47 protein-coding genes and 1 tRNA gene (1 of these 48 running past the window's edge) are annotated in these 57,671 nt (G+C 68.2%); 15 read left to right on the top strand and 33 right to left on the bottom strand.

Annotation, left to right across the window (positions count from 1 at the left end):
• On the top strand, window positions 1–1,232 hold a 1,232-nt coding region (locus ESP51_RS12240; protein ID WP_164990503.1), incomplete at its 5' end, for a M3 family metallopeptidase.
• On the opposite strand, the gene ESP51_RS12245 is transcribed toward ESP51_RS12240, so the two are convergent.
• From ESP51_RS12245 to sufB, 5 genes are read right to left on the bottom strand one after another with little or no spacing between them, the layout of a single operon-like run.
• On the bottom strand, window positions 1,233–1,562 hold the full coding sequence (locus tag ESP51_RS12245) for a metal-sulfur cluster assembly factor (protein WP_129521182.1): 330 nt from the start codon (window positions 1,560–1,562) through the stop codon (window positions 1,233–1,235). It lies immediately after the preceding gene.
• Window positions 1,563–1,571: 9 nt separating this feature from the next.
• On the bottom strand, window positions 1,572–2,333 hold the full coding sequence (gene sufC, locus ESP51_RS12250; protein ID WP_129521183.1) for a Fe-S cluster assembly ATPase SufC: 762 nt from the start codon (window positions 2,331–2,333) through the stop codon (window positions 1,572–1,574).
• 50 nt (window positions 2,334–2,383) lie between these two features.
• Complete coding sequence (locus ESP51_RS12255) at window positions 2,384–2,710, bottom strand: non-heme iron oxygenase ferredoxin subunit (RefSeq protein ID WP_129521184.1); 327 nt, start codon at window positions 2,708–2,710, stop codon at window positions 2,384–2,386.
• 1 nt (window position 2,711) lies between these two features.
• A complete protein-coding gene (sufD, locus tag ESP51_RS12260) occupies window positions 2,712–3,866 on the bottom strand; it encodes a Fe-S cluster assembly protein SufD (protein ID WP_129521185.1) in 1,155 nt (384 codons plus the stop codon).
• 29 nt (window positions 3,867–3,895) lie between these two features.
• The gene (gene sufB, locus ESP51_RS12265; RefSeq protein WP_129521186.1) at window positions 3,896–5,314 is read right to left on the bottom strand and encodes a Fe-S cluster assembly protein SufB; all 1,419 of its coding nucleotides are present in this window, start codon (window positions 5,312–5,314) and stop codon (window positions 3,896–3,898) included.
• A gap of 258 nt (window positions 5,315–5,572) precedes the next feature.
• Between sufB and ESP51_RS12270 the strand changes: the two genes are divergently transcribed.
• Window positions 5,573–6,511 (top strand): COX15/CtaA family protein, encoded by a 939-nt coding sequence (locus tag ESP51_RS12270; protein ID WP_241843144.1) that lies wholly within the window; start codon window positions 5,573–5,575, stop codon window positions 6,509–6,511.
• A 34-nt stretch (window positions 6,512–6,545) separates the two neighbouring features.
• Here ESP51_RS12270 and ESP51_RS12275 read toward each other — a convergent pair whose 3' ends face one another.
• Window positions 6,546–7,466, bottom strand: coding sequence for a heme o synthase (locus tag ESP51_RS12275; RefSeq protein WP_129521188.1), 921 nt, complete (start codon window positions 7,464–7,466; stop codon window positions 6,546–6,548).
• Window positions 7,467–7,790: 324 nt separating this feature from the next.
• Here ESP51_RS12275 and tkt point away from each other — a divergent pair, with 324 nt between their 5' ends.
• Genes tkt through pgl form a run of 6 tightly spaced genes read left to right on the top strand, consistent with a single transcriptional unit; the run spans window position 7,791 to window position 15,905 of the window.
• Window positions 7,791–9,881, top strand: coding sequence for a transketolase (gene tkt, locus ESP51_RS12280; protein ID WP_129521189.1), 2,091 nt, complete (start codon window positions 7,791–7,793; stop codon window positions 9,879–9,881).
• A 25-nt stretch (window positions 9,882–9,906) separates the two neighbouring features.
• On the top strand, window positions 9,907–11,019 hold the full coding sequence (gene tal / locus ESP51_RS12285; protein WP_129521190.1) for a transaldolase: 1,113 nt from the start codon (window positions 9,907–9,909) through the stop codon (window positions 11,017–11,019).
• The gene (locus ESP51_RS12290) at window positions 11,016–12,620 is read left to right on the top strand and encodes a glucose-6-phosphate isomerase (RefSeq protein ID WP_129521191.1); all 1,605 of its coding nucleotides are present in this window, start codon (window positions 11,016–11,018) and stop codon (window positions 12,618–12,620) included. The genes tal and ESP51_RS12290 overlap by 4 nt, the downstream gene beginning before the upstream one ends.
• Before the next feature lie 17 nt (window positions 12,621–12,637).
• Window positions 12,638–14,179 (top strand): glucose-6-phosphate dehydrogenase, encoded by a 1,542-nt coding sequence (gene zwf, locus ESP51_RS12295; RefSeq protein ID WP_129521192.1) that lies wholly within the window; start codon window positions 12,638–12,640, stop codon window positions 14,177–14,179.
• Entirely contained in the window at window positions 14,176–15,138 is a 963-nt protein-coding gene (locus tag ESP51_RS12300) for a glucose-6-phosphate dehydrogenase assembly protein OpcA (RefSeq protein ID WP_129521193.1), read from the top strand. The genes zwf and ESP51_RS12300 overlap by 4 nt, the downstream gene beginning before the upstream one ends.
• On the top strand, window positions 15,135–15,905 hold the full coding sequence (gene pgl, locus ESP51_RS12305; RefSeq protein ID WP_129521194.1) for a 6-phosphogluconolactonase: 771 nt from the start codon (window positions 15,135–15,137) through the stop codon (window positions 15,903–15,905). The genes ESP51_RS12300 and pgl overlap by 4 nt, the downstream gene beginning before the upstream one ends.
• Window positions 15,906–15,984: 79 nt before the next feature.
• On the opposite strand, the gene ESP51_RS12310 is transcribed toward pgl, so the two are convergent.
• The 12 genes from ESP51_RS12310 to coaE all read right to left on the bottom strand — a co-directional run bounded on the left by ESP51_RS12310 (window position 15,985) and on the right by coaE (window position 30,174).
• Window positions 15,985–16,341, bottom strand: coding sequence for an RNA polymerase-binding protein RbpA (locus tag ESP51_RS12310; protein ID WP_129521195.1), 357 nt, complete (start codon window positions 16,339–16,341; stop codon window positions 15,985–15,987).
• A gap of 14 nt (window positions 16,342–16,355) precedes the next feature.
• The gene (gene secG / locus ESP51_RS12315; RefSeq protein WP_022888045.1) at window positions 16,356–16,607 is read right to left on the bottom strand and encodes a preprotein translocase subunit SecG; all 252 of its coding nucleotides are present in this window, start codon (window positions 16,605–16,607) and stop codon (window positions 16,356–16,358) included.
• 81 nt (window positions 16,608–16,688) lie between these two features.
• Window positions 16,689–17,477 carry a triose-phosphate isomerase gene (tpiA, locus tag ESP51_RS12320; RefSeq protein ID WP_129521196.1) on the bottom strand — a complete coding sequence of 263 codons (789 nt, stop codon included), beginning with the start codon at window positions 17,475–17,477 and terminating at the stop codon, window positions 16,689–16,691.
• Entirely contained in the window at window positions 17,468–18,682 is a 1,215-nt protein-coding gene (locus ESP51_RS12325; RefSeq protein ID WP_129521197.1) for a phosphoglycerate kinase, read from the bottom strand. Before ESP51_RS12325 ends, tpiA begins: the two co-directional genes overlap by 10 nt.
• A gap of 11 nt (window positions 18,683–18,693) precedes the next feature.
• Window positions 18,694–19,698, bottom strand: coding sequence for a type I glyceraldehyde-3-phosphate dehydrogenase (gene gap, locus ESP51_RS12330; protein ID WP_129521198.1), 1,005 nt, complete (start codon window positions 19,696–19,698; stop codon window positions 18,694–18,696).
• A gap of 93 nt (window positions 19,699–19,791) precedes the next feature.
• A complete protein-coding gene (locus ESP51_RS12335) occupies window positions 19,792–20,418 on the bottom strand; it encodes a superoxide dismutase (RefSeq protein WP_129521199.1) in 627 nt (208 codons plus the stop codon).
• A gap of 134 nt (window positions 20,419–20,552) precedes the next feature.
• On the bottom strand, window positions 20,553–21,533 hold the full coding sequence (gene whiA, locus ESP51_RS12340) for a DNA-binding protein WhiA (RefSeq protein ID WP_129521200.1): 981 nt from the start codon (window positions 21,531–21,533) through the stop codon (window positions 20,553–20,555).
• Window positions 21,534–21,595: 62 nt separating this feature from the next.
• The gene (gene rapZ / locus ESP51_RS12345; protein WP_129521201.1) at window positions 21,596–22,471 is read right to left on the bottom strand and encodes an RNase adapter RapZ; all 876 of its coding nucleotides are present in this window, start codon (window positions 22,469–22,471) and stop codon (window positions 21,596–21,598) included.
• Window positions 22,472–22,508: 37 nt separating this feature from the next.
• On the bottom strand, window positions 22,509–24,443 hold the full coding sequence (uvrC, locus tag ESP51_RS12350; protein ID WP_129521202.1) for an excinuclease ABC subunit UvrC: 1,935 nt from the start codon (window positions 24,441–24,443) through the stop codon (window positions 22,509–22,511).
• A gap of 4 nt (window positions 24,444–24,447) precedes the next feature.
• Window positions 24,448–27,339 carry an excinuclease ABC subunit UvrA gene (gene uvrA / locus ESP51_RS12355; protein ID WP_129521203.1) on the bottom strand — a complete coding sequence of 964 codons (2,892 nt, stop codon included), beginning with the start codon at window positions 27,337–27,339 and terminating at the stop codon, window positions 24,448–24,450.
• Between the two features lie 128 nt (window positions 27,340–27,467).
• On the bottom strand, window positions 27,468–29,534 hold the full coding sequence (uvrB, locus tag ESP51_RS12360; protein WP_129521204.1) for an excinuclease ABC subunit UvrB: 2,067 nt from the start codon (window positions 29,532–29,534) through the stop codon (window positions 27,468–27,470).
• Window positions 29,535–29,544: 10 nt separating this feature from the next.
• Window positions 29,545–30,174: a dephospho-CoA kinase gene (gene coaE, locus ESP51_RS12365; RefSeq protein ID WP_129521205.1), complete on the bottom strand. Its 630-nt coding sequence runs from the start codon at window positions 30,172–30,174 to the stop codon at window positions 29,545–29,547.
• Window positions 30,175–30,226: 52 nt separating this feature from the next.
• Between coaE and ESP51_RS12370 the strand changes: the two genes are divergently transcribed.
• Window positions 30,227–30,829: a DUF4126 domain-containing protein gene (locus tag ESP51_RS12370; RefSeq protein ID WP_129521206.1), complete on the top strand. Its 603-nt coding sequence runs from the start codon at window positions 30,227–30,229 to the stop codon at window positions 30,827–30,829.
• A gap of 53 nt (window positions 30,830–30,882) precedes the next feature.
• On the opposite strand, the gene rpsA is transcribed toward ESP51_RS12370, so the two are convergent.
• On the bottom strand, window positions 30,883–32,331 hold the full coding sequence (rpsA, locus tag ESP51_RS12375) for a 30S ribosomal protein S1 (protein WP_129521207.1): 1,449 nt from the start codon (window positions 32,329–32,331) through the stop codon (window positions 30,883–30,885).
• Between the two features lie 336 nt (window positions 32,332–32,667).
• Between rpsA and ESP51_RS12380 the strand changes: the two genes are divergently transcribed.
• From ESP51_RS12380 to ESP51_RS12395, 4 genes are all read left to right on the top strand, one after another.
• Window positions 32,668–33,951: an extracellular solute-binding protein gene (locus tag ESP51_RS12380; RefSeq protein ID WP_164990504.1), complete on the top strand. Its 1,284-nt coding sequence runs from the start codon at window positions 32,668–32,670 to the stop codon at window positions 33,949–33,951.
• A gap of 80 nt (window positions 33,952–34,031) precedes the next feature.
• Complete coding sequence (locus ESP51_RS12385; protein ID WP_129521209.1) at window positions 34,032–34,985, top strand: carbohydrate ABC transporter permease; 954 nt, start codon at window positions 34,032–34,034, stop codon at window positions 34,983–34,985.
• Entirely contained in the window at window positions 34,982–35,800 is an 819-nt protein-coding gene (locus tag ESP51_RS12390) for a carbohydrate ABC transporter permease (RefSeq protein ID WP_129521210.1), read from the top strand. Before ESP51_RS12385 ends, ESP51_RS12390 begins: the two co-directional genes overlap by 4 nt.
• 4 nt (window positions 35,801–35,804) lie before the next feature.
• A complete protein-coding gene (locus ESP51_RS12395) occupies window positions 35,805–37,556 on the top strand; it encodes a hypothetical protein (RefSeq protein WP_129521211.1) in 1,752 nt (583 codons plus the stop codon).
• Window positions 37,557–37,567: 11 nt separating this feature from the next.
• Here the strand turns inward: ESP51_RS12395 and ESP51_RS12400 are convergent, their stop codons facing one another.
• Together ESP51_RS12400 and polA are read right to left on the bottom strand one after the other, a co-directional pair.
• Entirely contained in the window at window positions 37,568–39,232 is a 1,665-nt protein-coding gene (locus ESP51_RS12400; RefSeq protein WP_129521212.1) for a DUF885 domain-containing protein, read from the bottom strand.
• Between the two features lie 89 nt (window positions 39,233–39,321).
• Entirely contained in the window at window positions 39,322–42,018 is a 2,697-nt protein-coding gene (polA, locus tag ESP51_RS12405) for a DNA polymerase I (protein ID WP_129521213.1), read from the bottom strand.
• 58 nt (window positions 42,019–42,076) lie between these two features.
• Between polA and ESP51_RS12410 the strand changes: the two genes are divergently transcribed.
• Window positions 42,077–42,496, top strand: a complete 420-nt coding sequence (locus tag ESP51_RS12410) for a hotdog fold thioesterase (RefSeq protein ID WP_129521214.1) — start codon at window positions 42,077–42,079, stop codon at window positions 42,494–42,496.
• A 62-nt stretch (window positions 42,497–42,558) separates the two neighbouring features.
• Here ESP51_RS12410 and ESP51_RS12415 read toward each other — a convergent pair whose 3' ends face one another.
• Window positions 42,559–43,164, bottom strand: coding sequence for an ANTAR domain-containing response regulator (locus ESP51_RS12415; protein ID WP_129521215.1), 606 nt, complete (start codon window positions 43,162–43,164; stop codon window positions 42,559–42,561).
• Between the two features lie 36 nt (window positions 43,165–43,200).
• On the opposite strand from ESP51_RS12415, the gene ESP51_RS12420 reads away from it, so the two are divergent.
• Window positions 43,201–43,283, top strand: a tRNA-Leu gene (locus ESP51_RS12420).
• A gap of 24 nt (window positions 43,284–43,307) precedes the next feature.
• Here ESP51_RS12420 and ESP51_RS12425 read toward each other — a convergent pair.
• The 11 genes from ESP51_RS12425 to ESP51_RS12475 all read right to left on the bottom strand — a co-directional run.
• A complete protein-coding gene (locus tag ESP51_RS12425; RefSeq protein ID WP_129521216.1) occupies window positions 43,308–43,760 on the bottom strand; it encodes an SRPBCC family protein in 453 nt (150 codons plus the stop codon).
• A 63-nt stretch (window positions 43,761–43,823) separates the two neighbouring features.
• Window positions 43,824–45,239, bottom strand: coding sequence for a pyruvate kinase (pyk, locus tag ESP51_RS12430; protein ID WP_129521217.1), 1,416 nt, complete (start codon window positions 45,237–45,239; stop codon window positions 43,824–43,826).
• A gap of 74 nt (window positions 45,240–45,313) precedes the next feature.
• On the bottom strand, window positions 45,314–46,771 hold the full coding sequence (locus ESP51_RS12435; RefSeq protein ID WP_129521218.1) for a glutamate synthase subunit beta: 1,458 nt from the start codon (window positions 46,769–46,771) through the stop codon (window positions 45,314–45,316).
• Between the two features lie 53 nt (window positions 46,772–46,824).
• Window positions 46,825–51,348 (bottom strand): glutamate synthase large subunit, encoded by a 4,524-nt coding sequence (gene gltB / locus ESP51_RS12440; protein WP_241843146.1) that lies wholly within the window; start codon window positions 51,346–51,348, stop codon window positions 46,825–46,827.
• A gap of 165 nt (window positions 51,349–51,513) precedes the next feature.
• Window positions 51,514–52,464, bottom strand: coding sequence for a prolipoprotein diacylglyceryl transferase (gene lgt / locus ESP51_RS12445; protein WP_129521232.1), 951 nt, complete (start codon window positions 52,462–52,464; stop codon window positions 51,514–51,516).
• Window positions 52,465–52,576: 112 nt separating this feature from the next.
• Window positions 52,577–53,362 carry a tryptophan synthase subunit alpha gene (gene trpA / locus ESP51_RS12450; RefSeq protein ID WP_129521220.1) on the bottom strand — a complete coding sequence of 262 codons (786 nt, stop codon included), beginning with the start codon at window positions 53,360–53,362 and terminating at the stop codon, window positions 52,577–52,579.
• Entirely contained in the window at window positions 53,359–54,567 is a 1,209-nt protein-coding gene (trpB, locus tag ESP51_RS12455; protein ID WP_129521221.1) for a tryptophan synthase subunit beta, read from the bottom strand. Before trpB ends, trpA begins: the two co-directional genes overlap by 4 nt.
• Window position 54,568: 1 nt before the next feature.
• Complete coding sequence (trpC, locus tag ESP51_RS12460) at window positions 54,569–55,339, bottom strand: indole-3-glycerol phosphate synthase TrpC (protein WP_129521222.1); 771 nt, start codon at window positions 55,337–55,339, stop codon at window positions 54,569–54,571.
• Between the two features lie 3 nt (window positions 55,340–55,342).
• On the bottom strand, window positions 55,343–55,573 hold the full coding sequence (locus ESP51_RS12465) for a DUF6704 family protein (RefSeq protein ID WP_129521223.1): 231 nt from the start codon (window positions 55,571–55,573) through the stop codon (window positions 55,343–55,345).
• A gap of 125 nt (window positions 55,574–55,698) precedes the next feature.
• A complete protein-coding gene (locus ESP51_RS12470) occupies window positions 55,699–56,322 on the bottom strand; it encodes a Trp biosynthesis-associated membrane protein (RefSeq protein ID WP_129521224.1) in 624 nt (207 codons plus the stop codon).
• Window positions 56,319–57,671: the 3' portion of an anthranilate synthase component I gene (locus ESP51_RS12475; RefSeq protein WP_241843145.1), read on the bottom strand. Its footprint extends 174 nt past the window's final position; only the last 1,353 of its 1,527 coding nucleotides appear in the window; the start codon falls outside the window, past its right edge; its stop codon occupies window positions 56,319–56,321. Before ESP51_RS12475 ends, ESP51_RS12470 begins: the two co-directional genes overlap by 4 nt.

The raw sequence follows: 57,671 nt of genomic DNA on the forward strand, positions 1-57,671 counted from the left end.
AGCGGGCTCGCCTCCTGGGCTTCCCGAACCATGCGGCGGCGGTCACCGCCGACGAGACGGCGGGCTCGCCCGAGGCGGTCGCCGCGCTGCTCGAGCGCCTCGCGCCGATCGCCGCCGACAATGCGCGCCGCGAGGCCGCCGATCTCGCAAGGCGAGCGGCGCAGCTCGGGCAACGGGCCGTCACGGCATCCGACTGGGCCTTCCTGACCGAGCAGGTGCGCGCCGAGCGCTACGCGGTCGACCTGCAGGCGATGCGCCCGTACTTCGAGTTCGAGCGCGTGCTGCGCGACGGCGTCTTCCACGCGGCGACACTGCTCTACGGGGTGCAGTTCAGCGAGCACACCGATCTCGTCGGGTACCACGCCGACACCAGGATCTTCGAGGTGACCGAAGCCGACGGCTCACCCGTCGGCCTGTACCTCATCGACCCGTACACACGTGACTCCAAGCGGGGCGGGGCCTGGATGAGCTCCCTCGTCGAGCAGTCCGCGCTCGCCGGCACGCTTCCCGTCGTCGTCAACAACCTCAACGTGTCGAAGCCGGCCGCTGGCGAGCCGACGCTGCTCACGTTCGATGAGACCGAGACCCTGTTCCACGAGTTCGGCCACGCACTCCACGGGCTCTTCGCGCGCGTGAGCTACCCGTCGCAGGCCGGCACGAACGTGTACCGCGACTTCGTCGAGTTCCCGAGCCAGGTGAACGAGATGTGGATGCTCCGCCCCGAGGTGCTCGGCAACTACGCCGTGCATCACGAGACGGGCGAGCGGATGCCGCAGGAGCTCGTCGACCGCCTGCTCGAGTCGCGCGGCTTCAACGAGGGCTTCTCGACGGCGGAGTACCTCGCTGCGGCGATGCTCGACCAGGCCTGGCACCGGCTGGCCGCCGACGACCTCGTCACGGATGTCGCGGCATTCGAGCACTCCGCGCTCCACGCGGCGGGGCTCGACGACGCGCTCGTGCCACCGCGGTACGCGAGCACATACTTCGCGCACGTCTTCGCGGGCGGCTACGACGCCGGCTACTACTCCTACATCTGGAGCGAGGTGCCGGGCGCCGACGCCATCAAGTGGTTCGAGGAGCACGGCGGAGCCACGCGAGAGAACGGCGAACGGTTCCGGCGCCACCTGCTCGCGATCGGCGGCAGCAAGGACCCGCTCGAGGCGTACCGGGAGTTCCGCGGGCAGGATGCCGCGATCGAGCCGCTGCTCAGGCGCCGGGGCTTGGCCGGTTGATCAGATCGCGAAGCCGAGGGCGCGCATCATGTCGCGTCCGTCGTCGGTGATGCGCTCAGGACCCCACGGCGGCATCCAGACCCAGTTGATGCGGAACGCGTCGACGGTGCCGTCGAGTGCCTCGGCGGTCTGCTCTTCGATGACGTCGGTGAGGGGGCATCCGGCGCTCGTGAGCGTCATGTGGATGATGAGGGCGTCGTTCTCCTCATCCCAGCCGAGGTCGTAGATGAGCCCGAGATCGACGATGTTGACGCCGAGCTCAGGGTCCATGACGTCTTTCAGCGCCTCGGTGACCTGGTCGAAGCGCTCTGGAGCGAGTGAGGTGACCATGTCGGCAGTCTACTTCGCCGCGGGCTCGAGGTAGCGGTCGTAGCCCTCGTCTTCGAGACGGTCGGCGAGTTCGGGGCCGCCCTGCTCGGCGATGCGGCCGGCGACGAACACGTGCACGAAGTCGGGCGTGATGTAGCGGAGGATGCGCGTGTAGTGCGTGATGAGGAGGATGCCGAGGCCCGTGTTGGCCTTCGCACGGTTGACGCCCTCTGAGACGATCTTCAGCGCGTCGACGTCGAGGCCGGAGTCGGTCTCGTCGAGCACGGCGAACCGCGGCTTCAGGAGCTCGAGCTGGAGGATCTCGTTGCGCTTCTTCTCGCCGCCCGAGAAGCCCTCGTTGACGTTGCGCTCGGCGAAGGCCGAGTCCATCTTGAGGGCCGACATCGACTCGCGAACGTCTTTCACCCAACCGCGGATCGCCGGCGCTTCGCCGTCGATCGCGGTCTTCGCGGTGCGGAGGAAGTTCGTGATCGTCACGCCCGGGATCTCGACGGGGTACTGCATCGCGAGGAAGAGGCCGGCACGTGCGCGGGCGTCGACCGACATCTCGAGCACGTTCTCGCCGTCGAGGAGGATCTCGCCCTGGACGACCTGGTACTTCGGGTGCCCGGCGATCGTGTATGCGAGGGTGGACTTGCCGGAGCCGTTCGGCCCCATGACGGCGTGGATCTCGCCCTCGTTGATCACCAGGTCGACGCCGCGGAGGATCTCGCGGGTGCCCTGGTCGGTCTCGACGTTGACGTGCAGGTTCTTGATCTCGAGAACGGACATGTTCGTGTGTGGTCTCTTTCGGTAGCCGGCCGCTCGGGCCGGAGGCTGTTTCAGACGGTCAGGGTGACCGTGGGATCGATGTGGACGCCGCCGTCGACGAGCTCGACGCGGAAGACCGGCACCGGCTCGTAGGCGGGCAGGGTGAGTGGCTTCCCGGTGCGGAGCGAGAACTTGGAGCCGTGTGCCCAGCACTCGAGGGTGTCGTCTTCGACGAACCCCTCGGCAAGCGAGATGTCGCCGTGCGTGCAGGTGTCGCCGATCGCGAAGATGTCGCCGGCCGAGTCCTTCACGACCGCGATGGGGATTCCGTCGATGACGAAGCGGGCCGCCTGGTCGACGGCCAGCTCATCGATGCTGCAGACGCGAACGGATGCCACGTCAGCTCCCCAGGAGCTCTGCCTCGATCGCGGCGGTCAGCCGCTCCTCGAGGTCTGGTGAGCCGATCTTCTGCACGATCTCCAGGAGGAAGCCGCGTACCACGAGGCGTCGCGCTTCGTCTTCGCGGATGCCGCGCGCCATCAGGTAGAACAACTGCTCGTCGTCGAATCGGCCGGTCGCACTCGCGTGCCCGGCGCCGGCGATGTCGCCGGTCTCGATCTCGAGGTTCGGCACGGAGTCGGCACGTGTGCCGTCGGTGAGCACGAGGTTGCGGTTCTGCTCGTAGCTGTCGGTGCCGACCGCCGCGTTGCCGATGAGCACGTCGCCGATCCACACCGTGCGGGCGCCCTGGCCCTGGAGCGCACCCTTGTAGGTGACGCGGCTGCGCGTGTGCGGGGCGTCGTGGTGCACGAACACCTGCTGCTCGAGGTGCTGGCCGGCGTCGGCGAAGTACAGGCCGAGCGCCTCGATGTCGGAGCCCTGCTCGGCGAGGTGTGTCGACGGGTTCACTCGCACGACCTTGCCGCCGAGCGAGACGACGATGTGCTTGAGGAACGCGTCGCGGTCGAGGCGGGCGAAGTGGCTCGCGAGGTGCACCGCGTCGTCGTTCCACTCCTGGAGCGCGACGACGGTGAGCAACGCGCCCTCGCCGACGATGATCTCGACGTTCTCCGAGAGCCGGGCGTCGCCGATGCCGCGCAGCACGACGAGGCCGCGGCTGTTCGGCGCCGCCTCGATGATCGTGTGCGCTGCGCGCGGCGTGGCGCCGAGGCCGGAGCGGGTGACCGCGACGACCTTCTCGTCTTCGCCGCTGACGGCGATGAGCAGCGCCTCGTCGAATGAGCTCCACGCGTTGGCGGCGGCCCGCTCCTCAGGAATGCCGGCGCGGCCGATGCGGGCGTCGCCGCGGTCGATCCAGGAGACCTCGACGCCCGCGGCATCCGTCGTCTCGATCTCGACTCGCGAACCGTCGAGTTCGCCGCCGATGAGGTCGGCGAACGTGGCGACGGGCGAGAACTTCCACTCGTGCTCGCGGCCGGTGACCTGCGCGAAGTCGTCGACGTTCACGGAACGGAATCGCTCGGATCGCGTCTGGACGGGCACGACGGGGCCGTCGGTGTGCGGCCGGAAGCCGTGCTGCTCGGCGGTGGGCATAGCTGTGCTCTGCGTTGCGGCGGCCATTCTTAACCGACCGATCCTTCCATGCCCATCTCGATGAGCTTGTTGAGTTCCATCGCGTACTCCATCGGGAGCTCGCGGGCGATCGGTTCGATGAAGCCGCGCACGATCATGGCCATCGCCTCGTCTTCGGGCAGGCCGCGGCTCATCAGGTAGAAGAGCTGCTCCTCGCTCACCTTCGAGACGGTCGCCTCGTGGCCGAGCTTCACGTCGTCGACACGGATGTCGATCGCCGGGTAGGTGTCGGACCTGGAGATGGTGTCGACGAGGAGGGCGTCGCAGCGCACGGTGTTGGCCGAGTGATGCGCGTTCGCATCGATGCGGACCTCACCGCGGTATCCCGCACGACCGCCGCCGCGGGCGATCGACTTCGAGACGATCGACGACTGCGTGTACGGCGCCATGTGGATCATCTTCGCGCCGGCGTCTTGGTGCTGGCCCGGGCCCGCGAACGCGACCGAGAGGGTCTCGCCCTTGGCGTGCTCGCCCATGAGGAAGATCGACGGGTACTTCATCGTGACCTTCGAGCCGATGTTGCCGTCGATCCACTCCATGGTGGCACCTTCGGCAGCGGTGGCGCGCTTGGTGACGAGGTTGTAGACGTTGTTCGACCAGTTCTGGATCGTCGTGTAGCGAACGCGGGCGTTCTTCTTCACGATGATCTCGACGACCGCCGAGTGCAGCGAGTCGGACTTGTAGATCGGGGCGGTGCAGCCCTCGATGTAGTGCACGTAGCTGCCCTCGTCGGCGATGATCAGCGTGCGCTCGAACTGGCCCATGTTCTCGGTGTTGATGCGGAAGTAGGCCTGCAGCGGGATCTCGACGTGCACGCCCGGCGGCACGTAGACGAACGATCCGCCCGACCATACGGCCGTGTTCAGCGCAGCGAACTTGTTGTCGCCCGCGGGGATCACGGTGCCGAAGTACTCCTCGAAGAACTCGGGGTGCTCGCGAAGTGCCGTGTCGGTGTCCATGAAGATGACGCCCTGGCGCTCGAGCTCTTCGTTGATCTGGTGATAGACCACCTCGGACTCGTACTGGGCGGCGACGCCCGCGACGAGGCGCTGGCGCTCAGCCTCGGGGATGCCGAGCTTCTCGTAGGTGTTCTTGATGTCGTCGGGCAGGTCTTCCCAGGTCTGGGCCTGCTTCTCGGTGGAGCGCACGAAGTACTTGATGTTGTCGAAGTCGATCTCCGAGAGATCTGCACCCCACGTGGGCATCGGCTTGCGCTCGAAGAGCTGCAGCGCACGCTGGCGGCGCTGGAGCATCCATTCGGGCTCGCTCTTGAGGGCCGAGATGTCGGCCACCACCTGGGGCGAGATGCCGCGTCGGGCGGATGCCCCGGCGGCGTCGGAGTCGGCCCAGCCGAACTCGTAGGTACCGAGTCCTTCGAGTTCTGGTCGGTCGATCAGTACGTCCGTCATGCTCTCCCTCTTCTCCTCCCGTGCAACCGGCTATCAGTCCGGCTCATTCCCCTCGCGAGTCGAGGTGCTCGGGATCGGGCGATGATGTGCGGGTGGCTCCAGTGCGAACCTAAGATGGCTGGGAACCCGCATCGCGCGTTGTCGCGCGCATCGCGGGATACCCAACCCTTCAAGTCTATAGGGTCGCACTGCCGGTGGGTCAGTACGGTCAGTACTCCCAGTACCGTCACAGCGCGCCCGGATCAGGATCGAACGACCGTGAACCGGCTCATCGAGTGGCTGCCAGATCGAGTCGACGGGAAGATCCGCCTCGTGGCATGGCTCTCGTTCGTCGCCGAGACGATGATCATCGCCACCGGCGGGGCTGTGCGGCTGACCGGTTCGGGCCTCGGATGCCCCACTTGGCCCACGTGCACGGCCGACTCCCTCGTGCCCACCGAAGAACTCGACTACCACAGCATCATCGAGTTCGGGAACCGCATGATGACGGGCGTCGTCGGCATCATCGCCCTCGTGCTCTTCGTGCTCGTCTGGCGCATCCGCGCCGAGCGGCGCGACCTCTTCACCCTCGCGTTCATCGTCGGCGCCGGGGTGGTCGCCCAGGCGATCGTCGGCGGCATCACCGTGTGGACGGGCCTCAACCCGTTCATCGTGGGCTTCCACTACGTCTCCTCGCTCGTGCTCGTGTGCGTCTCGGCGGCGTTCATCGCCCGGATGCACCAGCCCCCCGGGCCGCGTGAACGCGCCGTGCCGGGTTGGTACGCCGGGCTCACACACGCGACGAGCGCGGTGCTCGCGATCACGATCGTCTTCGGCGTGCTCACCACGGGCTCCGGGCCCCATTCCGGCGACACGGATGCCGGTCGTACTGGATTCGACTCCGAGCTCCTCGAGCATGTGCACGCCTGGCCCGGCTACGCGCTTCTCGCCCTCACGCTCGTGCTCGCCGCGGCAGCGTGGCAGCTCCGCCTGCCGACGCTGCGCTGGGCGCTCGCTCTCGTCGCGGTCGAGCTCGTGCAGGTGACCGTCGGCCTCATCCAGGCCCGCTCGGGCCTGCCGCCCCTGCTCGTGGGCATCCACATGGTGCTCGCAGCCCTCACGGCCGCAGCCATGACGGTCGTCGTGCTGCAGCTCAAGCAGCCCACGGGCGCGTCGCAGTCGCCGGCAGAGATGCCGACGGCGGCATCCGCTCGCTGAGACAGCCCCGGCGCCGCACGGGAGGAACGCAGCGTCAGAACGGGAGCAGCGGGTCGATCCCGATCGCGAGGAACACGAGCGACAGGTAGACGATCGAGCCGTGGAACACGCGCATCGGCGACACCTGCTCGTGCCGGATCGCGAGGCTGTAGAGCCGGTGCGTCTCGGCGATGAACCACACGCCTGTGACGACCGCGACCGTGGAGTACACGAGTCCCATGCCGGCGATCGGGATGAGCAGCAGCGAGCACGCCACGGTGGCCCACGCATAGAGGATGACCTGGAGGCCGACCTGCGCACGGCCGCGCACCACGGCGAGCATCGGCACTCCGGCGGCGGCGTAGTCGTCTTTGTACTTCATCGACAGCGGCCAGTAGTGCGGCGGGGTCCACAGGAAGATGATGAGGAAGAGGATGAGGGGTGCCCAGTCGAGGCTCTCGGTGACCGCCGCCCAGCCGATCAGCACGGGCATGCAGCCCGCGACCCCGCCCCACACGATGTTCTGCGAGGTGCGGCGCTTGAGGATGAGGCTGTAGAAGACGACGTAGAGCAGGATCGCCGCGAGCGAGAGCACCGCCGCGAGCCAGTTCGTGAAGAGCCACAGCCAGGCGATCGAGGCGGCGCCGAGCGCGTAGGCGAAGACGAGCGCCTCACGGTCGCTCAGTTCGCCGGTGACGAGCGGGCGACCGCGCGTTCGCTTCATGAGCCGGTCGATGTCGCGATCGATGTAGCAGTTGAACGCGCCCGCCGCGCCCGCGCTCATCGCGCCGCCGATGAGCGTCGCGACCAGGAGCCAGAGATCGGGCAACCCCTGCTGGGCGAGGATCATCGTGGGCGCCGTCACGACGAGCAGCAGCTCGATCACGCGCGGCTTGGTGAGGGCGAGGTAGGCGGCGAGCTTGCGCCGAGCGGTCATCGCCGGTCGTGCGCCACGGATGTCTACGGCTGCCTGCATCGTTCCTCTTCCGGTGCGCGGGCGGCTTTCTGCGGACCTCGCGCGACCCCAGACGATTCTAGGCCATGCGCGTCATCCGCATGCTCCGGAGCACGCCCGAAACCTCACAATTCCAGACGTCCGCTGTGAAGTCACGCCCCGTCACAGAGCCCCGTCAAGTCCATATACTGAGGAAAGCGCGCCCGGCGGCGTGACCCGGGATCGCCGTTCAGTCAAGGCATCCGGCCGGGTCGTTCGCCAGGCGGAACCGCGCCGCAACGTCCTCGGCGGGTCGGGGGCAGATCGGTTGCCCGACGCCGTCACGATCGGAAGGAACAGCACCTCGTGGCACCTCTGCAATGGGAAACCCTCGACGACCGCGCGGTCGACACCGCCCGCGTCCTCGCGGCCGACGCCGTGGAGAAGGTCGGCAATGGTCACCCCGGCACGGCGATGAGCCTCGCTCCCGCCGCCTACCTGCTCTTCCAGAAGGTCATGCGCCGTGATCCGGCCGACCACGACTGGCTCGGTCGCGACCGCTTCGTGCTCTCGGCGGGTCACAGCTCGCTCACCCAGTACGTGCAGCTCTACCTCGCCGGCGACGGCCTCGAGCTCAGCGACCTCGAGTCGCTGCGCACGTGGGGCTCGAAGACGCCCGGCCACCCCGAGTACGGTCACACCGCGGGCGTCGAGATCACCACCGGCCCGCTCGGCCAGGGCCTCGCCTCGGCCGTCGGCTTCGCCTATGCCGCTCGCTTCGAGCGCGGTCTCTTCGACCCCGAGGCAGCCCCCGGCACGAGCCCCTTCGACCACTTCGTGTACGTCATCGCCGGCGACGGCGACCTGCAGGAGGGCGTGACGAGCGAGGCATCCTCGCTCGCAGGCCACCAGCAGCTCGGCAACCTCGTCGTCATCTACGACTCGAACCAGATCTCGATCGAAGACGACACGAACATCGCCTTCACCGAGAACGTGGCCGAGCGGTATGCGTCCTACGGATGGCACGTGCAGACCGTCGACTGGAAGGGCACGGGCGAGTACGTCGAAGACGTGCCCGCGCTCGACGCCGCGATCGCGGCCGCGAAGGGCGAGACGTCGAAGCCCTCCATCGTCATCCTGAAGACGATCATCGGCTGGCCGAGCCCGGGCAAGCAGAACTCCGGCAAGATCCACGGATCGGCACTCGGCGCCGCCGAGCTCGCCGCGACGAAGGAGGTGCTCGGCTTCGACCCCGAGCTGAACTTCGTCGTCGACGCCGAGGTGCTCGAACACACGCGGCGCGCCGGTGAGCGCGGTGCCGCGGCACGCGCCGAATGGCAGCGCTCCTTCGACGAGTGGGCCGAGGCGAATCCCGACCGCAAGGCACTGCTCGACCGGCTCGAGGCCGGAGAGCTTCCCGCCGACATCGAATCGGTGCTGCCGAGCTTCGATGGCGGCACCGAGGTGTCGACCCGTGCGGCATCCGGCAAGGTCATCAACGCCCTCGCCGGCGCGCTCCCCGAGTTCTGGGGCGGCTCCGCCGACCTCGCCGAGTCGAACCTCACGACGATCAACGGCGCGCCCTCGTTCATCCCCTCCGAGTGGTCGACGCACGAGTTCGCGGGCAACCCGTACGGGCGTGTGCTGCACTTCGGCATCCGCGAGCACGCGATGGGTGCGATCCTCAACGGCATCGTCCTGCACGGCAAGACGCGCGCGTTCGGCGGCACGTTCCTCATCTTCAGCGACTACATGCGCCCGGCCGTTCGCCTGGCCGCGCTCATGAAGGTGCCCTCGATCTTCGTCTGGACGCACGACTCCGTCGCGCTCGGCGAAGACGGCCCGACGCACCAGCCCATCGAGCAGCTCGCAACGCTCCGCGCGATCCCGGGCTTCACCGTGGTGCGACCGGCCGACGCGAACGAGGTCGCGCAAGCGTGGCTCGAGATCCTGAAGCGTCGCGACGCGCCCGTCGGCATCGCCCTCACGCGCCAGAACATCCCGGTGTTCGAGCGCGGCGACGGCGCGGCATCCGGCGACACCCTCGCCGCCGCCTCGAACCTCGCCAAGGGCGCCTACGTGCTCGCCGACGCACCGTCGGGCACGCCCGACGTCATCCTCATCGCCACGGGTTCCGAGGTGCAGCTCGCACTCGGCGCACGCGACGAGCTCGCCGCCGACGGCATCGAGGCCCGAGTGGTCTCCGCGCCGAGCCTCGAATGGTTCGAGGAGCAGGATGCCGCGTACCGCGAGTCGGTGCTGCCCGCCGCCGTGACGGCTCGAGTGTCGGTCGAGGCCGGCATCGCGCTCACCTGGCAGCGCTACGTCGGCGACCGGGGCCGCAGCGTCTCGATCGATCACTTCGGCGCATCCGCCGACTACAAGACCCTGTTCCGCGAGTTCGGCATCACGACAGAAGCCGTCGTCGCCGCCGCGAAGGAATCGCTCGCGTCCTGACGCGAGCACGAAGGAGAAACACCTCATGTCAAGCAACACCCCCACCGCCGCGCTCTCAGAGGCCGGCGTCAGCATCTGGCTCGACGACCTGTCGCGTCAACGCATCGTCTCCGGCGGACTCGAGCGGCTCATCGCCGAGCGTGACGTCGTCGGCGTGACCACCAACCCGACGATCTTCGCCGGCGCGCTCGCGAACGGCGCCGCCTACGCCGAGCAGCTGCACGCGCTCTCCGCCGCAGGCGCCGACGTCGACACCGCGGTCTTCGAGATCACGACCGACGACGTGCGCGACGCCGCCGAGCACTTCCGCCCCGTCTACGACCGCACCGGCGGATACGACGGTCGCGTCTCGATCGAGGTCGCACCCGGCCTCGCCCACGACACGGCCGCGACCATCGAGCAGGCGAAGGAACTGTGGGCGAAGGTCGACCGGCCCAACGTCATGATCAAGATCCCCGCGACGCTCGCAGGGCTCGACGCGATCACCGAGACGATCGCCGCCGGCATCAGCGTCAACGTCACGCTGATCTTCAGCCTCGACCGCTACCGCGAGGTCATCGACGCCTACCTCACGGGGCTCGAGCGTGCGAAGGCCTCCGGCATCGACCTCAGCACCATCCACTCGGTGGCCTCGTTCTTCGTGTCGCGCGTCGACACCGAGATCGACAAGCGACTCGTCGCGATCGGCACCGATGAGGCCCTCGGGCTCAAGAGCAAGGCCGGCGTCGCGAATGCGCGACTCGCCTATGAGCTCTACGAGCAGGTCTTCGCCGACGAGCGTGCAACCGCATTGCTCGACGACGGCGCGAACCGTCAGCGCCCGCTGTGGGCCTCGACCGGCGTGAAGGACCCGTCACTCTCCGACACCCTCTACGTCACCGAGCTCGTCGCCCCGGGCGTCGTCAACACGATGCCCGAGAAGACCCTCGAGGCCACCTTCGACCACGGCGAGATCGTCGGCGACACCGTGACCGGCGCCTACGCCGATGCCGGCGCCGTGCTCGACGCGCTCGCTCGCGTCGGCGTCGACTACGACGACGTCACCGCGCTCCTCGAGCGCGAGGGCGTCGAGAAGTTCATCGTCTCGTGGAACGAACTGCTCGACACCGTCCGCGGCGCCCTGGAGGCAGCGGCATGAGCTTCCGCATCTCCGTGAGCGGGGCCGCGGCCGACGCCGTGCGCGCCACCGTGCCGGGTCTCGTGGCCGACTATGTCGCGAGCGGCATCACCGGACTCGACGCCGCACTCTGGGGACCCGAGGCCGAAGAGGAGGCTTCGAAGCGACTCGGCTGGACCGAAGCCGTCGCGATCTCGCGGCCGCTCGTTCCCGAGATCCTGGCGCTTCGCGACAGCCTCCGCGCCGACGGCGTCGACCACATCGTCCTCGCCGGCATGGGCGGCTCATCGCTCGCCCCAGAGGTCATCACCCGCACAAACGGGGTGCCCCTCACGGTGCTCGACTCGACCGAGCCCGGGCAGGTGCGCGCTGCGCTCGCCGACCGGCTCGCGTCATCCGCCCTCGTGGTTTCTTCGAAGTCGGGTTCGACCGTCGAGACCGACAGCCAGCGCCGGGTCTACGAGCAGGCGTTCCGCGATGCCGGCATCGATCCCGTCTCGCGCATCATCGTGGTCACCGACCCCGGCTCGCCGCTCGACGAATCGGCCCGCGCCGCGGGCTACCGCGTGTTCAACGCCGACCCCAACGTCGGCGGGCGCTACTCGGCGCTCACCGCGTTCGGCCTCGTGCCGTCGGGGCTCGCCGGCGTCGACATCTCCGAGCTCCTCGACGAGGCCGAGACGATCGAGCTCTCGCTCGCCGTCGACACGGAAGACAACCCGGGCCTCGTGCTCGGAGCCGCGATGGCCGCCACGGCACCGCTCCGCGACAAGCTCGGCATCATCTCCGACGGCACCCACATCGTCGGGTTCGCCGATTGGGCCGAGCAGCTCATCGCCGAGTCGACGGGAAAGAACGGCACCGGCATCCTGCCCGTCGTGCTCGACGTCGACGCGCCCGAACTCGGCGCCGACCTCCCCGACCTCCAAGTCGTGCGGCTCGTCCGCGATGCGGGCGACCAGGTCTTCGGCCACGACGACTCCGGAGAGATCCGCGTCTCGGGCACGCTCGGCGCGCAGTTGCTCGTCTGGGAGTACGCGACCGTCGTCGCGGGCCGCATCCTCGGCATCAACCCCTTCGACCAGCCCGACGTCGAGTCGGCGAAGATCGCCGCTCGCGGACTCCTCGACTCGCGGCCCGAGCCCGCCCCGGCGGCGTTCGTCGCCGACGGCATCGAGGTGCGCGGCACTCCCGAGGTCATCGGCGCGGCGAGCGATCTCGTCTCGGCGATCGACGTGCTGCTCGAAGAGCTGCCGGCGAACGGCTACATCTCGGTGCAGGCCTACGTCGACCGCGTCGCACATCCCGAGCTCGCGCGCCTCCGCGACGCGCTCGCCGCGCGGTCCGGCCGCCCGGTGACGTTCGGCTGGGGCCCGCGGTTCCTGCACTCGACCGGGCAGTTCCACAAGGGCGGCCCCGCCGTCGGCGTGTTCCTGCAGATCACGCAGGCCGCCGCCAACGACCTCGCGATCCCCGAGCGCCCGTTCACCTTCGGTCAGCTGATCGCCGCCCAGGCGTCGGGCGACGCGAGCGTGCTCGCCGAGCACGGCCGGCCTGTGCTCACGCTCACGCTCACCGAGCCCCAGGCGAACATCGCCACGCTCTTCGACGCCGTCGGCTGAGAGCCGGAAGGAACCGCATGCAACCGGCCCCGATCACCGCGCAGCACAATCCGCTGCGTTCCCCGAAGGACTACCGGCTGAATCGCATCGCCGGCCCCTCGAGCCTCATCATCTTCGGCGTCACGGGCGACCTGTCACGCAAGAAGCTCATGCCCGCGGTCTACGACCTCGCGAACCGGGGCCTGTTGCCGCCCGGCTTCGCGCTCGTCGGCTTCGCACGCCGCGAATGGGCAGACGAGGACTTCGAACGGGTCGTGCACGATTCGGTGAAGCAGTATGCACGCACCGAATTCCGTGAGGACGTCTGGAAGCAGCTCGCTCGCGGCATCCGCTTCGTGCAGGGCGACTTCGACGACGACGCGGCATTCGACCGCCTGCGTGAGGTCGTCGCCGAACTCGACGAGAAGCGCGGAACGATGGGCAACCACGCGTTCTACCTCTCGATCCCGCCGAAGTCGTTCCCGCTCGTGACCGAGCAGCTCAAGCGATCCGGGCTCACCGAGCAGAAGGGCGACCAGTGGCGCCGCGTCGTGATCGAGAAGCCGTTCGGGTCCGACCTCCAGACGGCGCGCGAGCTCAATGACGTCGTCGCCTCGGTGTTCCCGCCCGACTCCGTGTTCCGCATCGACCACTATCTCGGCAAGGAGACGGTGCAGAACATCCTGGCCCTCCGGTTCGCGAACCAGCTCTACGAGCCGATCTGGAACGCGAACTACGTCGACCACGTGCAGATCACGATGGCCGAGGACATCGGCGTCGGCGGGCGTGCCGGCTACTACGACGGCATCGGCGCGGCCCGCGACGTCATCCAGAACCACTTGCTGCAATTGCTCGCACTCACCGCCATGGAGGAGCCCATCTCCTTCGAGGCGAGCGACCTCCGCGCCGAGAAGGAGAAGATCCTCGCCGCGGTGCGACTGCCCGAAGATCTCGCGACGGGCACCGCACGCGGGCAGTACGCGGGCGGCTGGCAGGGAGGCGAAGAGGTCATCGGCTTCCTCGACGAAGACGGCATGGACCCCGAGTCCACCACCGAGACCTACGCGGCCATGAAGCTGACCATCGGCACTCGCCGATGGGCCGGCGTGCCGTTCTACCTTCGTGCGGGCAAGCGACTCGGCCGCAGGGTCACCGAGATCGCCGTGGTCTTCAAGCGGGCACCCCAGCAGGTCTTCGCCGCCAGCCAGACCTCGCAACTCGGGCAGAACGCCCTCGTCATCCGGGTGCAGCCCGACGAAGGGGTCACCATCCGCTTCGGCTCGAAGGTCCCCGGCGCCGGCATCCAGGTGCGCGACGTGACGATGGACTTCGGCTACGGGCACGCCTTCACCGAGGCGAGCCCCGAGGCGTACGAACGCCTCATCCTCGACGTGCTGCTCGGCGACCCGCCGCTCTTCCCCCGTCAGGAGGAGGTCGAACTCTCGTGGAAGATCCTCGACCCGATCGAGGAGTTCTGGGAGACCCAGGGTCAGCCCGAGCAATACCGCCCCGGCACCTGGGGACCCGCCTCGGCCGATGAGCTGCTGGAACGCGACGGACGAAGCTGGAGACGCCCATGATCGTCGATCTGCCCGACACCACCACGAGCCAGGTCTCGAAGACCCTCGTGAAGATCCGCGAAGAGGGCGGCGTCGTCGCGCTCGGCCGAGTGCTCACCCTCGTCATCGCCACCTCCCCAGGCGCCGAAGAGGAGGCCATCGAGGCCGCCAACGACGCGTCCCGCGAGCATCCGATGCGCGTGATCGTGGTCTCACGGGAGCCGGGCACCGAGACCTCGGCGGTCGATCCGCGGCTCGATGCCGAGATCCGCGTGGGCGGCGACGCCGGCGCGAGCGAGGTCATCGTGCTTCGAGCGTGCGGCGATGCCGCCAGCGACGAGGAGAGCCTCGTGATGGGCCTGCTGCTGCCCGATGCCCCCGTGGTGACCTGGTGGCCCGCTGCCGCACCCGAGGTTCCCGGCAAGTCGCCGCTCGGTCGCATCGCACACCGCAGGATCACGGATGCCTCGACGCAGCCCGATCCCCAGGCCGCGCTTCGCAATCTCGCCTCGAGCTACACTCCAGGCGACGCTGACTTCGCGTGGACTCGCCTGACACTGTGGCGCGCGCAACTCGCCGCCGTGCTCGACCAGCCGCCGTACGAACCCGTCACCGACGTCCACGTGACGGGCGCGATCGACTCCCCCTCGACGACACTGCTCGCCGCGTGGCTGAAGCTGCAGCTCTCGGCTCCGACGACGTACGAGTTGACGAGCGTGGAAGCCGGTTCGCACGGCATTCACGGGGTGCGCCTCGGGCGAGATGGCGGCGCCATCGAACTCGTGCGCGACGTGCCCGGCATCGCGACGCTTCGTCAGCCCAGCCAGCCGGTGCACGATCTCGCCCTGCCTCGACGGAATCTCCGTGACTGCCTCGCCGACGAGCTCCGACGCCTCGACCCCGATGAGCTGTACGGTGAAGTGATCACGAGCGGGCTCGCCCTGCTCGAGGATGCCGACGATGGAGGCCCCGCCGCATGACGAATGAGCGCCGCGTGCTCGTGCACCCCGACAAGGCCTCGCTCGCAGGAGCGGTGGCGGCGCGCTTCATCACGAAGACGCTCGACATCCTCGACGCGCAACCGGTCGCGCACATCGTGCTCACTGGTGGCACGATGGGCGCCTCGGTGCTCGAGGCGGTCGCCTCGTCACCGGCCCACACCTCGGTCGACTGGTCGCGCGTGCACTTCTGGTGGGGCGACGAGCGATGGGTGCCCGCCGGCGACGCCGAGCGCAACGACGGACAGTCGCGAGCCGCGCTCCTCGACCGACTCGACCTTCCGGCCGAGAACGTGCACCCGTTCCCGGCATCGGATTCCGGCATCTCGCTCGACGAGGCCGCCGACGTCTACGCAACCGAACTCGCGGCGCACGGCGTCGACGGATTGACGCACCCCGTCTTCGACATCACGTTCCTCGGCGCCGGACCCGACGGTCACGTGGCCTCGCTCTTCCCGCATCGATCGGGAATCCAGGTCACCGATCGCACGGTCATTCCGGTGCGGAACTCGCCGAAGCCGCCGCCCGAGCGATTGAGCCTCACACGACCCGTGCTGAACGCGTCGCAGCGCATCTGGATCGTGCTCGCCGGAGCAGATAAGGCCTCGGCGCTCGGACTCGCCCTCGCGGGCGCGAGCCGCGACGAAGTGCCCGTCGCCGGCATCAAGGGACGCCGGCGCACGGTGTTCTTCGTGGACCGTGAAGCGGCCGCCGAAGTTCCCGAGGAGCTCATCGCGCCCGACTACTGAACACGTCGGTCGCAGATATGAAGCAGGGCCGGCCCTTTGGGGGCCGGCCCTGCTTCATGTCTGGTTCGCGTTTGGTGCGTCAGGCCTGTCCGCGGCGGATGCGTAACTGCGTGAGTGCGTCGTCGAGCAGGGCAGCGGCCTCTTCGTCGGTGCGTCGTTCCTTGACGTAGGCGAGGTGCGTCTTGTACGGCTCGAGCTTCGAGACCGAGGGCGGGTTCTCGCGATCGCGCCCGGCGGGCAGCCCCGTGGACGGGCTGTCGATGATGTCGGGGATCTCCTCTTCGGGCAGGTTCGCTGCGAAGTACCGCACCGTCTCATTGCCCTGTGCGTCCCAGTAGCTCACCGCGACGCGATCGGCGTGGAAGCCACGATCCTGTTCGCCCATCGGCCCGGCGCCCACGCGCGAGCCACGAATGGCGCTGTTTCCTGAAGCCATCTTCTTCTCCCCCGTCAGATTCCGGCGTCGAACTTGGTGATGAGGCCGAGTACGACGATGCAGGTCACCCAGATGAGTCCGAGGATGACCGTGATCCGGTTGAGGTTTCGCTCGGCGACACCCGATGCGCCGAGGCTCGAGGTGACGCCTCCTCCGAACATGTCGGAGAGACCGCCACCGCGGCCCTTGTGCAACAGGATGAGCAGCGTCAGCAGGAGGCTCGTGAGACCGAGCAGCACCTGCAGGACGACCTGGAGAATCTCCACGGTGAACCTTTCCGGGCACGACGCAGGGGGTCGGGCCGACAATCAGTATAACGGCACGCGAGCCGCGGCCGAGGAGGCGGGCTACGCTCCGACGTGCTTCTTGAACCGCGCGATGCTCGAGAACTCGGCGATGTCGAGGCTCGCTCCGCCGACGAGAGCGCCATCGACGTTCGGTTCGCGAAGGAACGAGGCGATGTTCGCCGCCTTCACCGAGCCGCCGTAGAGCACGCGCGTCGCCTGGGCGATCTCGTCGTCGAACACCTCGGTGAGCACGCCACGAAGAGCTGCGGCGACCTGCTCGGCCTGGTCGGGCGTCGCGGCCTGGCCCGAGCCGATGGCCCAGACCGGCTCGTAGGCGACGACGAGTCCCTTCGACCCGTCGACGCCCTCCAGTGCGGCGCGCAGCTGCGCGACCGGCACGGCGCTCGGGCCATGTGCCTCGAGGTCTTCGGCGGTCTCGCCGACGCACAGCACGGGGATGAGGCCGTGGCGGTGCGCGGCGAGCACCTTCGCGTTGATGTCGGCGTCGCTCTCGCCATGCAGGGTGCGTCGCTCGGAGTGGCCGATGATCACGTACCGGCAGTCGAGTGCCGCGAGGAATGCCCCGGAGATCTCACCCGTGTATGCCCCGGAGTCGTGCGCCGAGACATCCTGTGCGCCGTACGCGATCGGGAGCGAGTCAGCCGAGACGAGCGTCTGCACCGATCGCAGGTCGGTGAACGGCGGGAACACCGCCACCTCGGCGTCGGCGAAGTCGTGCTTCGCGTCGGCGAGGCTCCACGCGAGCTTCTGCACGAACGCGATCGACTGCAGGTGATCGAGGTTCATCTTCCAGTTGCCTGCGATGAACGGAGTGCGCTTCACTGCCATCCGAGGACCTCCAGTCCGGGAAGCTTCTTGCCTTCGAGGAACTCGAGGCTTGCGCCTCCGCCCGTTGAGATGTGACCGAATTGGTCGTCGGAGAACCCGAGCTGCCGAACCGCTGCGGCGGAGTCTCCACCACCGACGACGCTGAGCCCATCGACCGCGGTGAGGGCCTCGGCGACGGTGAGGGTGCCTGCAGCGAACGGCGCGAGCTCGAACACGCCCATCGGCCCGTTCCAGAACACCGTCTTCGAGCCGCGAATGTGCTCGGCGAAGACCGCTGCAGTGTCGGGCCCGATGTCGAGTCCGAGTCCGGATGCCCCGAACGGCGTCTGCTCGATCGCATCCGACGCCGTCACGACGTGCTCGGCCTCGGCCGAGAAGGCCGATGCCACGACGACGTCGGTCGGCAGCACGATCGACACGCCGCGCTCCGTCGCCTCGGCGAGGTAGCCGCGCACCGTCTCGATCTGGTCCTCCTCGAGGAGGCTCGAACCGACCTTGTGGCCCTGCGCCGCGAGGAAGGTGAAGAGCATGCCGCCGCCGATGAGCAGGGTGTCGACACGAGGCAGCAGGTGTGCGATGACGCCGAGCTTGTCGGAGACCTTCGATCCGCCGAGCACGACCGTGTAGGGGCGCTCAGGCGATTCGGTGAGCCGGTCGAGCACTTCGAGCTCGTCGGCGATCAGCAGTCCTGCCGCGCTCGGCCGGAGCTCCTCGAGTTCGAAGACGCTCGCCTGCTTGCGATGCACGACGCCGAAACCGTCGGAGACCACGGCATCGGCGAACGCGGCGAGCTCGCCCGCGAACGCGGTGCGCTCGGCCTCGTTCTTGCTGGTCTCCCCCGGGTTGAACCGGAGGTTCTCGAGCACGAGCACCTCGCCGTCGCCGAGCGCCGCGACCTTGGCCGCGGCATCCGTGCCGACCGTGTCGGCGGCGAAGCCGACCGGGGCGTCGAGCAGCTCGCCGAGGCGCGCCGCAATTGGAGCGAGGCTGTACTTCGGGTCGGGCGCTCCGTCGGGCCGCCCGAGGTGGGAGACCACGATGACGCGGGCGCCCTGGCCGACGAGGGCCTCGAGCGTCGGGACCGATGCCCGCACGCGGCCGTCGTCCGTGATGACCGCGTTCTGCAGAGGAACGTTCAGGTCACAACGGACGACGACGCGCTTGCCGGCGAGCGGACCGAGGGTATCGATCGTTCGCAGGGTCACGATGACTCGGCTCAGAGACGTTCGGCGACGTACTCGGTGAGGTCGACGAGACGGTTGGAGTAACCCCACTCGTTGTCGTACCAGCTCGAGAGCTTCACCTGGTCGCCGAGGACGCGCAGCAGGCCCGCGTCGAAGATCGACGAGTGCGGGTCGCTGACGATGTCGCTCGAGACGATCTCGTCTTCGGTGTACTTGAGGATGCCCTTCATGGGCCCCTCAGCGGCGGCCTTGTAAGCGGCCTTGACCTCGTCGACGGTGACCGGGCGCGAGGAGGTGACCGTGAGGTCGGTGATCGAGCCGGTGGGGACCGGGACGCGCAGGGCGAAGCCGTCGAGCTTGCCGACGAGCTCGGGCAGCACGAGGCCGATGGCCTTCGCGGCGCCGGTGGAGGTCGGCACGATGTTGACGGCAGCCGCACGTGCACGACGCAGGTCTTTGTGGGGGCCGTCTTGGAGGTTCTGGTCGGCCGTGTACGCGTGGACCGTGGTCATGAGACCGCGCTCGATGCCGAACTCGTCGTTGAAGACCTTGGCGAGCGGCGCGAGGCAGTTCGTGGTGCACGAGGCGTTCGAGATGATGTGGTGCTTCTCGGCGTCGTACTCGTGCTCGTTGACGCCCATGACGAACGTCGCGTCCTCATCGGTGGCGGGAGCCGAGATGAGCACCTTCTTGGCGCCGGCGTTGATGTGCTTGCGCGCGTCGGTGGCCTTCGTGAAGAATCCGGTCGACTCGATGACGATGTCGACGCCGAGCTCGCCCCACGGCAGGTTGGCGGGGTCGCGCTCTGCGAAGACCTTGATCGCCTTGCCGTTGACGATGATCTGTCCTTCGTCGAACTCGACGGTCGCGTCGAGTCGTCCGGTGATCGAGTCGTACTTCAGCAGGTGTGCGAGCGTCTTGTTGTCGGTGAGGTCGTTCACCGCGACGATGTCGAGGTCTGCGCCCTGCGCGAGGGCGGCGCGGAAGTAGTTGCGGCCGATGCGGCCGAAGCCGTTGATGCCGATCTTTACAGACACGGATGTCTCCTGTTTGACGTGCGCGATCGCGCTATTGCAAGGGTGAATTGATCGGACAGCGGTGTCCCCGGACGGGTCCGGGGACACCATCCGCTACGACAGTAGCAGCAGCCCTGAGGTCTTCTCGCGTGCGGTGGTGAAGCGCTCCTGGACGTTCGCCCAGTCTGCGATGTTCCAGAACGCCTTCACGTAGTCGGCACGCACGTTCTTGTAGTCGAGGTAGTACGCGTGCTCCCAGACGTCGAGCATGAGGAGGGGCACGATGCCCGCGGGGAGGTTTCCCTGCTGGTCGAAGAACTGCACGATGATGAGGCGCTGTCCGATCGAATCCCAGGCGAGCACTGCCCATCCGGAACCCTGGACGCCGAGCGCGGTCGCCGTGAAGTGGGCCTGGAACTTGTCGAACGAACCGAATGCGTCGTCGATCGCCGAGGCGAGCTCCCCGGTCGGCTTGTCGCCGCCATTGGGCGAGAGGTTCGTCCAGAAGATCGAGTGGTTGATGTGCCCGCCGAGGTTGAACGCGAGGTCCTTCTCGAGCTTGTTGACATTCGCGAGGTTTTCCGAGTCGCGGGCTTCAGCGAGTTGCGCGAGCGCGGTGTTCGCGCCGGTGACGTAGGCCTGGTGATGCTTCGAGTGGTGCAATTCCATGATCGTGCCACTGATGCTCGGCTCGAGCGCCGAGTAGTCGTAGGCGAGATCCGGGAGGGTGTAGTCAGCCATTGCTTCTCCTTCTCAGATGCCGGGCGTGCCGGGCTCCTGCCCGGTGTTCCGCGGCTGCGTTTCGAGTCTATGCCCGTCGCGAGCGGTGCCCGTGTGGCGTATGACGCGGGGCGACGCTCGCGAGCGGGGGTCGATCAGACCTCGTCGAGGTCGGCGGGCAGGCTCGCCTCGGTGCCCGGCACGCCGAGTTCGGCGGCACGCTTGTCGGCCATCGCGAGCAGCCGGCGGATGCGGCCGGCCACGGCGTCTTTGGTCATGGGCGGGTCGGCGTAGTGGCCGAGCTCGTCGAGACTTGCATCGCGATGGGCGAGCCGAAGTTCTCCCGCGTACTTCAGGTGATCGGGGATGCCGTCGCTCAAGAGCTCCATGGCACGTTCGACGCGTGCGCAGGCCGCGACAGCGGCTTGCGCCGACCGCCGCAGGTTCGCGTCGTCGAAGTTGACGAGCCGGTTCGCCGTGGCCCGCACCTCGCGCCGCTGCCGGAGCGCCTCCCAGTTGCGCACCGTCTCGGTGGCGCCCATCACGGCGAGCATCGCACTGATCGCCTCGCCGTCGCGGATCACGACCCGGTGCACGCCGCGCACTTCACGTGCCTTCGCCGAGATGCCGAGGCGGCCGGCGGCGCCGACGAGCGCCATCGCGGTCTCGTTGCCGGGGCAGGTGATCTCGAGCGCGGCCGAACGGCCGGGATCGGTCAGACTCCCCTGGGCGAGGAAGGCGCCCCTCCAGATGGCCGCGACCTCGTCGCGTGAACCGGTCGTGAGCTTGTTCGGCAGTCCTCGCACCGGTCGTCGGCGCGCGTCGAGGAGGCCGGTCTGCCGGGCGAGCGTCTCTCCCCCGTCGAGCACGCGCACGAGGTACTGGTTCGAACGACGGATGCCGGATGGGGAGATCACCGACACGTCGGGGCGAACCCCGTAGATCTCGCCGAGGTCGCGCGTCACCCTGCGCACGATCGTGGGTGAGTCGAGCTCCGCCTCGATCGCGATGCGGCTGGAGATGATGTGAAGTCCGCCGGCGAAGCGCAGCACTGCCGCGAGCTCAGCCGCCCTCACGCTGGTCTTCGGCACGTCGACTCGCGCGAGCTCTTCTTTCACATCCGCGGTCAATGCCACTTCACGTCCAATCTTTCGTCATCTTGTGGTCGCGCCTCGTTCGAATGTCATTCCGCGCCGGGTCACTCGCGGCCGAGGTCGCGATCCTTGACACTCACGGCGACCCCTGGCATCTTCTCGATTCGCTTGCGGAGCTCTCGGATGATGGCGACCGAGCGGTGCTTGCCGCCGGTGCATCCGATGGCGATCGTCGCGTGCCGCTTGTTCTCACGCTGGTAGCCCGCGAGGACCGGCTCCAGTGCCTTGGCATACGCGTCGATGAACTCGCGCGCGCCTGCTTGCTCCAGCACGAATTCCGACACCGCGCTGTCTTCACCGGAGAGATGGCGCAGCTCGGGAACCCAGAACGGGTTCGGCAGGAACCTGGCATCGGCCACGAGATCGGCGTCGGAGGGCACGCCGTACTTGAACCCGAAGCTCAGCATGGTCACCCGGAGTCCGGCTTGACCCTCTTCGGCGAAGGTCTCGGTGATGAGATTCGCGAGCTGGTGGATGTTGAGGTCGGTGGTATCGATGACCATGTCGCTCGCCTCTCGAAGCTCGGCGAGACGCGCACGTTCGTCGCCGATGCCGTCGAGCAGCGTGCCCGAGCCCTGCAGCGGGTGCGGTCGCCGCACCGATTCGAAGCGGCGCACGAGCACCGTGTCGGTCGCGTCGAGAAAGACGACGCGCACATTCACGCCCGTGCGCAGCGCCTGGATGATCTCGCGGAGTTCCGAGAAGAAGTCGCCGCCGCGGATGTCGACGACCGCCGCGATGCGGGGCAACGAGGCGCCGGCGCGTTCGACGAGCTCGACGAGCGGGCGGAGCATCTGCGGAGGCAGGTTGTCGACGACATACCAGCCCAGGTCTTCGAGAGCGTTGCCGACGGTCGACCGGCCCGCACCGGACATCCCGGTGACGATGAGCATCTCTTGCTGCACGGCCTCAGCTGCCATCGTCTCGAGGTCCCCTTCCGCGTGTCGACACCCCAGCCTACCGGGGCGCCGACACGCCGTCAGCGCGCAGCTGACGATGCACCGTCGCCGCGAGCACCGGCCCGATGCCGCTCACCTCTGCGATCTCGAGTTCGGTCGCGGCACGAAGTCGCGTGACCGAGCCGAAGTGACGCAGGAGTTGCTTCACGCGCGACGGACCGAGACCCGGGATCTCGGAGAGCACCGAGCCGATGTCGCGCTTGCGACGTTGCCGCTGATGCGTGATGGCGAACCGGTGCGCCTCGTCGCGAACACGCTGGAAGAGGAAGAGTGCGTCGCTGTTGCGCGGCAGGATCACGGGGAAGTCGGCATCGGGAGTCCAGATCTCCTCGAGCCGCTTCGCGATGCCGCAGAGCGCGATGCCCTCGACCCCCGACTCGGCGATTGCCCGCGCCGCGGCCTCGACCTGCGGCTGGCCTCCATCGACGACGAGGAGGTTGGGGCGATAGGCGAATTTCTTGCGAGATCCGAATGCTGCGGCGGCATCCGTCGCTGCATCCGGCCCTTCGAGGCCCGCAGCGCCGACGTCGCCGACCTCGCCGTTCGACCCGGGCTGCGAGAGGTAGGCGAGCCGTCTCGTGAGCACCTGGTGGATCGAATCGGTGTCGTCGCTCGACTGCGGGATGGTGAATCGGCGGTACTCGTCTTTGCGCGGCAGCCCGTCTTCGAACACGACCATCGACGCGACGATGTTCGTGCCACTGAGATGCGAGACGTCGAAGCACTCGATTCGCAGCGGCGCGTCGGCCATGCCCAGCGCCTCCTGGATGTCTTCGAGCGCGCGGGACCGCGTGGTGAAGTCGGCGCTCCGACGCGTCTTGTAGAGCATCAGGGACTGCTTCGCGTTCTGGGTCGCGGTTTGGAGCAGCGCCGCCTTGTCGCCGCGCTGGGCGGCCCGGAGCCGCACCTTGCGACCCGCGAGCGTTGCGAGCCACGTCTCGAGCGCGGCGGCGTCGTCGGGCAGTTCGGGCACGACGACTTCGCCCGGTGGACGGATGTCGTCGGCGTAGGCGTTCTGCACGACCGAGTCGACGAGTTCGCCGAGCGGAACGTCGAGCTCCTTGTCGACGGTCCAGGAGCGGACACCGCGTACCCGACCACCGCGCACGATGAAGAGCTGCACCGCCGCGGAGAGCTCATCGTGGTCGATGCCGAACACGTCGATGTCGACCGACTCGCCGAGCACCACCGCACTCTTCTCGAAGAAGGACTCGGCGGCCTGAAGCTGGTCGCGCCGACGCGCCGCAGTCTCATAGTCTTGGGCGGCCGCCGCCGCCTTCATCTGCTGCGTCAGCTCGCCGATGATGCGCCGGTCTTGATTCTGCATGAACGCGACGAATCGGTCGACGTTCTCGCGGTGCTCCTCGATCGTGACGAGCCTCGAGCACGGCCCGAAGCAGCGCCCGATCTGGCCTGCGAAGCACGGCCGGCCGCTCGCCATGGCGCGCTTGTAGTCGGAGTCTTTACAGGTGCGGATCGGGAAGAGCTTGAGCAGCACCTCGAGCGTCTCGTTGACCGCCCAGACCTTCGGGTACGGCCCGAAGTACCGTGCACCGGGGATGCCGCGGCGACGCGACACCATTGCCCGCGGCGCCTCGTCGGCGAGGGTCACGACGAGGTAGGGGTAGGACTTGTCGTCTTTGAATCGCACGTTGAACGGCGGGCTGAACTCGTTGATGAGCGTGATCTCGAGTTGCAGCGCCTCGACGTCGTTCGCGACCACCGTCCATTCCACGGATGTCGCAGTGGTGACCATGCGGCGCGTGCGCTCGTGCAGGCTCCGCAACGGCGCGAAGTAGTTCGACAGCCGCGCCCGGAGATTCTTCGCCTTGCCGACGTAGAGCACGCGCCGATCGGCGTCTCGGAAACGGTAGACGCCCGGAGCGGTCGGGATCTCCCCCACCCTCGGGCGGTACGCGACGGTCTCGTTCATCGCCTCAGCTGGCGACCTCGGCGCGGACGGATGCCGCTCCGAAGATCTCACGCAGGAAATACCCGGTGTGGCTGTCGTGGACCTCCGCGACCTGCTCGGGCGTGCCCGTGGCCACGACCTGCCCTCCGCCGGAGCCTCCCTCAGGCCCGAGATCGATGATCCAGTCGGCCGACTTGATGACGTCGAGGCTGTGCTCGATGACGATGACGGTGTTGCCCTTCTCGACGAGCTTGCCGAGCACCTTGAGCAGCTTCTGCACGTCTTCGAAGTGCAGGCCCGTGGTGGGCTCGTCGAGCACGTACACGCTTCGGCCGTTCGAACGTCGCTGGAGCTCGGTCGCGAGCTTGACGCGCTGCGCCTCGCCGCCCGAGAGGGTCGTGGCGCTCTGGCCGAGTTGCACGTAGCCGAGACCGACGTCGACGAGCGTCTTCAGGTAGCGGTGGATCGCCGAGATCGGCTCGAAGAACTCCGCCGCCTCGCTGATGGGCATCTCGAGCACCTCGGCGATGTTCTTGCTCTTGTAGTGCACCTGCAGCGTCTCGCGGTTGTAGCGCTTGCCGCCGCAGACCTCGCACGCGACATAGACGTCGGGCAGGAAGTTCATCTCGATCTTGATCGTGCCGTCGCCCGAGCACGCCTCGCATCGGCCGCCCTTGACGTTGAAGCTGAAGCGGCCGGGAAGGTAGCCGCGAGCCTTCGCCTCGTTCGTCTCGGAGAAGAGGGTGCGGATCCGGTCGAAGACCCCGGTGTACGTGGCGGGGTTGGAGCGCGGCGTGCGACCGATCGGTGCCTGGTCGACGTGCACCACCTTGTCGAGCTGATCGAGGCCGGTCACGCGGCGGTGCTTGCCGGGCACCTTGCGGGCACCGTTCAAGCGGTTTGCGAGCACACGATAGAGGATGTCGTTCACGAGCGATGACTTGCCGGAACCGCTCACCCCGGTGACGGCGGTGAACGTGCCGAGCGGGAACTCGACGTCGACACCACGGAGGTTGTTCGCCTCCGCGCCCTGCACGTGGATCATCCGCTCGGGATCGATCGGGCGGCGGTGCGAGGGGATGGGGATCTCCTTGCGGCCCGAGAGGTAATCACCGGTAAGCGAGCGCGTGTTCTTCACCAGGTCGGCATAGCTGCCCGAGTGCACGACCGTGCCGCCGTTCACTCCCGCGCCCGGTCCGATGTCGACGATCCAGTCGGCCGTGCGGATGGTGTCTTCGTCGTGCTCGACGACGATGAGGGTGTTGCCGAGGTCGCGCAGTGCGATGAGCGTGTCGATGAGCCGGCGGTTGTCGCGCTGGTGGAGTCCGATGCTCGGCTCGTCGAGCACGTAGAGCACACCGGTCAGGCCTGATCCGATCTGGGTGGCGAGCCGGATACGCTGGGCCTCTCCGCCCGAGAGCGTGCCGGCGGCCCGAGCGAGGTCGAGGTAGCTGAGCCCGACCCGGATGAGGAAGTCGAGGCGCAGCTTGATCTCGCGGAGCACTTGGGCCGCGATGGTCTGCTCGCGCTGCGTCAGGTCGAGGCGGTCCATGAAGGCACGGGCGTCGGTGAGGCTCAGGAGGCACGCGTCGGCGATGCTCATGTCGTGCACGAGTACCGAGAGCACCTCGGGCTTCAGCCGTTTGCCGTCGCACACCTGGCAGGGCACTTCGCGAAGGTACTCGGACCAGCGTGCGCGCTGCGCATCGGTCTCGGCCTGGAGGTACTGGCGCTCGATGTAGGGCACCACGCCCTCGAAACCGGAGCTGTAGCTCATCTCGCGGCCGTAGCGGTTGCGCCAGCGCACCTTGACCTCGAAGTTGTCGCCCCGGAGCACCGCGGCGCGTGCGTCGTCGGCGAGTTCCTCCCACGGGGTGGCGAGTGAGAACCCGAGGTCACGGGAGAGGCCGTCGAGCAGCTTCTCGTAGTAGTTGTACAGGCTCTTGCCCTGTGAGGTCCACGGCAGGATGACGCCCTCGGAGATGCTGAGCGTGGGATCGCCGAGCAGGAGCGACTCGTCGACCGACATGCGTGTGCCGAGGCCCGAGCATTCGGGGCAGGCGCCGAACGGCGCGTTGAAGGAGAACGTGCGCGGTTCGATCTCGGTGAGCTGGATGGGATGTTGGTTGGGGCATGAGAGCTTCTCGGAGAAGGTGCTCCAGGCGGCGGGACCGGTCTCGTCGACGAAGTTCACCTGCACGAGCCCATCGGTGAGGCGCAAGGCCGTCTCGAGCGAATCGGTGAGGCGGCCGATCACGTCGGGACCGGCTACGAGCCGGTCGATCACGACCGAGATGTCGTGCTTGACCTGCTTCTTCAGCGTGGGCGGCTCGGAGAGCCGGATCACGTCGCCGTCGACGACCGCGCGCGAGTAGCCCTGTGCCGCGAGCTCGCGGAAGAGATCGACGAACTCGCCCTTCTTCTGCGAGACGACGGGGCTGACGATCTGGAAGCGCGTGCCCTCTGCCAGTTCCATGAGCTGATCGGCGATCTGCTGTACCGTCTGCCGCTGGATGCGCTCGCCGCACTCCGGACAGTGCGGCACGCCGATACGGGCCCAGAGCAGCCGCATGTAGTCGTAGATCTCGGTGATCGTGCCGACGGTCGACCGCGGGTTTCGGTTGGTCGACTTCTGGTCGATCGACACAGCCGGGCTCAAGCCCTCGATGAAGTCGACGTCGGGGCGGTCGACCTGGCCGAGGAACTGGCGTGCATAGGCCGACAACGACTCGACGTACCGGCGCTGCCCTTCGGCGAAGATCGTGTCGAAGGCGAGCGACGACTTGCCGGACCCCGACAGCCCGGTGAAGACGACCATCGCGTCGCGCGGGATCTCCACATCGACATTCTGCAGATTGTGCACGCGGGCACCGCGAACACTCAGGTGCGAATGGGCATCGAGACGTGAGACTGGCACCTTATGAGTCTAGAGAAGCCCACTGACACCCCCACCCGGAGAGCGCGTGCTGTCAGCGAACATACGTTCGATTCTTTGATCGCCCGCCGCGCCCGCGATCGATCGACCGCGCGGCTTCTGCGGATCGGTCAGCCGAGGTGCCCGGCCTTCTCCATCTGGCGAAGCTCGCGCTTCAGGTCGGAGACCTCGTCGCGCAACCGTGCGGCGAGCTCGAATTTCAGTTCACCCGCAGCCTGGAGCATCTGCTCGTTGAGGTCGCGGATGAGCTCTTCGAGGTCGTTGGCCCCTGCCGCCGCGATGCCCTCACGACGGAGGTTCGGCACGGGAGCCTTGCGCTTCGCGTCACGACCGGCGAGGAGCGCCGCGGTGTCGGCCTCTTCGCGAGCGAGCACTTGCGTGATGTCGGCGATGCGCTTGCGCAGAGGTTGCGGATCGATGCCGTTGGCGCGGTTGTACTCGAGCTGCCGGTCGCGGCGGCGAGTGGTCTCGTCGATCGCGGACTTCATCGAGTCGGTGAGCACGTCGGCGTACATGTGGACTTCGCCGGAGACGTTTCGAGCCGCGCGACCGATCGTCTGGATGAGCGACGTCGACGAGCGGAGGAACCCTTCCTTGTCGGCATCGAGGATCGCGACGAGCGAGACCTCGGGCAGGTCGAGCCCCTCGCGCAGCAGGTTGATGCCGACGAGCACGTCGTAGACACCCGCACGGAGCTCGGTGAGCAGCTCGACCCGGCGCAGGGTGTCGACGTCGGAGTGCAGGTATCGCACGCGGACCCCCGCCTCGGTGAGGAAGTCGGTGAGCTCTTCGGCCATCTTCTTCGTGAGCGTCGTGACGAGCACTCGCTCGTCGCGGCCGGCGCGAAGCCGGATCTCCTCGAGCAGATCGTCGATCTGACCCTTCGACGGCTTCACGACGATCTGTGGGTCGACGAGCCCGGTCGGGCGGATGATCTGCTCGACGATCCCGTCGGCGATGCCCATTTCGTATCGGCCGGGGGTCGCCGAGAGGTAGACCGTCTGCCCGACACGCGCCTTGAACTCGTCCCACTTCAGCGGCCGGTTGTCGAGCGCGCTCGGCAACCGGAAGCCGTGCTCCACGAGGGTGCGCTTGCGTGACGAGTCTCCTTCGTACATCGCGCCGATCTGCGGCACGGTCACGTGCGACTCGTCGATGACGACGAGGAAATCGTCGGGGAAGTAGTCGAGCAGGCAGTGCGGCGCCTCACCGGCGGCCCGGCCGTCGATGTGCCGCGAGTAGTTCTCGATGCCCGAGCAGAACCCGATCTGCTCCATCATCTCGAGATCGAACGTCGTGCGCATGCGAAGGCGTTGCGCCTCGAGGAGCTTGCCCTCGCGCTCGAGCTCGGCGAGGCGCTCCTCGAGCTCGAGGCGAATCGTGCCGATCGCACGCTGCATCACGTCGGTGCTCGCGACGTAGTGCGAACCGGGGAAGACCGGCACGGCATCGAGCTTGGCCACCACCTCGCCCGTGAGCGGATGCAGGCTGTAGAGCGCCTCGATCTCGTCGCCGAACATCTCGATGCGGATCGCGAGCTCTTCGTAGATCGGGATGATCTCGATCGTGTCGCCGCGCACCCGGAAGTTGCCCCTCGAGAAGTCGACGTCGTTGCGCTGGTACTGCATCGAGACGAACTTGCGGATCAGCCAGTCGCGATCGACGCGTTGGCCGACCGTCAACGGCATCATGGCGCCGAGGTACTCCTCGGGCGTACCGAGTCCGTAGATGCACGAGACGCTCGAGACCACGACGACGTCGCGCCGGCTGAGCAGGGAATTCGTCGTCGAGTGACGCAACCGCTCGACCTCGGCGTTGATCGACGAGTCCTTCTCGATGAAGGTGTCGGTCTGCGGCACGTAGGCCTCAGGCTGGTAGTAGTCGTAGTACGAGACGAAGTACTCGATGGCGTTGTTGGGCATGAGCTCGCGGAACTCGGTGGCGAGCTGTGCGGCGAGCGTCTTGTTGTGCGCGAGCACGAGTGTTGGCCGCTGCACCTGCTCGATGAGCCAGGCAGTGGTCGCGGACTTGCCGGTGCCGGTCGCGCCGAGCAGCACGACATCGGTCTCACCCGCGTTGATGCGCCCCGCGAGTTCGGCGATCGCAGCGGGCTGGTCGCCGCTCGGGCGATAGTCGCTGACGACCTCGAACGGACGAACGGATCGGGTGGCCTGCATGCTCCCCAGTCTAGGATCGCCCGCCGACACTGCGGCCGGCCTGCTCCTCCTCGATGCGATGCCAGAGGGCGTCGGTCTGGCTCATGGTGTGCGCGAGCGTGCCGTCGGTGTCGATGACGACGTCGGCGATCGCCAACCGCGCGGCATTGTCGGCCTGCGCGTCGACACGCGCCTCCGCCTGGATCGGATCGAACCCGCGCTCCTCGACGAGGCGCTTGACCTGCGTGCGGCGCGGTGCACTTGTGACGACCACGAGATCGAAGGGGTGATCGACGGATGCCTCGACGAGCAGCGGCACGTCGTACACGACGACCGCGTCGGGGTCTTCCTGCTCCGCCTTCGCGATCAGCCGGCTCGACAGCTCCCGCACCGCAGGATGCACGATGGCGTTGAGCCGGGCCCGGGCCTCCTCGTCGCCGAACACGAGCTCACCGAGCTTCGCCCGATCGAGCGAGCCGTCGTGGCGGAGGACGCCGGGGCCGAACTCCTCGGCGATCGCCGCGAGCGCCGGCTTGCCCGGCTCCACGACGCGACGCGCGAGGTCGTCGGCATCGATATGCACTGCTCCGTGCTCGTAGAGCCTTCTCGCGACGGTGGACTTTCCAGAGGCGATTCCGCCTGTGAGACCGATCAGATACACGCATCCACTCTAATCGTGCGACACTCGACGCGAAGACCGAGAAGGGGCGCGCATGCTCGAGTTGCTGACCGGAACAGGGCTCGCACTCGCGGCCGGTCTGAACGCGTGGATACCCCTCGTGGTCATCGGCGCACTCGACCGCTTCACGGGGCTCATCGACCTGCCGCCCGGCTGGGCGTGGCTCTCGAACGAGTGGGTGCTCGCGATCCTCGTCGTGCTCCTCGTCGTCGAGTTCATCGCCGACAAGATCCCGGGCTTCGACTCCGTGAACGACATCGTGCAGACCATCGTGAGGCCCACGGCGGGCGGGCTCGCGTTCGGCTCGGGAGTGAGCGCCACGACGTCCGCAGTGACCGATCCCGAGGCCTTCGTCGCCTCACAGGACTGGGTGCCCGTGGCGATCGGCGTCGTGCTCGCGCTCCTCGTCCACCTCGCCAAGGCGGTCGCTCGCCCGGTCATCAATACCGCGACCGCGGGCGTCGGCGCGCCCGTCGCAAGTGCCGCGGAGGACGTCGGCAGCTTCGCCCTCGCCTTCGCGGCCCTCCTCGCCCCGCTGCTCGTCGTGGTCGGCATCGTGCTCATCGTGACCATGGTGGTCGTGCTCGTGCGCCGCCGGCGGAACCGGCGCTCGCGACATCCGCAGACCGCTGCCTGAAACGGCGGAAGGCCGGCCCCCGAGGGGACCGGCCTTCCGTTCGTCGCGAACGACTAGTTGTTGCTCGAGAGCTTCTCGCGAAGCGCTGCGAGCGACGCGTCGTCGGCGAGGGTTCCCGCGCCGGCGGCATCGCTCGAGTACGAAGCAGCACCGGCGAACGTCTCGTCGGTGGCCGCGACGGTGTTCGCCTGCGCGACCTGCTTCTTGTGCGCCTCCCAACGAGCCTGGGCGGCAGCGTAGTCCTGCTCCCACTTCTCGCGCTGGGTTTCGAAGCCCTCGCGCCACTCGTTGGTCTCGGGGTCGAAGCCCTCGGGGTACTTGTAGTTGCCCTGCTCGTCGTACTCGGTGAGCATGCCGTAGAGGGCCGGGTCGAACTCGGTGCCCTCGGGGTCGACACCCTCGTTGGCCTGCTTGAGGCTCAGCGAGATGCGGCGACGCTCGAGATCGATGTCGATGACCTTGACGAAGACCTCTTCACCGACGGACACGACCTGCTCTGCGAGCTCGACGTGCTTGCCGGAGAGCTCGGAGATGTGGACGAGACCTTCGATGCCGTCGGCCACGCGAACGAACGCACCGAACGGCACGAGCTTCGTGACCTTGCCCGGCGCGACCTGACCGATCGCGTGGGTACGGGCGAAGACCTGCCACGGGTCCTCCTGCGTCGCCTTGAGCGAGAGCGAGACGCGCTCGCGGTCGAGCTCGACGGAGAGCACCTCGACGGTGACCTCCTGGCCGACCTCGACGACCTCGCTGGCGTGCTCGATGTGCTTCCACGACAGCTCGGAGACGTGCACGAGGCCGTCGACCCCGCCGAGGTCGACGAACGCGCCGAAGTTGACGATCGAGGAGATGACGCCCTTGCGGATCTGGCCCGGGTGCAGGTTCGCGAGGAACGTCGAACGCGACTCCGACTGCGTCTGCTCGAGGAGCGCACGGCGCGAGAGCACGACGTTGTTGCGGTTCTTGTCGAGTTCGAGGATCTTGGCTTCGATCTCCTGGCCGAGGTACGGCGTGAGGTCGCGCACGCGGCGCAGCTCGATGAGCGAGGCCGGGAGGAAGCCGCGAAGGCCGATGTCGACGATCAGGCCGCCCTTGACGACCTCGATGACCGAACCGGTCACGACGCCATCGGCTTCCTTGATCTTCTCCACGTCGCCCCACGCACGCTCGTACTGAGCGCGCTTCTTCGACAGGATGAGGCGGCCTTCTTTGTCTTCCTTCTGAAGGACGAGCGCCTCGACGGTGTCGCCGACGTTGACGACCTCCGTGGGATCGACGTCGTGCTTGATGGAAAGCTCACGGGAGGGGATCACACCCTCGGTCTTGTATCCGACGTCGAGGAGCACCTCGTCGCGGTCGATCTTCACGACGGTACCCTCGATGAGGTCGCCGTCGTTGAAGAACTTCAAAGTCTTCTCGACCGCGGCGAGGAAATCGTCAGCAGATCCGATGTCGTTGATCGCGACCTGCTTGGGTGCCTTGGTCGTTGCGGTTGTCATGTAGTGAATGCTCCGTATTGGACAATATCGGGCCCGTCGCAGAGGTAGAGCGTGTTGTTGGTTCCGCGATGGGCATGCGGACAGGGATGTCACACGAGTGACGATCCATCCTAACGGAATCCGGGCGCGGGCGGCAACCGAGCACGATCGCGTCCGCCAAAGGACGCTGCACCCCCGGCCGCAACCGTGCCGTGGTGGACATTTGTCCGGACTTTGTAAGTTTATCTTGACAAAGTATGAGCCAACCTGAAAGCGTTTTCCCGAACTGCCGGTGCGCACAGCGACGGCGAGAATCACATGGACGCTCAGGGACGAGCGATCACGAAGGAGGCAATGATGCGATCCCAACAGAGACGGCGCAGCGGTGCGGTGGGCGTCCTCGCGGCAGCAGCGACGCTCGCGCTCATGACGGCCTGCGCCGGCGGCCCGGCTGCCGAGGAAGAGGCCCCGGATGAACCGCTGCAGTTCTTCCTCTCCGGCGACGCGAACCAGGGCGGCGGCTTCGCCCACATGGCGGAGCTCTACGAGGAGGAGACCGGCGTCGAGGTCGAGATCGTCGACATCGCCAACGAGGATCTGCCCACGAAGCTCAAGAACGCCGCGCAGGCGAACGACCTGCCGGCCCTCGCCCGCGTCGGAGGCATCGACCCGGTGTGGAAGGACCTGACGGTAGATCTCGCGAGCGTCACCGAGGGCAGCGACATCCGCACCGACCTCGCCGCCGTCGACGAGGACGGCAAGGTGCTCTCGGTGCCCACCGACATCACGGCGGTCGGCCTCTTCATCAACAAGACGCTCTTCGACCAGGCTGGCGTCGCCTACCCGACGAGCCCCGACGACATCTGGACCTGGGACGAGTACGTCGCCGCCGTGAAGCAGGTCCAGGCGAACACCGGTGCGACGTATGGAATGGTCATGGACCGTTCGTCCCACCGCCTCAAGGCGTTCCTCTACGAATTCGGGTCTGACTACTTCCAGCCGGACGAGGACGGACAGTTCGAGACGAACGGCGCCACCAAGGAGGCGCTGGAGTACTTCGCCTCACTCAACGACGACTCGTTCATGCCCCGGTCGGTCTGGTTGTCCGACGGCGATCCGAACGGCCTCTTCAAGAGCGGCGACGTCGTGGCGTACATGTCGGGGTCGTGGCAGATCGCCGACTTCGCGGTCAACATCGCCGACTTCGAGTGGGAGTCCGTGCGCATGCCGAAGCAGCCCGTCCGTTCGACGAACTACGGCAACGCCGCGAACATCGTCGTCTTCGAGGGCAGCGGCCAGGAGGATGCAGCGCTCGCCTTCGTCGAGTGGCTGTACGAGCCCGAGAACTACCGCGAGCTGGCCGAGACATCAGGCTTCCTCCCGGTGATCGACGGCCTCGAGGTCACCTACTCGAGCAACGCCGAGGACTTCGAGCTCTACAACGAGGAGATCGCCGCCTCCGACCCGATCGCCGCGAAGATCAAGAAGAACGATCTCGCGTACGAGGTGCTCGGCGTCACCACCGAGGGTGACCCCGTGCGCGACGAGACGGTCAAGTACCTCAACGGCGAGCAAGACGTCGACACCACGATCCAGAACATCCTCGACCAGCTCTCCGACCAGCTCGGCGCACTGCCGTGAGCGAGTGTGGCCGCCCGGAGCTCTCACGCCGGGCGGCCACACCGCCGCACCGCACCGATCGACTCGACCCGGGAGACAGCATGAGCGTCAGAACGCTGACGACGCCGACCACGGCAGATCCGACCGCACCGATACCCCGCGCGGGCCGAACACGGAAGCGTCGAACATCGACGACCCACGTGCTGGCGCCGCTCGTGTTCATCTCCGTCGCCGTCGTGCTCTTCCTGCTGTTCTTCGTGTGGCCCGGAGCCCTCGGGCTCTTGTACTCCTTCACCGACTACAGCGGTGTGGGAGACCTCGATTTCATCGGACTCGACAACTACGTCGACCTCTTCGCCGACGATGCGTTCTACGCGTCGCTGGCGCGAACCTTCCTCTACACCGCGCTCTCGGTTCCGCTGCACTACGTGGTCTCGCTGGGGATCGCGATGCTCCTGGCCAGCTCGCTCGCGAAGGGGAAATCCTCCGCACGCGTGATCTTCTTCCTCCCGTGGCTGATCTCGCCGATCGTCGCCGGCGTGATCTGGCGGTGGCTGTTCGGCGAGAACTTCGGGTTCGTCAACTTCGTCATCACCCTCCTCGGCGGCGACGGACTGCACTGGCAGACCGACGCGTCACTGGCACTCGCCCTCATCCTCATCGTGAGCACGTGGGCAACCACCGCGTTCAACATGTTGCTGTTCATCGCCGCCATCCGGAACATTCCGAAGTCCTACCTCGAGGCGGCTGAGATCGACGGCGCCAACGCCTGGGTTCGCTTCCGTCGCATCACCCTGCCCCTGCTCGCCCCCACGTCGTTCATGGTGATCCTGCTGACCACGATCGGTTCCATGAAGGAATTCGCGATGGTGCAGGCCCTCAACGGCGGCGGCCCCGGCACGCAGAACATGTTCATCGTCCAGTACATCTACCGCACCGGGTTCGAGCGGGCCGACATCGGATACGCGAGCGCCGCGTCGATGGTGCTCATGGCGATCCTGGTGCTCATCGCGCTCGTCCAGATGCAATTCGACCGGAAGCGGGACCTCGCATGAAGACGTTCCGTGCCGCCCCGAGCACGATCATCCTCTGGGTCCTCGCCGCCCTATATCTGTTCCCGACGGCGTGGTTCCTGCTCAGCTCGTTGAAGCCCGGGTCCGAGCTCTTCAGCCTGCCGCTGACGATCCTGCCGCGCGATTGGACGGTCGCGGGATTCGTGACCGCGTGGAACCGTTTCGACTTCCAGCAGTACTTCATCAACACCACGGTCGTGGCAGTGGTCACCACGGCCCTCACCGTCATCGTGAGTGCGATGACGGGGTATGCCTTCGCGAAGTACACATCGTGGTGGCTGCGTGGCTTCTTCATCTGCATCCTCGCCACGACGATGCTGCCGACCGAGGTCATCATGCCGAGCTCGTTCGCGGTGGTCCGCGATCTCGGGCTGTACGACACGCTCGCGGGCATCATCGTGCCGTCGATCATCACCGCGACCGGCATCTTCATGTTCCGCCAGTACTTCTCCACCATCCCCGACGAACTGATGGAGGCAGCGCGTATCGACGGGGTCGGCGAGTTCCGCCTGTTCCTCAAGATCATGCTGCCGCTCGCCAAGCCGATCGCCGTCGTGCTCGCGATCTTCTCCTTCCAATGGCGCTGGAACGACTACATCTGGCCGCTCCTGATCCTGCGCGACCCCGAGCGCTACACCCTCCAGGTCGCACTGCGCAGCATTGTCGGCGCTGACAACATCGACTGGTCGGTGCTGCTGGCGGCATCCGTCATCTCGCTCGTGCCGATGGTGGTGCTGTTCGCGATCTTCCAGCGCCAGATCCTGAGTGCCGACATCAACTCCGGGCTCAAGGACTGACCGCGTGACCGGCGCCGCGACCCCGAGCGACGCGGGCCTCCCGCAGCTGGCGGCGGATGCCCGTGCACATGTTGCGGCGCTGCTCACCGAGGGCGACGAGGCCGACGAGCAACGGCGCCGTGGTCACCGCGGCCTCATGGCCATGGTGAAGGCCGCCGTCGTGTCGGGAGTGCATTCCGCCGCACCCACCCCGTCGGAGGTGACCGGTGCCGCCCGCTGGCTGAGCGAGCTGGAGGAGCTGCAGACGGCGACGGGGCTGTTCTCCTCCGGCGACAACCTCGCTTCGCCGCCCGACTCGGCCTTCACGATCACCGACGCCGCCCTCGTGCTGCGCGTGCTCCGCACGGCGGGTCCCGGAGCCTGGCCTGACGACCTCGGCGAACGACTCGAGCGGATGCTGCGCCGCGCGATGCCCGCGCTGATCGTGGGCGGCGTGCACACACCGAACCATCGGTGGGAACTCGCTGGCGCCCTCGCAGGAGCCGGCGAGCTCTTGGGGGCGGGTATCGGGGAGCAGGCGATCGAACGAGCCCAAGAGTGGCTCGCCGAGGGGGTCGACATCGACGCCGACGGACTTTACTCCGAGCGCAGCGCGATCTACGCGGCGCACGTGTCGAACCCATCGCTCCTCGCCCTCGCCGACGTGCTCGGCCGCAGCGACCTGCTCGAGCTCGTGCATCGCAACCTGCATGCCCAGCTCGATCTCACCGCGCCGGGCGGCGAGGTCGAAACCGTGCATTCGCGCCGCCAGGACCAGAAATACGGGGTCTTCCCGCTCGGATCGTTCGCGGGGCAGTTCGCTCGCTTCGCGGTGTCGTGTGCGCGGTGCCGCGCGGCGACGGCGTGGGCGCTCACCCTGCCCGGAGTCGACCCCGTCGACGTGCTCGCTCACGCGATGCTCGACGACGAGGTGGGCGCCGGGCTCCTGGCCGCCGCTTCCGAGAAGGGCGGGCCGGGGCGGGCCGCGGAAATCGCTCGAGCCGTCGGCGAGTCGACGGCGACCGTGCGCTGGTTCGGCGGCGTTCGGCTGCTTCGCCGCACCCGTGGGCGTGACTGGGCCACCGTCTACGGCGGGTCTGACGTGCCCGTCGCACGGCGGATCGCCTCGGGCCTCGCGTGCAATCCGACCTTCCTGCGGCTCGCGCTCGGGCGCGTGGAGGTCTCGTCGGTGCGCCTCAGTCGTGATTTCTTCGGTCTCGGACCGTTCCGCGCGGCATCCGTCGAGTACGACTCGATCTACCCCGACCGGCTCGTGATGCGCGAGGAGCTCGCCGCGGGCTACTACCAGCCCCTGCCGGAGCAGCTCCGACAGTCGAACGGCGCCTATCCGCTCGAATTCGAGGGACGCTTCGCAGCGGCGATGGCGTTCGGCGAGCGGTCGGTGGACCTCCTCCCCCTGCGCACCTCGGTGACGGTGGAGCTCACCGACGAGGGCGCCGAGCTCACGGTCACGACCGACGGCCCGGTGGCGGCGCATGCGCTCGAGATCGGGCTCCGTGATGTTCCGGATGTCGCCGGCGCAGCACCGCTCGGCGACGGGCGCTTCCACCTCGGCGACGACGAGGCCACCGTGACGGTCGCAGGAGCCACCTTGCGGGTCGACCTCGACGGAGCCACGGGCACTGCGCCCGCTCCGCACTACCACCCCGGCGAGGCGTACTCCTTCCTCGACGGCACCGATGCGGTCGGCGGCACTCGCCTGTATGCGACGTGGAACTCGCCCGGAAGCGTCACGGTGCGGCTCCGCCGCGCCTGAGCCCGTCGGGCTCAGCCGAGGAGCGCCGTGCGGAGCGTGTCGAGGCCGACGCCGCCGAGGTCGAGCGCGCGCCGGTGGAACTCGCGAATGTCGAACGCGGCGCCCTCACGGCGCTTCACCTCATCGCGGAGCTGCTCCCAGATGCGCTGGCCGACCTTGTACGACGGCGCCTGCCCGGGCCAGCCGAGGTAACGGTTCACCTCGAATCGCACGAATCCCTCGTTCATGTTGACGTTCTGGCGGAGGAACTCGAGTGCGTACTCCCCCGTCCACACACCCTCGCCGTCGGGGCGCTGCTTGCCGAGGTGCACGCCGATGTCGAGCGCGACGCGAGCTGCACGCATGCGCTGGCCGTCGAGCATGCCGAGCCGGTCGGCGGGGTCGTCGAGGTAGCCCAGGCCCTCCATGAGCCGCTCGGCGTAGAGCGCCCAGCCCTCGGCGTGACCCGATGTGCCCGCGAGCTGCCGGCGCCAGGTGTTGAGCTTGCCGCGATTCACGACCGCCTGGCCGATCTGCAGGTGATGGCCGGGCACGCCCTCGTGGTAGACCGTCGTGAGCTCGCGCCAGGTGTCGAACTCGGTGACGCCCTCGGGCACCGACCACCACATGCGGCCGGCCCGACTGAAGTCGTCGGTCGGCGCCGTGTAGTAGATGCCGCCCTCTTGCGTCGGCGCGATCATGCACTCGAGGGTGCGGATGTCGGCGGGAATGTCGAACTGCGTGGCGCCCAGTTCGGCGACGGCCCGGTCGCTCGTCTCCTGCATCCAGCGTTGCAGCGCTTCGGTGCCGTGGAGCTTTCGGCTCGGGTCGCCGTCGAGGAAGGCGATGGCCTCGGCGACGGATGCCCCGGGCACGATCTCGCGCGCAATGGACTCCTGCTCGTCGACCATTCGGGCGAGCTCCTCGATGCCCCACTCGTAGGTCTCGTCGAGGTCGATCACGGCGCCGAGGAAGCGGCGCGACTGGAGGGCGTAGATCTCACGGCCGACGGCATCGTGCTCGCCTGCGACCGGAAGGAGCTCCTGCTCCAGGAAGGCGGCGAGCCGGGCGTAGGCGCTTCCCGCTTCGGCGGCACGACCGGCGAGGTCGGCGCGCAGCGTTGCGGGGAGCTCGGCCGGCGCTCCCCCGGTGAACTCGGCGAAGAACCCGTCGTTTCGCTCGAGCTTGTGGGCTTGCGCCGCGACCTCGCGCACCTGCCGCGCCGCGGGGACGATTCCTCGTTCGATGCCGAGCTTGAGCGTCTCGATGTAGCCGTCGAGTGCACCGGGCAGGGCGGCCAGGCGAGTGGAGATCGTCGACCAGTCGTCGAGGTCGTCGGTCGACATCAGGTCGAAGACCTCACGGATCTCCTGCGCCGGGCTCGCGATGACGTTGAGGTCGCGCAACGGCAGGCCCGCTTCGTGCGCCTCGAGGTCGAGGGTGAGCTCGCTGCGCAGGTCGGCGAGGGTGACGACGTCGATCTCGTCGACCGCCGTCGCGGCATCGAGCTGCGCGAGCGTGCCACGAACCGCCTCGGCCGAGCGCTCGAGGCCATCGGGCGAGTAGTCGCCGAAGCGCGAGTCGGCCTCGGGACGACCGATGTAGGTGCCGAGTGTGGGGCTCAACTCGACGAGGGCGTCGACCCACTCCTCGGCGATGCGGTCGATATCGGTCGGAATTCGTTCGCTCGCTGCCATGGAGCGAGCCTATGACACTCCTCCGACGCTCGCGCGGCACGATCGGACACCGGCACGACGACGGATGCCTCGGCGTGCATGTGTTCGGCTCAGTGCGCCGCGTCGTCCCAGTTCGCGCCCCGGCCGATCTGCACGTCGAGGGGAACGAGGAGTTCGGCGGCGTTGGACATCCGATCGCGCACGACCTCCTCGAGCGCTTCGGACTCACCCGGCGCGACCTCGAAGACGAGCTCGTCGTGCACCTGCATGAGCATGCGGCTGCCGAGCCCTCGCGCGGCGATGTCGGCTTCGACACGCGACATCGCGATCTTGATGATGTCGGCGGCGGACCCCTGGATCGGCGAGTTGAGCGCAGCACGCTCGGCGTTCTCGCGGTGGACGCGGTTCGGGCTCGCGAGGTCGGGGAACGCGCGACGCCGGCCGAAGATGGTCTCGGTGTATCCGTCGATCTTCGCTTGCTCGACGACGCCGCGGAGGTAGCCGCGCACGGCGCCGAAGCGCTCGAAGTACTCCTTCATGAGCTGCGTCGCCTCTGCCCGGTCGATGCGGAGCTGCTTCGAGAGGCCGAACGCGCTGAGCCCGTAGGCGAGGCCGTACGACATCGCCTTCACCTTCGTGCGCATGAGCGGGGTCACGTCAGCCGGATCGACCGAGAACACCCGGGCACCGACGAATCGGTGCAGATCTTCGCCGGCGTTGAATGCCTCGATGAGCCCCGGGTCGCCGGAGAGATGCGCCATGATGCGCATCTCGATCTGCGAGTAGTCGGCCGTGAGGAGCTCGGTGTACTCGGGGCCGTGCCGGAACGCCTTGCGGATGCGGCGGCCCTCTTCAGTTCGGATGGGGATGTTCTGCAGGTTCGGGTCGTTCGAGGACATGCGGCCGGTGGCCGCACCGATCTGCCAGTAGGTCGTGTGGATGCGACCGTCGCCGGCGATCGCCTTGTCGAGCGACTCGACGATCTGGCGGAGCTTGGTCGCGTCGCGGTGCTCGAGCAGGTAGCCGAGGAACGGGTGCGGGTTCGACTCCTGCAGGTCGGCGAGTGCGCTCGCGTCGGTCGTGTAGCCGGTCTTCGTCGCGCGGGTCTTCGGCATTCCGAGCTGGTCGAAGAGCACCTCCTGCAATTGCTTCGGGGAGCCGAGGTTGACCTCGCGGCCGATCTCGGCGAACGCCGCCTCGGCCAGCCCCGCGGCTCGCTCGGCGAGCTGGCTGGAGAGCGCGGCAAGTTCAGGATGATCGACCGTGACCCCGCGGAGCTCCATCGCCGCGAGCACGGGCACGAGGGGCATCTCGACCTCGGCGAGGAGACGGCGGGAGCTCTCGGACAGCGAGCGCAGCACCACGGGCGCGAGCCGCAACGTGTACCAGGCGTACTCGGGAGCGCCTGCGTCGGTGCCCTCTTCGGGCAGCAACTGGCTCGGATCGGCTTGCGGAACGGTCTCGCCGAGGTACTGCGACACGAGGTCGGCGAGCGTCTTCTCGGCGAGGATCGGGCGCACGAGCCATCCGGCCACAAGCGTATCGACGACGAGTCCGTCGAACGCGAGCCCCGACCGGGTGAGCGCCTTCAACTGCGTCTTCGCATCGGTCATGATCTTGGGCGAATCGCTCGCGAGCCACGTCTCGAACGCGGCGTAGTCGGCCCGCCCCGGCTGCCAGTGCAGGTGCACCGTCTCGTCGGAGGTCGCGATGCCGGCGCCGATGACCTTGCCGTCGACGATCTCGAGACTGAGCCCGAGACCCGCGGGCTCGGCCGCGACTGCACGCTCGAGCCACAGCGCAAGCTCCTCGTCGAGCAGGAGACGAGTGGTGGGGGCAGATGGCGCTGCCACCACTTCGGCGACGGCCTCGATGGCCTCGACCTCGGCCGGCGCTGAGATGCCGCCGTTGCCGTTCGCCGCGGCGATCTTCATGACGCGTTCGAGCAGTGTTCTGAACTCGAGGCGGCCGAAGAGCTCGCGCACGGCGTCTTCGTCGATCGGCTGGGTGGCGAACTCGTCGATCGAGACGTCGAGCGGCACATCGGTGACGAGCTTGTTGAGCCGCCGGTTGCGGATCGCGTTCTCCTTCTCGTCGCGGAGGTTCTGCCCGACGACGCCCTTGATCTCGTCGGCGTGCGCCAGGATGCCGTCGAGGTCGCCGTAGAGGCCGAGCCACTTGACGGCGGTCTTCTCGCCCACCTTCGTGATGCCGATGAGGTTGTCGCTCGACTCGCCGACGAGCGCCGCGACGTCGGGATACTGCTCGGGACGGATGCCGTAGCGCTCGATGACCGCGGCGGTGTCGTAGCGCTTCAGCTGCGAGACTCCCTGGGTGTTCGGGTACAGCAGCGTGACGTCGTCGTTGACGAGCTGGATGGTGTCGCGGTCGCCCGAGACGAGCAGCACACGGTAGCCCTCGGCCACGCCGCGCGCGGCGAGCGTCGCGAGGATGTCGTCGGCCTCGAAGTCCTCCTTCTCGATCGTGCGCACGCGCATCGCCTTCAGTGCGTCTTGCAGCAGAGGCACCTGCCCCTTGAACTCGGGCGGCGTCTCGCTGCGGGTGCCCTTGTACTCGGCGTAGTCGCGGTTGCGGAACGAGAACCGCGAGATGTCGAACGCGACCGCGAGGTGCGTGGGCTTCTCGTTCTGCAGCAGCAGGAGGAGCATCGAGAGGAACCCGTGAATGGCATTCGTGTGCTGTCCGTCACGGGTCTGGAAGCTGTCGACCGGGAGGGCGTAGAACGCCCGGAACGCCAACGAATGGCCGTCGATCACGAGGAGGGTAGGCTTTTCTGCGTCCGACACCCCCCAAGCCTACAAGCGACCGACGACACGGTTCGCCGGCTCGATCTCGAAGGCGAGTATGACGCAGACGACCGATCCCATCGACTACCTCCAGGCCCGGGGAATCGGCGCGCTGGCCGACAAGATGGGCATCGAATTCCTCGAATTCTCGGTCGAGCGCTCGGTCGCGAAGATGCCGGTCGAGGGCAACACGCAGCCCGCAATGCTCCTGCACGGCGGGGCGTATGTCGTGCTCGGCGAATCGCTCGGTTCGATGGCCGCGAACCTCTGGGCCGGCGAGGGCCGGCTCGCGGTGGGCATCGAGATCAACGCGACGCACACGCGCTCGGCCTCGAGTGGCTGGGTCACGGCCGTCTGCACGCCGATCCACCTCGGCCGCACGCTCACGACGCACGAGATCGCGGTGACCGACGACCAGGGCCGACGGTGTTCGACGATCCGCATCACGAACCTGATCCGGGACCTGAAGCAGGCCTAGCCCCCAGACGACGGATGCCGCGACGAACGTGTCGTCGCGGCATCCGATGATCGGGGTCTGCGTTACTTCTTCTGCGAGAGCTGCTCGATGATCGCCTGCGAGACGTCTTTCATCGTGAGCCTGCGGTCCATGGAGGCCTTCTGGATCCAGCGGAACGCCTCGGGTTCGGTGAGGCCCATCTTCTCGTTGAGCAGGCCCTTCGCCCGGTCGACGAGCTTGCGGGTCTCGAATCGCTCGACGAGGTCGCCGACTTCGGCTTCGAGCGCGATGATCTGGGCGTGGCGGGCCAAGGCGATCTCGATCGCGGGCAGCAGGTCGTTCGGCGTGAACGGCTTCACCACGTAGGCGAGGGCGCCGGCTTCGGTCGCGCGCTCGACGAGCTCCTTCTGGCTGAACGCCGTGAGGAGCACGACCGGGGCGATGTGGCCCTTCGAGAGGCGTTCGGCCGCGGAGATGCCGTCGAGCTGCGGCATCTTCACGTCCATGATCACGAGGTCGGGACGAAGCTCCGTCGCGAGTGCCACCGCGGTCTCGCCGTCACCGGCCTCTCCAACGACCTCGAAGCCGTTGTCGCGAAGGATCTCGACGATGTCGAGGCGGATGAGCGACTCATCCTCCGCCACGACCACGCGCCGTGGCGCCGACTGGGTGCTTTCGGTGTCTGTCACGGAGGAAAGCCTACGGTATTCTGAGCAGGGCCCTTGGCCGGTGTGGCGGAATGGCAGACGCGGAGCACTCAAAATGCTTTGCCCGAAAGGGCGTGTGGGTTCGACCCCCACCACCGGCACCGATGACCGGCGCTCACTGGCGCTCAGCCCGGAGCGGCGTCGCGGAGAAACGCATTGCGTCGCTCGATGAGACGCTGAAGGTACGGGCCGACGACGAGCTCCGCGAGCCATCCGAGCACGCCCAGCGGCGCCACGAGGCGCACCCGGTCGATCATGATGGTTCCGCCGCCGGAATCGGGCATGAACCGGTGCTCGTGACGGAAGGACCGGAACGGCCCCTTCACCTGCTCGTCGACGAATACGTGGGGCGGCGACATCCGCGTGATCCGGCTCGTCAGGCGGATCGGCACCCCGAAATGCCAGGCGCGCCAGGTCACCTCCTCGTCGAGGCCGATGAGGCCTGAGGTGACGCCCGCGACGGCATGCTCGCGCGAGGCGGCCATCGACGCCGTGTGCGCGTCGATGCTCCTCGACCGGTCGAATGCCTCCTGCACGCTGAGCGACAGGCGAGTGCGGCATTCGAACTCGACGGTCATACCCGCATTCTGGCATGCGTCGGGCCCGGCACCCCGTGGGGTGCCGGGCCCGACGGGCTGCGGTTAGAGCACCTCGCCCACGACGTGCACGCGCACGTCGTTGGTGGTGCCGGGGATTCCGGGAGGGGAACCCGAGATGATGACGACCTTCTCGCCCTTGGCCGCCTTGCCGGTCTTCGCGAGCACGTCGTCGACCTGTCCGACCATCTGGTCGGTGTGGGTCACGCGGTCGACGACGAACGACTCGACGCCCCAGTTCAGCGCCATACGGCGCCGGATGGCGGGGTCGGGCGTGAAGGCGAGGATGGGGATCTCGGAGCGGAGCCGCGACATCCGGCGCACCGACTCCCCCGACTCGGTGAACACGCAGAGGTACTTCGCGCGAACGAAGTCGGCGACCTCGACGGCCGCGAGCGTGATCGCGCCGGCCTGCGTGCGCGGCTTGGTGCCGAGCGGCAGGATGCGGTCGAGCCCGTGCTGCTCGGTCGACTCGACGATGCGGGCCATGGTCTGCACCGTGACGACGGGATACTCACCGACGCTCGTCTCTCCGGAGAGCATGACCGCGTCGGCGCCGTCGAGCACCGCGTTCGCGACGTCGGAGGTCTCGGCTCGCGTCGGGACCGGGCTGTGGATCATCGACTCGAGCATCTGCGTCGCCACGATGACGGGCTTGGCGAGGCGGCGGGCGATCTCGACTGCGCGCTTCTGCACGATCGGCACTGCCTCGAGCGGGAGCTCGACGCCGAGGTCGCCTCGCGCGACCATGATCGAGTCGAACGCCTCGGCGATCTCCTCGAGCGCGTCGACGGCTTGCGGCTTCTCGATCTTCGCGATGACCGGCACGCGCCGGCCGACCTCGTCCATGATCTCGTGCACGCGCGTGATGTCGGAGGCGTTCCGCACGAACGACAGGGCGATGAGGTCGGCGCCGAGTTCGAGGCCCCAGCGGAGGTCGTCCTCGTCCTTCTCGGAGAGCGCGGGAACGTTGACCGCGACACCCGGGAGGTTGATGCCCTTGTTGTTCGACACGGGGCCGGCCACCACGACTCGAGTCGTGACGACGGTGCCGTCGGTCTCGACCACCTCGACGCGAACCTTGCCGTCGTCGATGAGGAGGAAGTCGCCCGCGCTCACATCGTCGGGCAGGCCCTTGTAGGTCGTGCTGACGATCTCCTTCGAGCCGATGATGTCGTCGGTCGTGATCTTGAACGTGTCGCCAGCGGCGAGCTCGTATGGCCCGCCGTCGAACTTGCCGAGCCGGATCTTCGGGCCCTGCAGGTCGACGAGTACAGCAACCGCCCGGCCCGAGTCGTTCGCGGCCTTCCTGATGTTCTGGTAGACCCCCTCATGCACGTCGTAGGTGCCGTGGCTGAGGTTCATGCGAGCGACGTCGACGCCCGCATCGATGATCGCCCGGATCTGTTCGTAGCTCGACGTCGCCGGGCCGAGGGTGGCGACGATCTTCGCTCGTCTCATGTGGTTGTGCTCCTGGTGTTCCGCGCCGAAGCGCTGATTCGGGGGTCGCGGCGCGCCGTGCGGCGCGTCGGGGTTCAGATGGAGAACGCGCGAGCCGTCGCGGGGATGGGGCTCGGCAGCAGCGTCTCGCCTTCAAGGTACCGGTCGACGGCGGATGCCGCAGCGCGACCCTCGGCGATCGCCCACACGATGAGCGACTGGCCGCGGCCTGCGTCACCGGCGACGAACACTCCCGGCTGCGCCGTGGCGTAGTCGTCGTCACGCGCGATGTTGCCCCGATCGGTGACCGGAAGCTGCAGCTGCTCGTCGAGCGTACGGGTCTCGGGGCCCGTGAATCCGAGGGCGAGGAGCACGAGGTCGGCGGGAATCTCGCGCTCGGTGCCGGCCTTGGGCACCCGGCGCCCGTCGAGGTACTCTGTCTCGGCGACGCGGATCGCCCGAAGCTCGCCGACGTCGTTCGGGACGAACTCGACGGTCGAGACGAGGTAGTGGCGGTTGCCGCCCTCCTCGTGGGCGCTCTGGACCTCGAAGATCGTCGGATGCATCGGCCAGGGCTGCTCGGGCGGGCGGACCGCGCTCGGCTCCTTGCCGATCGCGAGATTCGTGACCGAGAGCGCACCCTGCCGGTGTGCAGTGCCGATGCAGTCGGCGCCGGTGTCGCCGCCGCCGAGGACGACGACGTGCTTGCCCTCCGCGGTGATCTGGTCGAACACGTTGTCGCCCGCGAGGTGCCGGTTGGACTGCGTGAGGTAGTCCATGGCGAAGTGCACGCCGGGCAGGTCGCGACCCGGGATCGGCAGGTCGCGCGGCACCATCGCACCGGTCGCGACGACCACGGCGTCGTAGCGCGCGCGCAGCTGCTCCCACGTGATGTCCACGCCGATGTCGACGCCGGCGCGGAACCGGGTGCCCTCGGCCGTCATCTGCGCGAGACGCTGGTCGATGTGCTTCTTCTCCATCTTGAAGTCGGGGATGCCGTAGCGCAGCAGGCCGCCGATGCGGTCGTCGCGCTCGTACACGGCGACGGTGTGGCCGGCACGAGTGAGCTGCTGGGCCGCGGCGAGTCCGGCGGGTCCAGAGCCGACGACCGCGACCGTCTTGCCGGTGAGCCGGCCGGGCGGCTGCGGCTGCACCCATCCGTTGCCGAACGCCTCGTCGATGATCGACACCTCGACCTGCTTGATGGTCACGGCCGGCTGGTTGATCGCGAGCACGCACGCCGACTCGCACGGCGCCGGGCACAGCCGGCCCGTGAACTCGGGGAAGTTGTTCGTCGCGTGCAACCGCTCGATCGCGGCCCGGCCCTCGCCGCGCCACGTGAGGTCGTTCCACTCGGGAATGAGGTTGCCGAGCGGGCAGCCCTGGTGGCAGAACGGGATGCCGCAGTCCATGCAGCGCCCGGCCTGGCGGCGGAGCTGGGCGGGGTCGCCCTGTTCATAGACCTCTTTCCAGTCCATGATGCGCACCGGAACGGGCCGCCGCTTGGGCAGCTCACGCTCGGTGACCTTCAGAAAGCCCTTCGGGTCAGCCACGCGACACCTCCAGGGTCTCGGGGAGCACAGCTCGGGTCCAGACGACCGTCGATTCAGCCACCTGTCACCTCCAGAATTCGTGTCCAGACGACGTCGCCGTCGGGGTCGAGCCCCTCGTCGACGGCGCTCTGGCGGGTGCGGAGCACTGCCGCGTAGTCGCGCGGAAGCACCTTGGTGAAGCGATCGAGCGCCGCGTCGCCCTCGGCGAGGAGTTGCGCCGCGACTGCCGAGTCGGTGGTCTCGAGATGCTGCTCGAGCAGGTCGCGCACGATCTCGCGATCTGCGCTGCCGAGCGGCAGCAGCTCGAGCTCGCCGCTCGTGAGCGAATCGTTGTTCACGCGGCCCTCTCGCAATCCGAGCACGTAGGCGGTGCCGCCCGACATGCCGGCACCGAGGTTGCGGCCGGTCTCGCCGAGGATGAGGGCGAGTCCGCCGGTCATGTACTCGAGCGCGTGATCGCCGACACCTTCGACGACCGCGGTCGCACCGGAGTTGCGCACGAGGAACCGTTCGCCCACGATGCCGCGGATGAACATGCTGCCTTGCGTGGCGCCGTAGCCGATGACGTTGCCGGCGATGACGTTGTGCTCGGCGACGAAGCCGCTGTCGCGCGAGGGACGCAGCACGAGCTGACCGCCCGAGAGGCCCTTGCCGACGTAGTCGTTGGAGTCGCCCTCGAGGCGCAGGGTGATGCCGCTCGGCAGGAAGGCGCCGAAAGACTGCCCTGCGGAGCCGGTCAGCGTGACGTCGATCGAACCCGGGGGCAGGCCGTGCTCGCCGCGACGAACCGTGACCTCATGGCCGAGCATCGTTCCGACCGCGCGCTCGGTGTTCTTGATCGGCAGCTCGATACGCACGCTCCCGCCGCCGTCGATCACGAGCTGGCTGCGGCGGATGAGCTCGTTGTCGAAGTGCTCGTCGAGCTCGTGGTCTTGCGACCGGGCATTCCGGCGAGGCTCCGACTCCGCGAAGTCGGGTCCGACGAGCACCGGCGAGAGGTCGAGCCCCGACGCCTTCCAGTGCGACACGGCGCGGTCGATGTCGAGCAGCTCGCGACGCCCGATGATCTCGTCGATGCTGCGGTAGCCGAGCGCTGCGAGGTACTCGCGCACCTCCTGGGCGATGAACTCGAAGAAGTTCACGACGAACTCGGGCTTGCCCGTGAAGCGCTTGCGGAGCTCGGGGTTCTGCGTCGCGACGCCGACCGGGCACGTGTCGAGGTGGCAGACCCGCATCATGACGCAACCCTGCACGACGAGCGGAGCCGTGGCGAACCCGAACTCCTCTGCGCCGAGCAGCGCGCCGATGATGACGTCACGGCCGGTCTTCAGCTGGCCGTCGACCTGCACGACGACGCGGTCGCGCATGCCGTTGAGCATGAGCGTCTGCTGCGTCTCGGCGAGACCGAGTTCCCAGGGCGTGCCGGCGTGCTTGAGCGAGTTGAGCGGGCTCGCACCCGTGCCGCCGTCGTGCCCCGAGACGAGGATGACGTCGGAGAGCGCCTTCGCGACACCCGCGGCGACGGCGCCGATGCCCGACTGGCTCACGAGCTTCGTGTGGATGCGCGCCTTGGGGTTGGCCCGCTTCAGGTCGAAGATGAGCTGCTTCAGGTCTTCGATCGAGTAGATGTCGTGGTGCGGCGGCGGCGAGATGAGCCCGACGCCGGCCGTCGCGTGACGCGTGCGCGCGACCCACGGATAGACCTTCGTCGGCGGCAGCTGGCCGCCCTCGCCGGGCTTGGCACCCTGGGCGAGTTTGATCTGGATGTCGTCGGCGTGCGTGAGGTACATGCTCGTCACACCGAAGCGGCCCGACGCCACCTGCTTGATGGCACTGCGGCGCTCAGGGTCGAGCAGGCGGTCGAGGTCTTCGCCGCCCTCTCCGGTGTTCGACTTCGCACCGAGCCGGTTCATCGCGATCGCGAGCGACTCGTGCGCCTCTTGCGAGATGGAGCCGTAGCTCATCGCGCCCGTCGAGAACCGCTTCACGATGGACTCGACCGATTCGACCTCGTCGATCGGCACTGCGGGCCTCGTGCCGGTGCGCAGCGCGAACATGCCGCGCAGCGTCATGAGCTCCTCGGCCTGCGAGTCGACCATCGAGGTGTACTCGCGGAACACGTCGTACCGGCGATTGCGGGTCGAATGCTGCAGGCGGAAGACCGTCTCGGGGTTGAAGAGGTGCGGCGAGCCGTCGCGGCGCCACTGGTACTCGCCGCCGGTGCGAAGCCGCTCGTGGGCGCGCACCGCGGCGTCTTGCGGGTACGCGGCGGCATGCCGGTCGAGGTTCTCGGCCGCGACGACGTCGATGCCGATGCCTCCGAGCTTCGAGGTCGTGCCGGTGAAGTACTCGTCGATGAACTCCTGCGAGAGGCCCACCGCCTCGAACGCCTGCGCGCCGGCATACGACGAGATCGTCGAGATGCCCATCTTCGACATGATCTTCAGCACGCCCTTGCCGAGCGCCTTGATGACATTGCGAACGGCCTGCTCGGGAGTCACGCCCGTGATGACGCCGGAACGCACGAGGTCTTCGCACGTCTCCATCGCGAGGTAGGGGTTCACGGCGGATGCCCCGTAGCCGACGAGCAGCGCCACGTGGTGCACCTCGCGCACATCCCCGGCCTCGACGACGAGCCCGACCTTCATGCGGTTCTCGGACCGGATCAGGTGGTGGTGCACTGCCGACAGCATGAGCAACGACGGGATCGGCGCGAGGTCCTTCGTGGAGTCGCGATCGCTCAGCACGATGAAGGACGCGCCCTCGTCGATCGCCTCGTCGACCTCGGCGCAGAGCGCGTCGAGCCGTGCCCGCATCGCCTCAGGACCGTCGTCGACTCGGTAGAGGCCTTTGAGCGTCTTCGTCTTCGACGAGCCGACGTGCGGATCGATGTGCACGATCTTCGCGAGTTCGTCGTTGTCGATCACGGGGAAGTCGAGCGACACCTGGCGGGCGTGGTCGGGCCCGGCCGTGAGCAGGTTGCGCTCGGGGCCGAGCGACGAGCCGAGCGAGGTGACGACCGCTTCGCGAATGGAGTCGAGCGGCGGGTTCGTGACCTGCGCGAACTGCTGCGTGAAGTAGTCGAACAGCAGTCGCGGGCGCTCGGAGAGCACGGCGATCGGGGTGTCGGATCCCATGGCGCCGAGGGGCTCCTGCCCCGTGCGCGCCATCGGCGCGAGCAGGATCTTGACCTCCTCCTCGGTGTAGCCGAAGGTGCGCTGTCGGCGGGTGACCGATGCCGGCGGGTGCACGATGTGCTCGCGCTCGGGGAGCTCGGTGAGCCGGATCCGGCCCTCTTCGAGCCAGTCCGCCCACGGCTCGGATGCGGCGAGCTCGGCCTTGATCTCGTCGTCTTCGATGAGGCGCCCCGCCTCGGTGTCGACGAGGAACATGCGCCCGGGCTGCAGGCGGCCCTTGCGGACGATCTTGCTCTGCTCGATGTCGAGCACGCCGATCTCGCTCGCGAGCACCACGAGCCCGTCGTCGGTGACGACGTAACGCCCCGGACGGAGCCCGTTGCGGTCGAGCGTGGCGCCGACGAGGGTTCCGTCGGTGAACACGATCGCCGCCGGGCCGTCCCACGGCTCCATGAGCATCGAGTGGTACTCGTAGAACGCACGACGCGCGGGTGCGATCTCGGTCTGGTTCTCCCACGCCTCCGGCACCATCATCATGATCGCGTGGGGAAGGCTGCGTCCGGAGAGGGTCAGGAGCTCGACGACCTCGTCGAAGGACGCCGAGTCACTCGCCCCGGGCGTCACGATCGGCAGGATCGGCGCGAGGTCGCCGAGCAGCTCCGACTCGAGCTGCGACTGGCGGGCGCGCATCCAGTTGCGGTTGCCCTGAATCGTGTTGATCTCGCCGTTGTGCGCGATCATGCGGAACGGCTGCGCGAGCGGCCACGATGGGAAGGTGTTCGTGGAGTAGCGCGAGTGCACGAGCGCGAGCTTCGACGCGAACCGCTCGTCGGAGAGATCGGGGTAGAACGGCTCGAGCTGGAGCGTCGTGACCATGCCCTTGTAGACCATGGTTCGGCACGACAGCGACGCGAAGTAGAGCTCGAGCTCGCGCTCGGCCCGCTTGCGGAAGCGGAATGCCAACCGGTCGAGGTCGCTGCCCTCGCGGTGCTCCCCCATCGACGTCGTCGCCGACGACTGCACGAACAGCTGCTGCACGACGGGCATCGCGGCGCGGGCGAGCGTGCCGAGCTCATCGGGCCGCACCGGCACCTCGCGCCATCCGATGACCGAGAGGCCTTCGGATGCCGCGATCTCCTGCACGCGCTGCTTGACCGAGCTGCGCGACGTCGGGTCGACGGGGAGGAAGGCATTGCCGACCGCGTAGGCGCCGGCGGCGGGCAGGGGGAAGGGCACGACGGCGCGCAGGAACGCGTCGGGCACTTGCGTGACGATGCCTGCGCCGTCACCGGTGCCGGCGTCGGATCCGACCGCGCCGCGGTGCTCGAGGTGGCGCAGCGCATCGAGCGCGGTCGTGATGATGTCATGACCCGCCGTGCCGCGAAGGGTCGCGACCATCGCAAGGCCGCAGGCGTCCTTCTCGGCGGCAGGGTCGTACATGCCCTGCGCGGCGGGAACGGAGCCGAACCTCGAGAAGGGTGGGGTGAGCGACACGTGGACCGTCCTCATCAACTAGTTGTCAGCGGGGGACGTCGTCGGCCCTGCAAGGGGATGTCGCGGCGCATGGTGCGGCGTCGCGTTCGGTGAACGTGGTGAATGGGCGTCCTATGGTGAGGGTGACCGGCTCGAGCTTGTGGCTGCGGTCTCGCCCGTGTCGTTCCCGCCCTCGACGTCATCGTCGAGAGAGTCGGAGTCGGACTCGGTTTCGTCCGAGTCTACCTCAGCGTCGGCGCCCTTCCATTCACGGCCAGGTTCGTAGGGCGTCGGCTCGTCGCCGGTGTGCCTTCGGCTCTGTACTACGAAGATCACGATGCCGAGCAGGATGGCCGCGAACGACGCCCACACGTTGACCCGGATGCCGAGGAACATCTCGCTCGGGTCGACCCGGATCGACTCGAAGAACGAGCGACCGAGGCCGTACCAGATGAGGTAGACGCCCAACGCCTTGCCCCAGCGCAGGTTGACCTTGCGCTCGAGGAAGAGGATGAGGGCGACGCCGGCGAGGTTCCAGACGATCTCGTAGAGGAACGTCGGGTGGAACAGCGTGCCGTCTTCGAGCCCAGCGGGGAACTGCGCGTTGTCGGCCGAGATCTCGAGGCCCCATGGCAGGTCGGTCGGCAGGCCGTACAGCTCGTGGTTGAACCAGTTGCCGAGCCGGCCGGTGGCCTGCGCGAGGAGGAGGCCGGGCGCGAGTGCGTCGGCGAACGACCAGAAGCGGATGCCGGTCATACGGCATCCGATGTACGCGCCGACCGCGCCGCCGATGAGCGAGCCGTAGATGGCGTTGCCGCCCTCCCAGATGTTCCAGATCGCACCGGGCTCGAACGGATTCCAGACGTTCGCGCCCTCGTAGAAGTAGTCACCGGGGTGCGTGAGCACGTGGTACAGCCGCGCGCCGATGATTCCGAGCGGAACCGCCCACAGCACGATGTCGAGCACGATGCCCGGCTCGGCTCCGCGCTTCGTGAGGCGACGCGAGGTCATGATCGTCGCGAGGACGATGCCGAGCAGGATGCAGAGCGCGTAGGCGCGGATCGACACCGTGCCCCAGGGCATGGGGATCTCGAAGCCGTCCCATTCGGGGCTCGGGATGCTGAACGCTGCGATCACTCGGGCTGCTGCCTTTCCTCATGAAGCCGACGGCCGCGAGGGCCTCAGTCAGCGTACTTCACTCGCGACGGGTGCCGCGCGCCAGCTCCGCGGCCAGCGCTCCGGCCGCGGGAACGCCGCCCGTCGCGAGTGCGTTCACGAGGGCCGAGCCGACGATCGCACCGTCGGCGTACTCGAGCACCTCGGCCACCTGGGCCGCGGTCGAGATGCCGAGACCGACGCAGCTCGCCGGGGCGCCCGCGTCGGAGAGGCGTGCGACGAGCTGGCGCGCCGCCTGGTCGACGTCGGTGCGGGCTCCGGTGATGCCCATCGTCGACACCGCGTAGACGAAACCGCGGCTCGCATCGACGGCCCGCCGGATGCGGGCGTCGCTCGACGTGGGCGCGGCGAGGAAGACGCGGTCGAGTCCGGTGCGCTCGGCTGCGGCGATCCACTCGCCCGCTTCGTCTGGAATGAGGTCGGGCGTGATGAGCCCCGCTCCCCCGGCGGCGGCGAGATCGTCGGCGAACCGGTCGACGCCGTACTGCACCACCGGGTTCCAGTAGGTCATGATGAGCACCGGGGCATCCGTGCGCTCGGTGATGCGGCGCACCGCCTCGAACCCATGCGTGAGGCGGAAACCATTGGCAAGCGCCTGCTGGGTCGCGGCCTGGATGACCGGTCCGTCCATGACGGGATCGGAATACGGGAGGCCGAGCTCGAGCACGTCGACGCCGTTCTCGACGAGCGCGACAGCAGCCTCCACGCTCTCGTCGAGGGTGGGGAATCCGACCGGCAGGTAGCCGATGAGCGCGCCATTCGCCTCGTCGTTGCGCCGGCGGATGACGGGACCAGCGGTTCTCACTTGGGGTTCTCCTGGTCGTAGAGCTCGAAGTACGTCGCCGCCGTGTCCATGTCTTTGTCGCCGCGGCCCGAGAGGTTCACGAGGATCGTCGCGTCGGGGCCCAGCTCGCGTCCGAGCTCGAGGGTGCCCGCGAGCGCGTGCGCCGACTCGATCGCGGGGATGATGCCCTCGGTGCGGGTGAGCAGGCGCAGCGCGTTCATGGCAGCGGCATCCGTCACCGGCCGGTAGGTCGCCCGCCCGATCGCCGAGAGCCAGGAGTGCTCTGGGCCGACACCCGGATAGTCGAGGCCCGCCGAGATGGAGTGCGACTCGATCGTCTGGCCGTCGTCGTCTTGCAGGAGGTAGCTGCGGGCGCCGTGCAGCACGCCCGGGCGGCCGCGCGTGATGGTCGCTGCGTGGCGTTCGGTGTCGACGCCCTCACCGCCGGCCTCGAAGCCGTAGAGGGCGACGTCGGTGTCGTCGAGGAACGCGTGGAAGATGCCGATCGCGTTCGAGCCGCCGCCGACGCACGCGGCGACCGCGGTCGGCAGCGCACCCGTGAGGTCGAGCACCTGCTGGCGGGCCTCTTCGCCGATGATCTTCTGGAAGTCGCGCACCATCTCGGGGAACGGGTGCGGACCGGCGACCGTGCCGAAGATGTAGTTCGTCGTGGCGACGTTCGTGACCCAGTCGCGCATGGCCTCGTTGATCGCGTCTTTCAGGGTGCGCGAACCCGCCTTCACCGCGACGACCTCGGCGCCGAGCAGGCGCATGCGGGCGACGTTCAGCGCTTGGCGCTCGGTGTCGACCTCGCCCATGTAGATGACGCAGTCGAGGCCGAAGAGCGCGGCGGCCGTCGCCGTTGCGACACCGTGCTGGCCGGCGCCGGTCTCGGCGATCACGCGGGTCTTCCCGATGCGCTTCGTGAGCAGCGCCTGGCCGAGCACGTTGTTGATCTTGTGCGAGCCGGTGTGGTTCAGGTCTTCGCGCTTCAGGATGACGCGGGCACCGCCCGCGTGCGCAGCGAATCGCGGCACCTCGGTGATGATCGACGGGCGTCCGGTGTAGCTGCGGCCGAGCTCGGCGAGCTCGGCTCCGAATCCGGGGTCGAGCTTCGCGAGGTCGTAGGCCTCGCCGAGCTCGTCGAGTGCTGCGATGAGCGACTCGGGCACGAATCGCCCGCCGAAGTCGCCGAAGTACGGACCGGTCTGCGCTCTGAGCGCCATGTCACACCGCCAGGAAAGCTGAGAGGTTGGCAATCGGGTCGCCCGTCACGAGGGCTTCGCCGACGAGCACGACGTCGGCGCCCGCTGCGCGATAGTGGGCGACATCGTCGGCAGACTTCACCGCGGACTCGGCCACGCGGATCGTGCCCGCGGGGAAGCGAGCGGCGAGACGGCCGAACAGGTCGCGATCGAGCTCGAAGGTCGAGAGATCGCGGGCGTTGACGCCGATGAGCCGGGCACCGAGCGCCGCGGCTCGGTCGAGCTCCTCGGCCGAGTGGGTCTCGACGAGGGGCGTCATGCCGAGTTCGATGATGAGGTCGTAGAGCTCTCGGAGCTCACGGTCGTCGAGGGCCGCGACGATGAGGAGCACGAGGTCGGCGCCGGCGGCGCGCGCTTCGAGCACCTGGTAGGGCGTCGCGATGAAGTCCTTGCGCAGGATGGGCAGGGCAACCGCCGCACGCACCGCCTCGAGGTCGTCGAGCGATCCGCCGAATTTGCGCCCCTCGGTGAGCACGCTGATCGCGCTCGCGCCGCCGAGCTCGTAACTGCGCGCGAGTGCCGCCGGGTCGCCGATCGTCGCGAGCGCGCCGCGAGACGGGCTCGACCGCTTGATCTCGGCGATCACCTTCACGTGCGACGACGGCCGGAGCGCCTCGAGCGCGTCGAGCGCGGGCGGGCGCACGAGCGCGGCGGCCTCGACCTCGGCGAGGGGGCGCGCCTCACGGCGCACGAGTGAGTCGGCGACCGCGTTCGCGGTCAGTTCGGAGAGCACGTCTCAGTGCACCTTCGTGGTGACCTTCTCGCCGCCGACGCCGTAGCCGGCGCGCGCGAGGACCCAGCCGACCACGAGACCGATGACGAGCAGCACCGCCGAAGCCCAGACGAGCCACTGCACGTCGAGGAAGAAGGCGACCGTGCCGATCACGAAGGCGATGAGCATGATCGTGACGGAGGTCCACGCCGCGGGCGAGTGTCCGTGGCCGGGATCGTCGGTCTCAGTGCTCATGATGCTCCTTCGTTGCAAGATTCGACGGCAAGTCTACCGGGCGCGGACTTGCCGCTGAGAATCGGGGAACCAGCGCGCGATCAGCTCCGCGCGAGGCGACGCTACCGGCTCCGCGCGGCCTCCGCTCACCCCGTGGGGTCGTCGCCGCGACTGAGCTCGTCCCAGTCGTCGATGGCGCGGTCCGAGGCCGCTCGAGGCGCGGGTTCGGCGTGGTCGTCGGTCTCGGCGAGCCGTACGCCGCGGTACCGGCGCGAGGAGGCGGGCCACTTCGTGCCCGTCGCGAGCACGACGACGCCCGCGAGCACCACGAGCGCTCCGCCCGCGATCGCTGCGGCAGGCCAAGCCGATGCGGTGACGGATGCCAGGAGCTCGGCGGTCGGCCCGGCGCCCGAGACGCCCGTGGCATCCGTCACCGCCGGCGACACGGCCGCGACCGGATCGCCGATCGAGGTCGACGCGGCGAACACGATGGACGCGCCGAGGAGCACCTCGAGCACGCCGAGCACCATGCGGAGGCCTGGGCCGGCGAGCGCGAGCGCGGCGACGAGTGCGAGCCCCGCGAGTGAGAGTGCAGCGAGAGCGGGCGATGCGATGCTTCCAGCGACGGGGATGGCGTCGGCGGGCGTGCCGGCTCCTGCCCCGTCGGCGAGGCGGAGGTCGAACCAGGTCTGGCTCCACGAGAGCAGCGTGAGACCCGCGCCGACGATCGTCGCGATGATCGCGGGCGACTTCATGCGCGAGGCGTTCACGACTCCACCCGTCGCATCGCGTTGGCGACCGCGACGGCTCGGAGCGGAGCGGCGGCCTTGTTCTGCGACTCGCGGAACTCGGACTCTGGGTCCGAGTCGGCGACGAGTCCGCCGCCGGCCTGCACCCGGGCGACGCCGCCCGCGATGGTCGCCGTGCGGATGGCGATCGCGAGGTCGGCGTCTCCGCCGAACCCGAAGTAGCCCACCACTCCCCCGTAGAGGCCGCGTTGGGCGGGCTCGAGCTCGTCGATGATCTCGAGGGCGCGCGGTTTCGGCGCACCCGAGAGTGTGCCTGCCGGGAAGGCGGCCCGGAACACGTCGACCGCGTTCGCGCCTGGCGTGAGGTCGCCCTCGACCGAGGAGACGAGGTGCATGATGTGGCTGAACCGCTCGACCCGCATGAACTCGGTCACTTCGACGGAGCCCGCCGTGCACACCTTCGCGAGGTCGTTGCGCGCGAGGTCGACGAGCATGAGGTGCTCGGCCTGCTCCTTGGGGTCGGCGATGAGCTCTGCTTCGAGGTCGGCGTCTTCCTCGGGAGTCGCCCCGCGCGGCTTCGAACCGGCGATCGGATGCGTGAACACGCGCCCGTCCTGCACCTTCACGAGCGCCTCGGGCGACGAGCCGACGATCCAGTACGACTCCCCGGTCGCGTCCTCGAGGTGCAGGAGGTACATGTAGGGGCTCGGGTTGAGGCTGCGCAGCACCCGGTACACGTCGATCGGATGCGCCGTCGCCTCCTGTTCGAAGCGCTGCGAGATGACCACCTGGAAGATGTCGCCCTCGCGGATGTACTCCTTCGACCGCTCGACGGCGGCGAGGAAGTCGGCCTTCTCGGTGCGGTGCACCGGATCGGCGGCGCGAGTGAGGTCGATCTCGGCGAGCCAGGCCTCTGACGGCCGGGAGAGGTCGCGCTGCATCCGGTCGAGGCGCTCCTGCGCGTCGGCCCAGAGCCGTTCGGGAGCATCGACGTCGTCATTGAGGGTCGAGGCGATGAGTTGCACGGTCCCGGTGCGATGGTCGATGACGACGAGCTCGGAGACGAAGGCGAACGCCTGGCCGGGCATCGAGAACTCGGCGGGAGGCCGGTTCGGCAGGCGCTCGATCTGGCGGATCGCCTCCCAGCCGATGAAGCCCACGAGTCCTCCGGTCAGCGGGGGCGCGCCCGGAACGTCTTCGGTGCGCCACCGCTCGTAGAGCGCCTCGAGGGCGGCGAGGGGCGCGAGGCCGGCGGCATCGCCGAGCGCGCGCTCGGCCGGGAGTCCGTAATCGAGCCACTCGACGTCGTCGTCGCGCTGGGTGAGCACCCCGTACGACGAGACGCCGACGAACGAGTACCTCGACCAGAT

The sequence above is a fragment of the Agromyces albus genome (genome assembly GCF_004134825.1).
Taxonomy (GTDB): Bacteria; Actinomycetota; Actinomycetes; order Actinomycetales; family Microbacteriaceae; genus Agromyces; species Agromyces albus.

Bases quoted from the DNA above. Each gene is read 5' to 3' on its own strand.
- ESP51_RS12245 (WP_129521182.1), bottom strand. From the start codon at position 1,562: ATGGTCACCTCACTCGCTCCAGAGCGCTTCGACCAGGTCACCGAGGCG.
- sufC (WP_129521183.1), bottom strand. From the start codon at position 2,333: ATGTCCGTTCTCGAGATCAAGAACCTGCACGTCAACGTCGAGACCGAC.
- sufD (WP_129521185.1), bottom strand. From the start codon at position 3,866: ATGCCCACCGCCGAGCAGCACGGCTTCCGGCCGCACACCGACGGCCCC.
- sufB (WP_129521186.1), bottom strand. From the start codon at position 5,314: ATGACGGACGTACTGATCGACCGACCAGAACTCGAAGGACTCGGTACC.
- ESP51_RS12275 (WP_129521188.1), bottom strand. From the start codon at position 7,466: ATGCAGGCAGCCGTAGACATCCGTGGCGCACGACCGGCGATGACCGCT.
- tal (WP_129521190.1), top strand. From the start codon at position 9,907: ATGTCAAGCAACACCCCCACCGCCGCGCTCTCAGAGGCCGGCGTCAGC.
- ESP51_RS12290 (WP_129521191.1), top strand. From the start codon at position 11,016: ATGAGCTTCCGCATCTCCGTGAGCGGGGCCGCGGCCGACGCCGTGCGC.
- zwf (WP_129521192.1), top strand. From the start codon at position 12,638: ATGCAACCGGCCCCGATCACCGCGCAGCACAATCCGCTGCGTTCCCCG.
- ESP51_RS12300 (WP_129521193.1), top strand. From the start codon at position 14,176: ATGATCGTCGATCTGCCCGACACCACCACGAGCCAGGTCTCGAAGACC.
- pgl (WP_129521194.1), top strand. From the start codon at position 15,135: ATGACGAATGAGCGCCGCGTGCTCGTGCACCCCGACAAGGCCTCGCTC.
- ESP51_RS12310 (WP_129521195.1), bottom strand. From the start codon at position 16,341: ATGGCTTCAGGAAACAGCGCCATTCGTGGCTCGCGCGTGGGCGCCGGG.
- tpiA (WP_129521196.1), bottom strand. From the start codon at position 17,477: ATGGCAGTGAAGCGCACTCCGTTCATCGCAGGCAACTGGAAGATGAAC.
- ESP51_RS12335 (WP_129521199.1), bottom strand. From the start codon at position 20,418: ATGGCTGACTACACCCTCCCGGATCTCGCCTACGACTACTCGGCGCTC.
- rapZ (WP_129521201.1), bottom strand. From the start codon at position 22,471: ATGGCAGCTGAGGCCGTGCAGCAAGAGATGCTCATCGTCACCGGGATG.
- uvrC (WP_129521202.1), bottom strand. From the start codon at position 24,443: ATGAACGAGACCGTCGCGTACCGCCCGAGGGTGGGGGAGATCCCGACC.
- uvrB (WP_129521204.1), bottom strand. From the start codon at position 29,534: ATGCAGGCCACCCGATCCGTTCGTCCGTTCGAGGTCGTCAGCGACTAT.
- ESP51_RS12370 (WP_129521206.1), top strand. From the start codon at position 30,227: ATGCTCGAGTTGCTGACCGGAACAGGGCTCGCACTCGCGGCCGGTCTG.
- rpsA (WP_129521207.1), bottom strand. From the start codon at position 32,331: ATGACAACCGCAACGACCAAGGCACCCAAGCAGGTCGCGATCAACGAC.
- ESP51_RS12380 (WP_164990504.1), top strand. From the start codon at position 32,668: ATGCGATCCCAACAGAGACGGCGCAGCGGTGCGGTGGGCGTCCTCGCG.
- ESP51_RS12385 (WP_129521209.1), top strand. From the start codon at position 34,032: ATGAGCGTCAGAACGCTGACGACGCCGACCACGGCAGATCCGACCGCA.
- ESP51_RS12390 (WP_129521210.1), top strand. From the start codon at position 34,982: ATGAAGACGTTCCGTGCCGCCCCGAGCACGATCATCCTCTGGGTCCTC.
- ESP51_RS12400 (WP_129521212.1), bottom strand. From the start codon at position 39,232: ATGGCAGCGAGCGAACGAATTCCGACCGATATCGACCGCATCGCCGAG.
- ESP51_RS12410 (WP_129521214.1), top strand. From the start codon at position 42,077: ATGACGCAGACGACCGATCCCATCGACTACCTCCAGGCCCGGGGAATC.
- ESP51_RS12425 (WP_129521216.1), bottom strand. From the start codon at position 43,760: ATGACCGTCGAGTTCGAATGCCGCACTCGCCTGTCGCTCAGCGTGCAG.
- pyk (WP_129521217.1), bottom strand. From the start codon at position 45,239: ATGAGACGAGCGAAGATCGTCGCCACCCTCGGCCCGGCGACGTCGAGC.
- gltB (WP_241843146.1), bottom strand. From the start codon at position 51,348: ATGTACGACCCTGCCGCCGAGAAGGACGCCTGCGGCCTTGCGATGGTC.
- lgt (WP_129521232.1), bottom strand. From the start codon at position 52,464: ATGCCCTGGGGCACGGTGTCGATCCGCGCCTACGCGCTCTGCATCCTG.
- trpB (WP_129521221.1), bottom strand. From the start codon at position 54,567: ATGGCGCTCAGAGCGCAGACCGGTCCGTACTTCGGCGACTTCGGCGGG.
- ESP51_RS12465 (WP_129521223.1), bottom strand. From the start codon at position 55,573: ATGAGCACTGAGACCGACGATCCCGGCCACGGACACTCGCCCGCGGCG.